The 57,671-nt window shown below is 77.3% G+C and carries 43 protein-coding genes, 3 tRNA genes and 1 pseudogene (1 of these 47 only partly in view); 12 read left to right on the top strand and 35 right to left on the bottom strand.

Features of this window, described 5'->3' with window-relative positions:
• Positions 1-40: 40 nt before the first annotated feature.
• Positions 41-127, bottom strand: a tRNA-Ser gene (locus tag WDZ17_RS09120).
• A gap of 249 nt (positions 128-376) precedes the next feature.
• Here WDZ17_RS09120 and WDZ17_RS09125 point away from each other — a divergent pair.
• Positions 377-679: a hypothetical protein gene (locus tag WDZ17_RS09125; RefSeq protein ID WP_339574835.1), complete on the top strand. Its 303-nt coding sequence runs from the start codon at positions 377-379 to the stop codon at positions 677-679.
• Between the two features lie 7 nt (positions 680-686).
• Here WDZ17_RS09125 and WDZ17_RS09130 read toward each other — a convergent pair whose 3' ends face one another.
• The 3 genes from WDZ17_RS09130 to WDZ17_RS09140 all read right to left on the bottom strand — a co-directional run bounded on the left by WDZ17_RS09130 (position 687) and on the right by WDZ17_RS09140 (position 3,008).
• On the bottom strand, positions 687-1,790 hold the full coding sequence (locus tag WDZ17_RS09130; protein ID WP_339574836.1) for a winged helix DNA-binding domain-containing protein: 1,104 nt from the start codon (positions 1,788-1,790) through the stop codon (positions 687-689).
• 10 nt (positions 1,791-1,800) lie between these two features.
• Positions 1,801-2,280 carry a tRNA adenosine(34) deaminase TadA gene (gene tadA / locus WDZ17_RS09135; RefSeq protein WP_339574837.1) on the bottom strand — a complete coding sequence of 160 codons (480 nt, stop codon included), beginning with the start codon at positions 2,278-2,280 and terminating at the stop codon, positions 1,801-1,803.
• Positions 2,281-2,393: 113 nt separating this feature from the next.
• Positions 2,394-3,008: a tRNA adenosine deaminase-associated protein gene (locus tag WDZ17_RS09140; protein ID WP_339574838.1), complete on the bottom strand. Its 615-nt coding sequence runs from the start codon at positions 3,006-3,008 to the stop codon at positions 2,394-2,396.
• 36 nt (positions 3,009-3,044) lie between these two features.
• Here WDZ17_RS09140 and upp point away from each other — a divergent pair, with 36 nt between their 5' ends.
• Entirely contained in the window at positions 3,045-3,680 is a 636-nt protein-coding gene (upp, locus tag WDZ17_RS09145) for a uracil phosphoribosyltransferase (RefSeq protein WP_339574839.1), read from the top strand.
• 31 nt (positions 3,681-3,711) lie between these two features.
• On the opposite strand, the gene WDZ17_RS09150 is transcribed toward upp, so the two are convergent.
• The 5 genes from WDZ17_RS09150 to WDZ17_RS09170 all read right to left on the bottom strand — a co-directional run bounded on the left by WDZ17_RS09150 (position 3,712) and on the right by WDZ17_RS09170 (position 10,456).
• Positions 3,712-4,491, bottom strand: coding sequence for a lysophospholipid acyltransferase family protein (locus WDZ17_RS09150; RefSeq protein WP_339574840.1), 780 nt, complete (start codon positions 4,489-4,491; stop codon positions 3,712-3,714).
• Between the two features lie 67 nt (positions 4,492-4,558).
• Positions 4,559-5,092, bottom strand: coding sequence for a MarR family winged helix-turn-helix transcriptional regulator (locus WDZ17_RS09155; RefSeq protein ID WP_339574841.1), 534 nt, complete (start codon positions 5,090-5,092; stop codon positions 4,559-4,561).
• A 114-nt stretch (positions 5,093-5,206) separates the two neighbouring features.
• Positions 5,207-7,240 (bottom strand): acyl-CoA dehydrogenase family protein, encoded by a 2,034-nt coding sequence (locus WDZ17_RS09160; protein ID WP_422631922.1) that lies wholly within the window; start codon positions 7,238-7,240, stop codon positions 5,207-5,209.
• 256 nt (positions 7,241-7,496) lie between these two features.
• Positions 7,497-9,728, bottom strand: a complete 2,232-nt coding sequence (locus WDZ17_RS09165; RefSeq protein WP_339574843.1) for a YhgE/Pip family protein — start codon at positions 9,726-9,728, stop codon at positions 7,497-7,499.
• Positions 9,725-10,456, bottom strand: coding sequence for a P-loop NTPase family protein (locus WDZ17_RS09170; RefSeq protein WP_339574844.1), 732 nt, complete (start codon positions 10,454-10,456; stop codon positions 9,725-9,727). The genes WDZ17_RS09165 and WDZ17_RS09170 overlap by 4 nt, the downstream gene beginning before the upstream one ends.
• Before the next feature lie 207 nt (positions 10,457-10,663).
• Between WDZ17_RS09170 and WDZ17_RS09175 the strand changes: the two genes are divergently transcribed.
• Entirely contained in the window at positions 10,664-11,335 is a 672-nt protein-coding gene (locus WDZ17_RS09175) for a DUF2231 domain-containing protein (RefSeq protein ID WP_339574845.1), read from the top strand.
• 264 nt (positions 11,336-11,599) lie between these two features.
• Here the strand turns inward: WDZ17_RS09175 and WDZ17_RS09180 are convergent, their stop codons facing one another.
• Both WDZ17_RS09180 and WDZ17_RS09185 read right to left on the bottom strand, forming a co-directional pair.
• The gene (locus WDZ17_RS09180; RefSeq protein ID WP_339574846.1) at positions 11,600-12,667 is read right to left on the bottom strand and encodes an ABC transporter substrate-binding protein; all 1,068 of its coding nucleotides are present in this window, start codon (positions 12,665-12,667) and stop codon (positions 11,600-11,602) included.
• Positions 12,668-12,711: 44 nt separating this feature from the next.
• Positions 12,712-14,529, bottom strand: a complete 1,818-nt coding sequence (locus WDZ17_RS09185; RefSeq protein WP_339574847.1) for a hypothetical protein — start codon at positions 14,527-14,529, stop codon at positions 12,712-12,714.
• A gap of 164 nt (positions 14,530-14,693) precedes the next feature.
• Between WDZ17_RS09185 and WDZ17_RS09190 the strand changes: the two genes are divergently transcribed.
• Both WDZ17_RS09190 and gnd read left to right on the top strand, forming a co-directional pair.
• Complete coding sequence (locus WDZ17_RS09190) at positions 14,694-15,923, top strand: isochorismate synthase (protein ID WP_339574848.1); 1,230 nt, start codon at positions 14,694-14,696, stop codon at positions 15,921-15,923.
• Between the two features lie 162 nt (positions 15,924-16,085).
• Positions 16,086-17,597 carry an NADP-dependent phosphogluconate dehydrogenase gene (gnd, locus tag WDZ17_RS09195; RefSeq protein WP_339574849.1) on the top strand — a complete coding sequence of 504 codons (1,512 nt, stop codon included), beginning with the start codon at positions 16,086-16,088 and terminating at the stop codon, positions 17,595-17,597.
• 142 nt (positions 17,598-17,739) lie between these two features.
• On the opposite strand, the gene WDZ17_RS09200 is transcribed toward gnd, so the two are convergent.
• Positions 17,740-20,190 (bottom strand): putative bifunctional diguanylate cyclase/phosphodiesterase, encoded by a 2,451-nt coding sequence (locus tag WDZ17_RS09200; RefSeq protein WP_339574850.1) that lies wholly within the window; start codon positions 20,188-20,190, stop codon positions 17,740-17,742.
• Between the two features lie 161 nt (positions 20,191-20,351).
• On the opposite strand from WDZ17_RS09200, the gene WDZ17_RS09205 reads away from it, so the two are divergent.
• The 3 genes from WDZ17_RS09205 (at position 20,352) to WDZ17_RS09215 (ending at position 22,545) form a co-directional block, all read left to right on the top strand.
• Entirely contained in the window at positions 20,352-21,134 is a 783-nt protein-coding gene (locus tag WDZ17_RS09205; protein ID WP_339574851.1) for an SDR family NAD(P)-dependent oxidoreductase, read from the top strand.
• A gap of 215 nt (positions 21,135-21,349) precedes the next feature.
• Positions 21,350-22,075, top strand: a complete 726-nt coding sequence (locus WDZ17_RS09210; protein WP_339574852.1) for a hypothetical protein — start codon at positions 21,350-21,352, stop codon at positions 22,073-22,075.
• A 59-nt stretch (positions 22,076-22,134) separates the two neighbouring features.
• Entirely contained in the window at positions 22,135-22,545 is a 411-nt protein-coding gene (locus WDZ17_RS09215) for a hypothetical protein (RefSeq protein ID WP_339574853.1), read from the top strand.
• 41 nt (positions 22,546-22,586) lie between these two features.
• Here the strand turns inward: WDZ17_RS09215 and WDZ17_RS09220 are convergent, their stop codons facing one another.
• The 4 genes from WDZ17_RS09220 to WDZ17_RS09235 form a co-directional block, all read right to left on the bottom strand.
• The gene (locus tag WDZ17_RS09220; protein ID WP_339574854.1) at positions 22,587-23,609 is read right to left on the bottom strand and encodes an aldo/keto reductase; all 1,023 of its coding nucleotides are present in this window, start codon (positions 23,607-23,609) and stop codon (positions 22,587-22,589) included.
• A gap of 146 nt (positions 23,610-23,755) precedes the next feature.
• Complete coding sequence (locus WDZ17_RS09225; RefSeq protein WP_339574855.1) at positions 23,756-24,727, bottom strand: aldo/keto reductase; 972 nt, start codon at positions 24,725-24,727, stop codon at positions 23,756-23,758.
• 90 nt (positions 24,728-24,817) lie between these two features.
• Positions 24,818-25,264, bottom strand: a complete 447-nt coding sequence (locus WDZ17_RS09230; protein ID WP_339574856.1) for a RipA family octameric membrane protein — start codon at positions 25,262-25,264, stop codon at positions 24,818-24,820.
• A gap of 95 nt (positions 25,265-25,359) precedes the next feature.
• Positions 25,360-26,574, bottom strand: a complete 1,215-nt coding sequence (locus WDZ17_RS09235; RefSeq protein ID WP_339574857.1) for a Bcr/CflA family efflux MFS transporter — start codon at positions 26,572-26,574, stop codon at positions 25,360-25,362.
• Positions 26,575-26,678: 104 nt separating this feature from the next.
• Here WDZ17_RS09235 and WDZ17_RS09240 point away from each other — a divergent pair, with 104 nt between their 5' ends.
• The gene (locus WDZ17_RS09240; RefSeq protein WP_422631923.1) at positions 26,679-27,983 is read left to right on the top strand and encodes a NupC/NupG family nucleoside CNT transporter; all 1,305 of its coding nucleotides are present in this window, start codon (positions 26,679-26,681) and stop codon (positions 27,981-27,983) included.
• Between the two features lie 21 nt (positions 27,984-28,004).
• Here the strand turns inward: WDZ17_RS09240 and WDZ17_RS09245 are convergent, their stop codons facing one another.
• The 7 genes from WDZ17_RS09245 to WDZ17_RS09275 all read right to left on the bottom strand — a co-directional run bounded on the left by WDZ17_RS09245 (position 28,005) and on the right by WDZ17_RS09275 (position 35,564).
• Complete coding sequence (locus WDZ17_RS09245) at positions 28,005-28,358, bottom strand: STAS domain-containing protein (protein WP_339574859.1); 354 nt, start codon at positions 28,356-28,358, stop codon at positions 28,005-28,007.
• A complete protein-coding gene (locus WDZ17_RS09250; protein ID WP_339574860.1) occupies positions 28,355-29,434 on the bottom strand; it encodes an ECF transporter S component in 1,080 nt (359 codons plus the stop codon). Before WDZ17_RS09250 ends, WDZ17_RS09245 begins: the two co-directional genes overlap by 4 nt.
• Positions 29,431-31,206: an ABC transporter ATP-binding protein gene (locus tag WDZ17_RS09255; RefSeq protein ID WP_422631924.1), complete on the bottom strand. Its 1,776-nt coding sequence runs from the start codon at positions 31,204-31,206 to the stop codon at positions 29,431-29,433. The genes WDZ17_RS09250 and WDZ17_RS09255 overlap by 4 nt, the downstream gene beginning before the upstream one ends.
• A 56-nt stretch (positions 31,207-31,262) precedes the next feature.
• Entirely contained in the window at positions 31,263-32,270 is a 1,008-nt protein-coding gene (locus tag WDZ17_RS09260; RefSeq protein WP_339574862.1) for a CbiQ family ECF transporter T component, read from the bottom strand.
• 208 nt (positions 32,271-32,478) lie between these two features.
• The gene (locus WDZ17_RS09265) at positions 32,479-33,318 is read right to left on the bottom strand and encodes an SCO2322-related protein (protein ID WP_339574863.1); all 840 of its coding nucleotides are present in this window, start codon (positions 33,316-33,318) and stop codon (positions 32,479-32,481) included.
• A 486-nt stretch (positions 33,319-33,804) separates the two neighbouring features.
• Positions 33,805-33,877 (bottom strand) — tRNA-Arg (locus WDZ17_RS09270).
• A gap of 115 nt (positions 33,878-33,992) precedes the next feature.
• A complete protein-coding gene (locus WDZ17_RS09275) occupies positions 33,993-35,564 on the bottom strand; it encodes a methyl-accepting chemotaxis protein (RefSeq protein WP_339574864.1) in 1,572 nt (523 codons plus the stop codon).
• Between the two features lie 194 nt (positions 35,565-35,758).
• Here WDZ17_RS09275 and WDZ17_RS09280 point away from each other — a divergent pair.
• Positions 35,759-35,846, top strand: a tRNA-Ser gene (locus WDZ17_RS09280).
• Between the two features lie 92 nt (positions 35,847-35,938).
• On the opposite strand, the gene WDZ17_RS09285 is transcribed toward WDZ17_RS09280, so the two are convergent.
• Positions 35,939-37,459, bottom strand: coding sequence for an LCP family protein (locus WDZ17_RS09285; RefSeq protein WP_339574865.1), 1,521 nt, complete (start codon positions 37,457-37,459; stop codon positions 35,939-35,941).
• A gap of 239 nt (positions 37,460-37,698) precedes the next feature.
• On the opposite strand from WDZ17_RS09285, the gene WDZ17_RS09290 reads away from it, so the two are divergent.
• Positions 37,699-39,729, top strand: a complete 2,031-nt coding sequence (locus tag WDZ17_RS09290) for a penicillin-binding transpeptidase domain-containing protein (RefSeq protein WP_339574866.1) — start codon at positions 37,699-37,701, stop codon at positions 39,727-39,729.
• Positions 39,730-39,935: 206 nt separating this feature from the next.
• Here WDZ17_RS09290 and WDZ17_RS09295 read toward each other — a convergent pair whose 3' ends face one another.
• From WDZ17_RS09295 to WDZ17_RS09315, 5 genes and pseudogenes are all read right to left on the bottom strand, one after another.
• Positions 39,936-42,530 carry a polynucleotide kinase-phosphatase gene (locus tag WDZ17_RS09295; protein ID WP_422631925.1) on the bottom strand — a complete coding sequence of 865 codons (2,595 nt, stop codon included), beginning with the start codon at positions 42,528-42,530 and terminating at the stop codon, positions 39,936-39,938.
• 26 nt (positions 42,531-42,556) lie between these two features.
• Positions 42,557-44,003: pseudogene (locus tag WDZ17_RS17480) on the bottom strand (3' terminal RNA ribose 2'-O-methyltransferase Hen1).
• A 114-nt stretch (positions 44,004-44,117) separates the two neighbouring features.
• Positions 44,118-46,166, bottom strand: a complete 2,049-nt coding sequence (glgX, locus tag WDZ17_RS09305; protein WP_339574869.1) for a glycogen debranching protein GlgX — start codon at positions 46,164-46,166, stop codon at positions 44,118-44,120.
• Between the two features lie 65 nt (positions 46,167-46,231).
• Positions 46,232-47,617, bottom strand: a complete 1,386-nt coding sequence (locus WDZ17_RS09310) for an MFS transporter (protein ID WP_339574870.1) — start codon at positions 47,615-47,617, stop codon at positions 46,232-46,234.
• On the bottom strand, positions 47,614-48,303 hold the full coding sequence (locus tag WDZ17_RS09315; protein ID WP_339574871.1) for a GntR family transcriptional regulator: 690 nt from the start codon (positions 48,301-48,303) through the stop codon (positions 47,614-47,616). The genes WDZ17_RS09310 and WDZ17_RS09315 overlap by 4 nt, the downstream gene beginning before the upstream one ends.
• A gap of 86 nt (positions 48,304-48,389) precedes the next feature.
• Between WDZ17_RS09315 and WDZ17_RS09320 the strand changes: the two genes are divergently transcribed.
• Positions 48,390-50,027, top strand: coding sequence for an alpha-amylase family glycosyl hydrolase (locus WDZ17_RS09320; protein WP_339574872.1), 1,638 nt, complete (start codon positions 48,390-48,392; stop codon positions 50,025-50,027).
• A gap of 242 nt (positions 50,028-50,269) precedes the next feature.
• On the opposite strand, the gene WDZ17_RS09325 is transcribed toward WDZ17_RS09320, so the two are convergent.
• The 6 genes from WDZ17_RS09325 to WDZ17_RS09350 all read right to left on the bottom strand — a co-directional run.
• The gene (locus WDZ17_RS09325) at positions 50,270-51,199 is read right to left on the bottom strand and encodes a GntR family transcriptional regulator (RefSeq protein WP_339574873.1); all 930 of its coding nucleotides are present in this window, start codon (positions 51,197-51,199) and stop codon (positions 50,270-50,272) included.
• Positions 51,200-51,209: 10 nt separating this feature from the next.
• The gene (pdxA, locus tag WDZ17_RS09330; RefSeq protein ID WP_339574874.1) at positions 51,210-52,238 is read right to left on the bottom strand and encodes a 4-hydroxythreonine-4-phosphate dehydrogenase PdxA; all 1,029 of its coding nucleotides are present in this window, start codon (positions 52,236-52,238) and stop codon (positions 51,210-51,212) included.
• Positions 52,239-52,333: 95 nt separating this feature from the next.
• Positions 52,334-53,662, bottom strand: coding sequence for a four-carbon acid sugar kinase family protein (locus WDZ17_RS09335; protein WP_339574875.1), 1,329 nt, complete (start codon positions 53,660-53,662; stop codon positions 52,334-52,336).
• Positions 53,659-54,630: a 2-keto-3-deoxygluconate permease gene (locus WDZ17_RS09340; protein ID WP_422631926.1), complete on the bottom strand. Its 972-nt coding sequence runs from the start codon at positions 54,628-54,630 to the stop codon at positions 53,659-53,661. The genes WDZ17_RS09335 and WDZ17_RS09340 overlap by 4 nt, the downstream gene beginning before the upstream one ends.
• A gap of 233 nt (positions 54,631-54,863) precedes the next feature.
• Complete coding sequence (locus tag WDZ17_RS09345) at positions 54,864-56,399, bottom strand: cryptochrome/photolyase family protein (protein WP_339574877.1); 1,536 nt, start codon at positions 56,397-56,399, stop codon at positions 54,864-54,866.
• A 186-nt stretch (positions 56,400-56,585) separates the two neighbouring features.
• Positions 56,586-57,671: the 3' portion of a cysteine desulfurase family protein gene (locus tag WDZ17_RS09350; RefSeq protein WP_339574878.1), read on the bottom strand. 102 nt of this gene lie beyond the right edge of the window; the window shows 1,086 of its 1,188 coding nt (coding positions 103-1,188); its start codon lies off the right edge, out of view; its stop codon occupies positions 56,586-56,588.

A 57,671-nucleotide genomic window follows, 5' to 3' on the forward strand; every position in this document is an offset into this window, starting at 1 on the left:
GGGGCGCCCGTCCTGCTGGACGGGCGCCCCTGGTGACCGGCGGTGGCGGTGGGATTTGAACCCACGGAGGAGTTGCCCCCTCACACGCTTTCGAGGCGTGCTCCTTAGGCCGCTCGGACACGCCACCGCCGCCGACAGTACCGGCGGGCCGCGGTGGGCCCCAAACCGGCGGCGCCGGGAGCCTGCCGTCGCACGATGTCGCCAGCCGCTTCGGGACGAGGGTCGAGCGGGCGGCACGCCGGCGCGAGGAGTGGGGTCGGCGCTTCACGGCCTCTCTCGAGGCCATCACGTCCGATGACCGACGGCGACGGGCGACCGGACGCGGCCTGAGGGTGGCGCTGCTCGCAGCGAGCTCGCCACCGAGGACGACCGGCGGGTGGCAGAGGCCGTCCTGGACGCCGCCGCGACGCAGAGCAGGACGGGCGACCTGCGACTGCTGCTCCCCGGCGACGCCCTGGACGACGTCGACCTCACGAGGGACGAGGACGGCCGCAGGACGGACGACGAGCGAGGGGACGACGAGCCATGCACCACGGTCACGGTCACGGCCGAGCAGGTGCAGTCGGCCAGGGTTCTCGGGGTGATCGCCGGCGGCCCGGACAAGGTCGATCCCCTGATCGCCACGATCGCCTCGGCGGCCCCGCGCCGCGCCGGCACGGTCGGGTACCGGGCGTCCTGACCGGAGGTCACGCCGGCAGGGCGGCCCCGAGCCCCGGCAGGGCGCGCTCGACGCGCGCGCTGAAGGTCGTGAACGGCGTCGCCTCGACCGGCGGGCCCGTCCGGCGTCCGGTCCGCCGCCACGTCCCCACGATGCGGCCGTCGTCGACGACGGTGGCGAGGAAGATCCCGTTGCTCCCCGGGACGACGCGCGACGCGTGCTCGACCGGCAGGCTCGCCGACCGGTCCGCGTACCCGAGGACGAGCTCGTCGAAGCCCGGCAGCAGGAGCACGCGCCGGGCGTCCTCGCGGTGCTCGGCCAGACGCTCCGGCGTCGCGGGGTCCACGAGGTGCTCGACGCCGTCCACCTCCACCGCCTCCAGGTGCGGGCGGGCCACCGCCAGGCCGGCGCGGACGTCGCGCACGGTCAGCCCGCACCAGCGGACGAGGTCGGCGGTGGTCGCGGGCCCGTGCCCGCAGACGTAGCGGCGGGCGAGCTCGCCGAGCGCCTCGTCCCGCTCGAGGCGGCGCGGTCGGGGCGCCCACTCGTCGAGGAGGACCAGCGCCTGCTCGTCGGTGCCGCCCCCCGCGGGACGGCCGGTCGGACGGGGCAGCAGCGGCCCCCAGCACGTCGTCCCGGTCTGCGCGAGCGTCCACAGCAGGTGGTAGCCGCGCTGCGGCACGGCCAGCAGTCCCTCGTCCGCGAGGAGAGCGAGCGCCTGCTCGCGGGAGAGGCGGCGACCGCCCTCGAGGGCCGCGACCAGCACCTCCCGCGCCCGCTCCACCAGCGCGTCGTCGATCCCGAGCGCCGTCCGCCGGGCGGCGGCCGACCGCAGCACGCGCTCCGACGTCAGTCCCAGGAGCCAGCCGAGGTCCTCGCCGAGGACGAGGTGCAGGGTCCCCCGCACCGGCCAGGACCGGACGACGTCGCCGGCGTCCAGCGCCGCCCGGACGTCGCCCAGGTCCGGCGAGGACGTCCGCAGGGCCGTCGCCACGAGCGACGCCCGCAGGTCCTGGCCCTGGAGGGCGAGCAGCCGGGCCACGGCGGCGGCCGCGTCGGGCTCCCGCGGTCCCGCGAGGCGCTGCGCGACGAGGCGGAGCAGTGCCACCTCGGCGGCGTCGACGCGGACCACGGCGCCCGTCCTACTCCCCCGGTGACGGCGCCGTCCAGGCCCCGAGGTCGTCCGCGGGAGCCCGACGCCCGGCGAAGAAGGACCGCAGGAGCGCACCGCACTCGTCCTCGCGCACGCCCCCCACGACCTCGACCCGGTGCGGCAGCCGGCGGTCGCGGACGACGTCGAGCACCGAGCCCGTCGCCCCCGCCTTCGGGTCCCAGGCCCCCAGGACGAGCCGCTCGACGCGGGCCAGCAGCAGCGCGCCGGCGCACATCGTGCAGGGCTCCAGCGTGACGACGAGCGTGCAGCCGTCCAGCCGCCACGCGCCCGCGACCCGGGCGGCCTCGCGCAGCGCCAGGACCTCGGCGTGCGCCGTCGGGTCCCCGTCGGCCTCGCGGCGGTTGGCGCCCTCCCCCAGCACCGTGCCGTCGGCGGAGAGCACGACGGCCCCCACCGGCACGTCGCCGGTGGGGGCCGCGCGCCGGGCCACGGACAGGGCCAGGCCCATGAGCCCGTCGAGGTGGGCGGGCGAGCCCGGGCCCGGCGCCGGACCCGTGCCCGTGCCCTGGCCCTGGCTCGGGCTCGGGCTCGGGCTCGGGCTCGGGCTCGGGCTCGGGCTCCTCAGCGCAGCGCCTCGAGCAGCTCGTCGAAGCCGCAGTCCGCGCCGATCTGCGCGAGCGCGCTGTCCGGGTCCTCGGGCGCGCCCTCGGTGATCTCCAGCAGCCGGGTGCGGTCCACGCCGAGGTCGGACAGCAGGTCCGGGTCGCCCGCCCAGGGGGCGAGGCCCGGCGTCTGCCGGTCGGGCTCGTCCTCCTCGTCGTCCGCGGGCGTCGGCGCCCCGTCCGCGGCCTCTGCGCCCGGGCCGCGGGTGCGGCTCGCCGGGTCGGTGACCTCCTCGGGCGCCTCCTCCGGCTCGTCGCCCATCTCGGCCTCGGTCTCGGCGGCGGGCGCGACGAGGTCGCCGTAGTGGCTGCGCTGCGAGGCCGCGAGGTCGGAGACGAAGAGGCGGACCTCCTCGTCGACGTCCTCGCCCGCGGCCAGGGTGTCGCCGTCGAGGCGCGCGACGGCGAACCACTCGTCCTCGTGCTCGAGGACGGCGAGCGCCGTCCCCCCGTCGGGGGCGACGCGGCGCAGGACGTCGGCGAGGTCGTCGAGGTCGGTGACGTCCTCCACGTCGACGTCGTGGGAGCGCCAGGCGCCCTCCTCGCAGGTGATGACGGCGGTGAAGTAGGACATGGGGCAGATGGTGGCGCACGGCTAGGGTTCCCCGCCATGCGCCTGCACATCGCGGACCACCCGCTCGTGGCCCACAAGCTGACGGTGCTGCGGGACGAGGGGACCGACTCCCCCACCTTCCGCCGCCTCGCGGACGAGCTCGTGACGCTGCTGGCCTACGAGGCCACCCGCGACGTCCGCACGACGGACGTGGCGATCCGCACGCCCGTGGCGGCGACGACGGGCACGCGCCTGTCCTCGCCGAAGCCGCTCGTCGTGCCGATCCTGCGCGCCGGCCTCGGGATGCTCGACGGGATGACCCGGCTGCTGCCGACCGCCGAGGTCGGCTTCCTCGGGCTGGTCCGCGACGAGGCGACGCTGCAGGCGACGACGTACGCCGACCGGCTGCCCGACGACCTGTCCGGCCGCCAGTGCTACGTGCTCGACCCGATGCTGGCCACGGGCGGCACGCTGGCCACGGCGATCCGCTACCTCTTCGACCGCGGCGCCGACGACGTCACGGCGCTGTGCCTGCTCGCGGCGCCGGAGGGGGTGGAGGCGCTGCGCGACGCGGTGGGCGACGACGACCGCGTCCAGGTGGTGACGGCCGCCGTCGACGAGCGCCTCGACGAGCGCGGGTACATCGTCCCCGGCCTCGGCGACGCGGGCGACCGCCTCTACGGCGTGGTCTGAGGGCGAGCGGCCGCCGGCTCCGGCCGCCGGCTCAGACCCCGCGGCGGCGCTCGTCCTCGCCGGCCTCCTCGGGCGTCGGGGCCGTGCCGCCGAGGTGCGCGGGCAGCCACCAGGCGCCCGGAGGGGGCGAGACGGTGTCGGGGTGGGTCGCCTGGAGCTCGTCGAGCAGCGACTGCATGCGCCGGCGCAGCTCCACCGCGCAGGCGTCGACGCTCGCCCGCACCACCTCCATCGGCTCGCCCACGGCGACGGACACGGTCTGGCCGCGGGAGAGGTCGCGCGGCGTCCCCTTGCCGACCAGCCGCTGGGTGCCCCACACCGCCGTCGGCAGCACCGGCACCCGCGCCGAGGCCGCCATCCGCAGCGCCCCCGAGCGGATCGGCTTGACGGTGAAGGACTGCGAGACCGTCGCCTCGGGGAACAGGCCGACGACCTCGCCGCCCTGCAGCGCCCGCAGCGCCGCGCGCAGGGAGGCGGACCCGGCGGCCCGGTCGACGGGGATGTGGTGCATGCCGCGCATGAGCGGTCCCGCGAGCCGGTGCTCGAAGATCGACTCCTTCGCCATGAAGCGGGTGAGGCGGCGGTGCGCCTCCCACGGCGCCAGGCCGGCGAAGACGAAGTCGAGGTAGCCGACGTGGTTGCTCGCGAGGACCGCGCCGCCCTCGGCCGGGACGTGCTCGAGGCCCGACAGGCGGGTCCGGATGCCGAGCACCCGGAAGGACGCCTTCGCCAGCCCGATCACGGGCGGGTAGACCCGCTCGGGTCGTCGGCCCGGGGTCTGCTCGGCGCGGCGTCGACCCGGTCTGCTCATCCGCGGACAGTAGCCGTCGACGGACGGCGCCCCCCGGCGGCGAGGGGTGCGGTCCCGTCCGACCGCCTCAGCCCTCGACGGCGGACGCGCAGTCGGTGCGGCGTGCCGCGTGGGGCCCCTGCTCCAGGGCGGCCAGCACGGCCCGGCAGATGTCGCCGAGCTGGCCGCGCTGGTCGGGCGTGAGCGGGTCGAACAGCACCCGGCGGACCTGCTCGACGTGTCCGGGTGCGGTGCGGTGCAGCACCTCCCAGCCCTCGTCGGTGAGGGAGGCGACGGCACCACGGCCGTCGTCCGCCGCCCGCGACCGGCGCACCCACCCCTTCTCCTCCAGCCGCGTCACGGCGTGGGAGATGCGGCTCGGCGACGACGTCGTGATCGCGGCGAGCTCGCTCATCCGCAGCCGCCGGCCGGGGGCCTCGGAGAGCATCGCCAGCACCGTGTAGTACGTCTGCGGCATCCCGGCGTCGGCGCGCATCTGCCGGTCCAGGCTGACCTGCAGCAGCTGGGTCATCGCGAGCAGGTCGCGCCACGTGGCGTCCTCGCCCTCGTCCAGCCAGCGGGCGTCCTGCTGCACGCCGTCCTCCGGCCTCGTCACGCTCACCCGGACATCATGGCGCGCGCCGCGGCGGCCCCGCGCCGTCGGCCCCGGCCCTCCCGACGCCGCCCGACACCTCCGCCCGACGCCGCCCGCCCGAGGCTCCCGGGGGGCGTCGTGTCAGCCCGCCTGCACCGGCACCCGCTCGTCGGCCGGCGCCGCGTCGCCCCCGGCCGGGGCTCCCTGGTCGCCCGTCGTCGTGGTGGCGTCGCCGTGCGTCGGCTGCGCCACACCGTCGTGGGCGATGGGGGCGGTGACCCACCGCTCGGGGATGCCGAAGCCGTCGACGAGCAGCCGCGCGTCGGGGCGCAGCTCGCCGCACACCTCGTTGACGGCGGCGACGACGGCCTTGCTCCGCCCGGGCGTCAGCCACCCGTGCTCGAGGTACCAGGCACGGTCCCGCTCGATCGTCGACAGCACGTGCAGGTCCCCGACCCGGGCCAGCAGCTCGGCGACGGCGTCGTCCTCGCAGGCGTCCTCCGCCGCCACGAGCGCCTCGACGACGACGCGGTCGACGTGCGCCCGGGCCGCCGCCAGCAGGTGGTCCTGCGCGTCGTCGAAGACGGCGCCGGCGTCCGCGCCCGGGGCCGAGGCACGGCGCAGCCGCCGGGCGACGCCGACGAGCAGGTGCGCCTCGCGCTCCACGAGCAGGCGCATCTGCCAGCCCCGGTCCCGCAGGTCCGCGTCGTCGCGGCCGGGCGCGGCCTCGCGCAGCCGCTGCAGCGTCACCCGGGCGGTGGTCCGCTCCGCGACGTGGTCGGCCAGCTGGTCGACGACCGCCCGCACCGTCCCCCACGTGCCCTTCTCGCCGAAGTCCTCGGCGTAGGCCGCCAGGAGGCCCTTGCCGACGAGCTGGAGCAGGACGGTGTTGTCCCCCTCGAAGGTGGTGAAGACGTCCGTGTCCGCCTTCAGCTGCGGCAGGCGGTTCACGGCGAGGTACCCGGCGCCGCCGCAGGCCTCGCGGCAGGTCTGGATGGTCGACGTCGCGTGCCACGTCGCGACGGCCTTGACGCCCGCCGCCCGGTTCTCCAGGTCGCGCTGGTCGGCGTCGGCCACCCCGCCCGCCGCCGTCTGCAGGTCGTGCAGGCGGGCGGTCAGCTCGTTCTGGGCCAGCTGGAGCACGTAGGAGGTCGCGAGCGCGGGCAGCAGCCGCCGCTGGTGCGCGCGGTGGTCGAGGAGGACGACCTCCTCGGAGGTGCCGTCCGCGCCGGGCCGGGCGAACTGGCGACGGGTGAGCCCGTAGCGCACGGCGACCGCGAGCGCGGCCTGGGTCGCCGCGCCGGCGCCCGCCGCGACGCACACCCGCCCCCGCACGAGCGCGCCGAGCGTCGTGAAGAAGCGGCGCGACGGGCTCGCGATGCTGCTGCTGTACGTGCCGTCGGGGGCGACCTGCGCGAAGCGGTCGAGCAGGTCCTCCCGGGGCACCCGGACGCCGGTGAAGCGGATCCGGCCGTTGTCGACGCCGTTGAGGCCGGCCTTCGCGCCGTCGTCCTCGACCTCGACGCCGGGCAGCAGGTCGCCGCGCTCGTCCCGCAGCGGGACCACGAGGCAGTGCACCCCGCGCCCGACGGGCTCCTCGGCGGGACCCCCGGTCACGAGCTGGGCGAAGACGGCGGCGACGCGGGCGTGCCGGGCGGCTCCGCCGATGTAGTCCTTGCGCGCGCCGTCGTGCGGCGTGCTGAGGAGGAACTCCTGCGCCTCCGGGTCGTACACCGCCGTGGTCTCGAGGCTCGCGACGTCGGACCCGTGCCCCGTCTCGGTCATCGCGAAGCACCCGACGGTCTCCATCGCCAGCGCCGGGGGCAGGAAGCGCCGGTGGTGGTCGTCGGAGCCGAGGCTCTGCACCGCGCCGCCGTAGAGGCCGAAGTGGACGCCCGACTTGATCATCACCGACAGGTCGCCGTAGCCGAGCATCTCGAACTGCACGACGCTGGCGCCGACGTCACCCCCGCCGCCCACCGAGCGGGGGAAGCCGTGGGCGGTGGCGCCCGTGGCGGCCAGCTCCCGGACGACGTCGAGCACCTCGTCGCGGTAGGCGTCCAGCGGCGCGTGCGGGTCGGTCCGGAACAGGGAGTCGGGGAAGGTCGAGCGGGCCTCCTCGCGGACCCAGCCCCACCGGCCGGCGAGCAGGTCCGTGAGGTCGGACGCCGTCACGGCGCCGACCCCGCCGCCGCCCGGCCGGGCGGCGGCCCGGGGCAGCGGCGCACGGCGCCCGCGGCGTCGTCCCTCGTCGGCCCTGCCGCCCCGATCCGTGCTCGTCCGGGTGCTCGTCGGGGCGTCCCCGCGCCCCGCCGCGCTGGTCGTCGTCGATGCCGTCACTGCGCCTCCCCGTCCTCGCCGCCGCGCGGGGCGGACCTCTGCACCCTCGCAAGTTACCGGCGGGTAACCACTGTACCCGCGGGCGGCGGGCTCAGCCCAGAGCGGGCCGCAGCGCCGAGGCCGGCACCACCCGGGCGCGTCGCGCGGCGAGCGTCGAGGCGGCGAGCCCGAGGACGAGGTAGCCCCCCAGCACGGCGACCGCCGTCCAGACCGGCGTCGCCGAGCCGCCCGCGACGAGCGAGCGCAGGGCCTCGACGGCGTAGCCCATCGGCAGCACCTGGTGCAGCGCCGCGAGCGGCGCCGGCAGGGTCTGCCAGGGGAAGGTGCCGCCCGAGCTGACGAGCTGCAGGACGAGCAGGACGAGCCCGAGGAACTGCCCCGGCAGCCCGAACCAGGCGACGAGGGCGTGGACGACCGCGACGAAGGCGGCCGACGTCAGCAGGAGCATCCCCAGCAGGCCCACCGGCGAGGCCGGGTCCACGTCCAGGAAGAGCACGACGACCGCCCAGACGACGACGGCCTGCACGACGCCCACGAGCGCGGCGGGCCCGTACCCGCCGAGGGCGACGCCGAGGGCCGGGCGCCCGGCGGCGCTCGCCCGGCGCGAGAGCGGCCGCAGCACGAGGAAGAGCACGTAGCCGCCGATCCACAGCGCCAGCGCGAGGAAGAACGGCGCCAGCCCCGCGCCGTAGCTGCCGACCTCCGCGGGGTTCGCGCTCGTCGTCACGACGGGGTCGGTGATCGCCCCGACGGCCTGCTCCCGCTGGTCGTCGGACAGGTCGGGGACGCCGCCCGCGCCCTGCACCAGGCCGTCGCGCAGCGAGGCGGCCCCCTCCTGCGCCTGCCCGACCCCGGTCGCCAGCGCCTGCGCGCCGTCGTCCAGCTGCTGCGACGCGGTGACGGCCTGGTCCTCGCCGTCGGCCAGCTGCTGCGCCCCGTCGGCCAGCGCGCTCGCGCCGTCGTCGAGCTGCTGCGCCTGCGCCGCCAGGGGGGCGACGCCGTCGGCGAGCTGCCCCGTGCCCTGCGCGAGGGCGGCCGCCCCGTCGGCGGACGCCCCGATCCCCTGCGCCAGGGCGGGGGCGGCGCCGGCGAGGGCCGCCGTCCCGTCGGCCACCTGGCGCGACCCCGTCGCGAGCTCGTCGAGGGCCGCGTCGGCCTCCGCGACCTGCGCCTGGGCGTCCCGGACGGGGGCGACGAGGGCGTCGGCCTGCGCCAGGACGGCGTCCACCTGCTCGGGGGCGAGACCGAGGTCGACGAGCTGGGCCGCGAGGTCGCCGCGGGCGGCGTCGACCCCGGCGACGGCGTCGGCGGAGGCGGTCGCCAGCGCGTCGGCGGTCTGCGCCACCTGGGCGTTGCCGTCCGCGACGGCCGCGGCCCCGTCGGCCAGGGCACGGGTCTGCCCGGGCAGGCCGCTCGTGCGGTCCTCGAGCTCGCCCAGCCCGTCGGCGAGCGCCTGGGCGCCGTCGTCGAGCTGCTCCACCGCGGGCGCGAGCTGCTGGACGCCGTCGGCCGCGGCGCCGGTGCCGTCCGCGAGCCGGTCGGCGCCCGAGGCGAGCGCGTCCGCGCCCTGCTGCAGCGCCTGCTGCCCGTCGACGAGCGCGTCCGTGCCCTGCGCGAGCCCGTCGGCGCCGTCGGACGCCTGCGCCAGGCCGTCCGCCAGCTCGCCCGCGCCGTCGGCGGCCTGCTGCAGCTGCTGGCTGACGGTGGAGAAGCCGACGAGGAAGGAGTCCGACGCCTGCTCGCCGACCTGCGTGACGACCGCCTGGCGCGCGGCGGCGACGACGCGCTCGGCGACGGTCCGCCCGATGTAGCTCGTGGCGTCGTTCGTCGTCAGCTGCAGCTGCGCGCGCCGGGGCGGCGCGGGGTCGCCGGCCGAGACGGCCTGCTGCACGGAGGCGAGGTCGGCGGAGAACGTCGACGGGACGAGCAGCGAGGCCTCGTACCGCCCGGACCGCACGCCCTCGGCGGCGTCCTCGGCGTCCGTGCGCTGCCAGTCGAAGGTGCCGGCGGACTGCAGGTCGTCCGCCAGCTGCGCGCCGACCGAGAGCAGGACGCCGCCGGTGCTGGCGCCCTCGTCCTCGACGACGAGCGCGGCGGGCACCTGGTCGAGACGCTCGTAGGGGTCGGCGTTCGCCCACAGGTAGAGCCCGGCGTAGAGCACGGGCACGACGGCGAGGGCCGCGAGCGCCAGGCGCCCGAGGCGCGTGGCGGTCAGGCGCGCGAGCTCGGCCCGGGCGGTGGCGCCGGCGGCGGCCGCGGCACCACCCCGCCCCGAGGACCCGCGTCGGGAGGAGCGGCGGTCGGCGCCGGAGGGGTCGGTCACAGGGTCGCCTCCACGGCGAGCTCGGTGGGGCGGGCGGGCAGGTCGTCGGGGCGCGCGGCGTGGGCGACGCCGAGGGCGGCCCGCAGGTCGGACGTCGTCAGCAGGCCGGCGCCCTCGACCAGGGCCGCGTCGGCGGGCGGCACGAGGACGCCGACGGCGAGGCCCCGGGCGGCGAGGTCGCCGGCGGTCGCCCACCAGCCGTCGTCGTCGCGCGCGTCCCCGCCGGCGCGGTCGGGGCGCACGAGGACGAGCGCCGCGACACTGGGACGCGAGGCGGCCAGCTCGGCGAGCGCGCGGGTGCGGACGCCCGGCGGCAGGTCCCGGGCGGCGGTGCCGGCCGAGCCGGCGAGGCCGAGGTCGTCGAGCCAGGCGTGCGCGTCGGCGGCCGAGGCGGGGCGCCCCGCCCCGCGGAGCTCCTCCCCCACGGCGGCCCGCAGCGGCAGGTCGGGCTCCGGCTCGTCGACGCCCGGCGCGTCGACGACGGCGGCGGCCCGGCGCAGCTGGTCCCGGCCCCACAGCCCGACGTCGTGCCCGTCGACCAGCAGCCGCCCGCGGCTGGGCACCATCCGACCGGTGAGCACGAGCGCCAGCGCCGTGTGCGCGCCGAGGTCGTGGCCCGCCGCCCCCGCCACGAGGGTGCGACGCCCCGCCGCCAGGAGCACCCCCGTCGGCGGCAGCAGCAGCGCGCCGCCCGTCTCGACGGCGACGTCCTGCGCCTCGATCTCCATCGCGCCCCCTGCTGGTCCTCGCCGGCCTGCTCCTCCCGACGGCTGCCCGTCCGTGCCGGGCGCGCCCCCGTGGGGCGCGTGGCTCGGCGGTGCGGACGACGGTACGGGCGCCGCGTCGCGCCCCGGCGCGCGGCCCGGCGGTCCCGCGACCACAGTGGGGCGGCAGGAGGCCGCGCCGGAGGTCGGGCGGCCGGGGAGGAGCGAGACGTGAGCGCGACGACCGGCACGACCAGCGGCACCGGCGGGGACGACGTCCCGTCGTGGCAGCGCACCGAGGGCGGCCCGGCGACCGATCCCCGCCCCTGGGCGGTGCGCGCTACGCAGCGCCTCGAGGGCGCCACCTGGCTCGACACGACCGCCGACGTCGAGCAGCGGCTGCTCGCCAAGGTGCTGACGGCACCGCCGGGGCTGCTGGGCCTGCTGCGCGGCCGTGCCGTCGGGCACGCCGTCCACCCGCCCATGACCGACGTGCCGATCGGCGCGTGGCTGTCGGCGTCCGCCCTGGACCTCGTCGGCGGGCGCGGCGCCCGCCCGGCCGCCCGGTTCCTGGTCGGGCTGGGCTGCGTGTCGGCGCTGCCGACCTTCCTCACCGGCGGGGCCGAGTGGATCGGCACGAGCGGCGGCGACAAGCGCGTGGGCTACGTGCACGCCGCCGCCAACGGGACCTCCTTCGTCGCCTACCTCGCGTCCTGGTGGGTGCGCCGGCACGAGGACCAGCACGGCCTCGGCGTGGCGCTGGCGCTCGCCGGCGGGGCCATCGCCGGCGTCGGGGGCTACCTGGGCGGCCACCTGTCCGTCGGGCGTGACATCGGCACCCGCGACCCCGCCTACGCCGACGAGCCCGACGCGCGCGAGCTGAGCAGCCCGCACCGGACCTGACCGCGCCCGTCCGCGGAGCCCCCCGACCCGACCGGGTCGGGGGCTCCACGTGCTCCGGCCGGTGCCCTGGTGGTGGCAGGCGCCGGCATCCGGTCAGGTGGCCTCGCACCCGGGCGGCCACCAGACCGTCCCTCGAACGCCTCGACACGTGTCGAGATGGAGGCTTCCGTCGGTCGAGAGGCCCACACCCGACGAGAACCTCCGTCTCGACGCCCGCGGGACGCGTGCGTCGAGACGGGACCCCTCGCGCCCCGGTGCCCCTCCTCAGCTCGCGGAGGGCTGCTGGACCTCGGTCCCGGGGTCGCCGTCCAGCGCCGCCTGCAGCGGGGGGACGACGGCGTCGAGGACGAAGGGGATGCTCAGGGGGCTCCCGTAGCCGATCGCCGCCGGCAGGTCCTCGTCGTACCCGCCGAGGAAGACCGTCCGGTCCTCGGTGACCACCGGGAGGTCGGGGACCACGGGCCCCTGGACGAAGCCCTGCTCCGACGCGCCGAGGACGACGAGGGCGTCGCCGTCCAGCGCCGTGTCCAGCAGCTCGGGGCTGATCGGCCCGGTCTGCTCCGGCATGACGGCCCCGAGGTCGGTGAAGAGGCGGGCGCGCAGGTCCTCGGGGGCGAGGAGGTTGTGGGTGCCGTCGTCGAAGGACAGGTCGACGGGCACCACCGCGCCGTCCATCGCCGGCAGCGCGGCGGCGGCCTCCTGGATCTGCCCCTCGACGTCCTCGACCAGCGCCTGCGCCTCCTCCTCGGCCCCGAGCGCCTGCCCGGTCATGAGGGTCTGCTCCTGCCAGGGCGTGCCGCCCTGGGGGAAGTCGGCGGACTCCGCCACGGTCGGGGCGATCTCGCTGAGGAGGTCGTACGTCTGCTCGTCGACGAAGGAGTAGATCCCGAGGATGAGGTCGGGGTCCAGGGCGGCGATGGCCTCCAGGTCGAGCTCCTCCGCACCGACCGTCGGCAGCGGCTCGGCGGGCAGCAGCTCCTGCGCCCAGGGCCGGCTCGGGGCGTCGTAGTCGCCGAGGTACTGCCGGGTCCCCACCGGCGTCGTGCCGAGGGCCAGGGCGAAGTCCTCCTCGTTGAAGCCGATCGTCACGACCCGCTGCGGGTCCGCCGGCACGGTGGTCGAGCCGTAGGTGTGCTCGACGACGGCCCCGCCGGTCGACGGCGCCTCGGCGTCCCCGCTCGTCTGCGCCCCGCCGGCGGCCGCGTCGCCGTCGGTCCCTCCGCAGGCGCCCACGAGGACCATCGGGGCCAGGGCGGCTGCGGCGAGGGGGCGGACGAGCCGGGGGCGCCGGGGCGCGCGGCGTCGACGGGGCAGGGCACGGGTCGGCGTCATGGCGGTGAGGTTAGCCTCACCTCACCCGGGCTGGCGACCGGTTCTCACTGGTAGGAGACGAAGTCGGGCACCGGCTCCACCGCCATGGTCTCGGCGGGAGTGAGGGTCGGGGTGTCCTCGTCGTAGAAGTTCTTCCAGCCCCAGCGCATCCCCTCCGGCGCGTCGGTCTGCAGCGCGCGGTAGGTGTCGAGCTTCTGCCCCGGCGTGCCGTGGCCGTCCGCGTGGACGAGCGGGACGAGCTCGTCGTGGGACATGTCCAGGCGCTCGCGGTCGACGATCATCCGGGTCTGGAACTGGTGCAGGAGGAAGACCTTGGGCGGCAGCGTGTTCTCGGCCGTCAGCTGCGCGAGCCAGTCCCCCACCGCGTTGACCTCGTCCACGCCGACCTGGCCGACCTGGCGCAGGTGCCGCTGGTCGGGCTTCAGCCGCCACTCCGGGTCGAGCGCGAGGCCGACGCCGGGGTAGGTGAGCAGGTCCTCGTAGCGCTGCGCCTGGGTGAGGAAGTCGGTACGGCCCGGCTGCAGGTCCAGGACGACGTAGACGCCGTTCTGCGCCGCGGCCTCGATCCAGGGCCGGATGACCTCCGGGTCGAGCTCCTGGGAGTAGTCGCCGTCCTCGCCGGCGGACGCCGAGGCGACGGTCGTGATGATCTCGAAGGTCGGCACGACGGGGTCCTCGACGAGCTCGTCGTACTCGGCGGCGACCTCCTTCGCGCGCTCGATCGCCGCGTCGACGTCCTGCTCGCCCATGACGCCGAGCGACGGCGTCCCCGGCGAGCCGTACAGCGCGATCATGTGCCGGCCCGGGAAGGGGACCTGGCCACCGCCGGGCAGCTGGTACCCGGTCTCGACGACGTCCATCCGCTCGGTGAGGGTGTCGACGTCCCCGAAGGCCGACGAGAGCGCGAGGACCGACGCGGGCGGCGCGGCGGAGAGCTCGTCGACCAGCGCGGCGTCGGCCCGGGGGTCACCGCCGGGGACCTCCTCGACCGTCGCGCCGGCCGAGCGCGCGGTGGAGGCGGCCGCGGCGTCGGCGGGCTGGCCCGAGCCGAGGGCGAGCAGCCCGGAGGCGTCCGGCGTCGCCGTGGCGCCCGAGGCCGAGGGCGACGCCCCGTCGGCCGGCGCGTCGGTCGCCTCGGCCCGGTCCGGCGCGTCGACGTCGTCGTCGGCGCCGAGCACCTCGGCGTCGAGGGCGTCGGCCGCCCAGGCGGACGACCTGTCGTCGAACGCGACGACCTGCTCGGCGCCGAGGCGCGCGACCTCGGCGACGACCGCCGCGGGGTCGGCGCCGGGCACCGCGGGGGTGCCCGCACCGGCGGCCTCGTCGGCGTCGTCCGCCGCGGGGTCGAGGTCGGAGGGCTCGACCCCTGCGGTCCCCTCGGTCGGCTCGTCCGAGGACGTGCTGGTCGGCGTGCTCGCGGCCGAGGACGTGGGCGAGCCCGACGGCGACGCGGTCGACGTGCCGGTGCTGCTCGACGTGCCGGTGGGCTCGGGCTCGGGCGTCGCGACGACGAGCACGGGGACGCCGAGCTCCTCGGCGCGCGCACCCGCGCCGGCCACGTCGCCGTCCTCGTCGACGACGACGACGACGGGCGAGGCGGTGAAGAGCGCCTCGCTGGCGGGGACCGAGCGGTCGCCCTCGTCGTCGAGGACCGCGACGGCGGGGACGGCGGCGAGCTCGACCTGCGGGTCCGGCTCCCCGCCCCCGAACAGGCCGCCGCCGTCCCCGCTGCCGCCGCCGTCGTCGTCGCCGGACGACGTGCACCCGGCGAGGAGGACGGCGCCGAGCGCCACGGCCGCGGCGGCGCGGCTGGAACGGCGGAGGGAGCCGCGACGGCGGGCGGCGGTCGTCGTCGGGCTCATGGGTCGCCACGGTATCCGGGCCGGGGCCCGGTCCCGGCCAGCACGGCGTCCCCGCGCCGTGCCCCCGCGCGCCGGCAGGGCCCCCGAGCCGGCCCGCCTGCCCCCGTGCACCCGACGGGGGACCTCGGGAGGGCTCCTGCCGGGGGGCGGGGGATGATGGGCGCGTGGCGCGCGGCGGGGGGACGACGAGGGAGACGGTCCCCGGCTCCCCGGTCGGGCGCCCGCGCCGCTCGGTCGACGCCGCACCCACCGCCCCGACCGGGCTGCTGCGCTCCTTCCGCCCGGGCCGGGACACCCTCTGGTCGTCCTCGCGGGGCACCCTGCTGGCGACCGGCGCCGCGGAGCGCCTCGACCTCCCGTGGACGAGCGACCTGCCCGACCTCGTCGGGGAGCGGCTCCGGGAGGCCGCGGCCCGGACGCCGGCGGCGGACGCGCTCGTCGTCGGCGCCGCGCCCTTCCGCACCGGGGCCGCGGCGGCGCTGGTGCGTCCCGCCGCGGTCCGGCGAGCGCCGGGGCGCCTGCGCCCCGGCCGCCCGGTCGCCCCGGTGCCCGCCGTCCTCTCGGGGGCCCCCGCCCCGGCCGAGGAGCACTACCGCGAGTCGGTGCGGCGGGCGCTGGACCTCCTCGCCGACGGGACGCTCGAGAAGGTCGTCCTCGCCCGGGCGCTCGACCTGCGGACGGCCTCGGACGTCGACGTGCGCGCGCTCGTCGCGGCGCTGGCCGCCCACGACGAGGAGGCCCGCGTCTTCGCCGTCCCCCTCCCCGCCACGGGGTCCGCCCCGCGGACGCTCGTCGGGGCCAGCCCCGAGCTGCTCGTCTCGCTGACGGCGGGCCGGGTGCTCGCCACCCCGCTGGCGGGCTCCGCCGCACGCTCGGCCGACCCCGACGAGGACGCCGCCCGCGCCCGCGCGCTGCTGGCCTCCGACAAGGACCGCCGCGAGCACGCGCTCGTCGTCGACGCGATGGCGCACGCCCTGGGCGCGTGGTGCGCCGAGCTGTCCGTGCCGGCGGAGCCCGAGCTCGTCGCGACGCCGACCGTCTGGCACCTGGCCACCCGCGTCGAGGGCCGCACGGCCGACCCCGCGACGACGTCGCTGCACCTGGCCCGCGCCCTGCACCCGACGCCCGCGGTCGGCGGCACCCCGGCCGGCGCGGCGCGCAGGGCGATCGAGGAGCTCGAGCCGGTCGACCGCGGCTTCTACGCCGGCGCCGTCGGCTGGCAGGACGCGAGCGGCGACGGCGAGTGGGCCGTCGCCATCCGCTGCGGCGTCGTCGAGGGGCCGTCGGTGCGGCTGCACGCGGGCGCCGGCATCGTCCGTGGCTCCGACCCCGATTCCGAGCTCGCCGAGACGACCGCCAAGCTCGCGCTGCTGCGCTCGGCGCTCGGGGCCTGACCGGACTGCCGCCCCGGGCCGGGTCGGGCACGATCGGGCGGGCACCGGACGCGCACGTCGCCCCGGCGCCTGCCCCGTCCCGCCAGCAGACCCCGCCCCCGTCACCGCCTCCGTCACCACCCGGGCCGCCACCGCGGCCCCGAAACCCCCGGGAGACCCCGCATGGCCGAGACCACCACCACCCCCGCCGCGTCGGACCGGGGCGACCTCGCCGACGTCGGCGTCACCGGCCTCGCCGTCATGGGCCGCAACCTCGCCCGCAACATCGCCCGCCACGGGCACGCCGTCGCGGTGCACAACCGCACGTCCTCGCGCGTCGACGAGCTCGTCGACGAGCACGGCGACGAGGGGGACTTCCGCCCCTCGCACTCGCTCGAGGACTTCGTCGCCTCCCTGGCGAAGCCGCGCCGCGTGATCATCATGGTCAAGGCGGGGAAGGCCACCGACGCCGTCATCGACGAGCTGGTGCCGCTGCTGGAGGAGGGCGACATCGTCGTCGACGCCGGCAACGCGCACTTCGAGGACACCCGCCGCCGCGAGCGCGACCTGCGCGAGCACGGCCTGCACTACGTCGGCACCGGCGTCTCGGGCGGCGAGGAGGGCGCGCTCGAGGGGCCGAGCATCATGCCGGGCGGCTCCCGGGAGTCCTACGACGCGCTGGGGCCGATCCTCGAGGACATCGCCGTCGACGTCGACGGGACCCCGTGCTGCACCTACGTCGGCCCCGACGGCGCCGGGCACTTCGTCAAGATGGTGCACAACGGCATCGAGTACGCCGACATGCAGCTCATCGCCGAGGCGTACGACCTGCTGCGGTCCGGTCTCGGCATGGAGCCCGCCGACATCGCCGGCGTCTTCGAGGACTGGAACTCCGGCGACCTCGAGTCCTTCCTCGTGGAGATCACCGCGCGCGTCCTGCGGCACACCGACGCGCAGACGGGCAAGCCCTTCGTCGACGTCGTCGTGGACCAGGCCGAGCAGAAGGGCACGGGACGGTGGACCGTGCAGTCCGCCCTCGACCTCGGCATCCCGGTCACCGGCATCGCCGAGGCCGTCTTCGCCCGCGCCCTCTCCGGGGCGGCCGGCCAGCGGAAGGCGGTGCTGGACAAGGGCCTCGCCGGCCCCTCCGGCGTCCGCCTGGAGGGCGAGGACGCCGAGGGCTTCGTCGACGCGGTCCGCCAGGCGCTGTACGCCTCGAAGGTCGTCGCGTACGCGCAGGGCTTCGACCAGATCACCGCGGCCAGCGCCGAGTACGGGTGGGGCGTCGACCGCGGGATGATGGCGACGATCTGGCGCGGGGGCTGCATCATCCGGGCCCGCTTCCTGGACCGGATCAAGGAGGCGTACGACGCCGACGAGCACCTCGCCTCGCTGCTGCTGGACGACTACTTCGCCTCGGCGGTCGACGACGCCCAGGACGCCTGGCGACGGGTCGTGTCCGCCGCGGTGCGGCTCGGGATCCCCGCCCCGGGCTTCTCCAGCGCCCTCGCGTACTACGACGGCCTGCGCCGCGACCGCCTCCCGGCCTCCCTCGTGCAGGGGCTGCGCGACCTCTTCGGCGCGCACACCTACCGGCGGGTCGACACCGAGGGCACCTTCCACACGCTGTGGGGCGGCGACCTCTCCGAGGAGCGGCAGGACACCGCCGACCAGGGCTCGCACAGCCCGCACTGACCCCGTCGGCACGGCCTCCCCGGCCGAGCCCGTGCGAGGCGACCTGCAGAAGTCCGACCTCCGGGCCGGAGCGACGCCGTGACCAGCGGCGACGCCCCGTTCACGGCCGACGGCGACACCTCTGCAGGTCGCCTCGCGGCGGTCAGCCCCCGGCGACGAGGTCGGCCCGAGGGCCGGCGGGAGGCACGGCGCCGACGTCCGACCGGCGCGGGCCGGGCAGGCCGCTCGCGGGCCGGGGCGGCGCCGGTCGCAGCAGCGCCTGCATGTCGGCGGCCGCCAGCGCGGGCGAGAACAGGTGGCCCTGCCCGTAGCGGATCCCGAGCTCCACGAGCAGCCGGCGCTGGTCCGGGGTCTCGACTCCCTCGGCGAGGACGTCCAGCTCGAGCGCCTGCGCCATCGCCGCGATGCCGCCGAGCAGGCCGAGACCGTCCTCCGCGGCGGTGACGAGGGAGCGGTCCAGCTTGAGCAGGGAGACCGGGAAGCGCTGGAGGTAGCCGAGCGAGGTGTACCCCGCGCCGAAGTCGTCGAGGCTGAGCCGGACGCCCTCGGCGGACAGCGCCCGCAGCACCCGGACCACCTCCGGAGAGGCCGGGACCTGCTCGTGCTCGGTGATCTCCAGCCGCAGCAGACCGGCCGGGACCTCGTGGCGCCGCAGCGCCCGCTGCACCCGGACGTCCAGCCGCCCGTCCAGCAGGCTGGCCGGCGTCACGTTGACGCTGACGGGGACGGGGACGAGACCGGCGCGGAGCCAGGCGCCCACCTGGGCCAGCGCGGCGTCGAGGACGTGGGCGTCCAGGTCCGCCTCCCGGCCGCCGTCGTGGGCGATGCCGAGGAAGTCGACGGGCGGCAGGAGACCCAGGTGGGGGTGGTGCCAGCGCACGAGCGCCTCCGAGCCGACGACCTCGCCCGTCTCCAGCAGGACGAGGGGCTGGTGGTGCGGCACGAGCGCGCCGACCCGCGCCGCCGGCGCCCCCTCGAGCAGGAGGCGCAGGTCCTCGCCGAGGCGCTGACGGCGCTGGACCTGGGTCCGCATCCGCGGCCGGTAGGTCGTGACGCCGTCCTTGCCGGCGGCCTTCGCCTCGTACATGGCGATGTCCGCCCGGGTGAGGGCCTGCGGCAGCGAGGACGGCGCGACCACGTGCACCACGCCGACGCTGGCGCTCGTGCGCAGCTCCTGGCCGCCCAGGCGCACCGGCCGCTGCAGGGCGGCGACGAGCCGGCCCGGCGTCGCGTCGTGGACCCGCCGCGGCCCCGCCCCGCCGACGTCGCCGACCGGGCCGTCCGCCGCGGGGGGCACCGGCACGGCGGGCAGCAGGACGACGAACTCGTCCCCGCCCAGCCGGGCGACGACGGCGTCCGGGCCCGCCGCCTCGCGCAGGCCGGCGCCCACGGCGACGAGCAGCTCGTCCCCCACCTCGTGGCCGTGCGTGTCGTTGACGCCCTTGAAGTCGTCGAGGTCGACGAGGCAGAGGAGCAGGCCGTCCGGGTCGGCGAGCCGGTCGTCGAAGGCCCGGCCGAGGCCGCGGCGGTTGCGCAGGCCGGTGAGCGGGTCGTGCTCGGCCGCCCGTTCGCTCGCCCCGAGGGCGGCGACGCCACGCAGCATGCCGAGGGCGGCCAGCAGGGCTCCGGCGCAGACGAAGGCGCCGGTCGGCAGCCCCTCGGCGCCGGCCGACGAGCGGGTGACGAACCAGAGCACCGGCGCCGCGACGACCACGGGCACGAGGCCCAGCAGCCGCAGCGAGGCGGGGCGGCGCGGCAGGTGCTCGCGCACGTCGAGGGCCCTGGGCATGGACGGCGTCAGGGCGGCCCCGCCGAGCAGGACGAAGGCGGCGACGGCGACGGCCTCCAGCGGGCCCGACGGTCCGGTCGACAGCGACGTCGTCGTGCCGGCGAGGTGGTAGCCGAGGCTGAGCACGGCGCCGAGCACGAGCACCCTGGTCGCCGCGGGGAGCCCCGAGCGGGAGACGGTGAAGCGCAGCACGAGCGCCAGCAGGAGCACGTCGGCCGCGGCCGACGTCCCCAGCGCCACCTCGCCCGGGGTGCCGTCGCGGACGGCGAGCGCCAGCGCCTGCGCGACGACGAGGGCGGCGGTCACCAGGAGGATCACGTGGTCGAGGACGGCTCCGGCGTCGACCCCCCGGACCCGGGGGCCGGGCGCAGCGCCGGCGCGCCGGCCCCGCCCCCGTCCGCGCACGAACAGCCGGGCGACGAGGCCGGCGCCGACCACCTGCCCGGCCGTCATGAGGGCCTCGGCGCCCGCGGCCGGGCCCGACCACGGACCCGTGCCCGTCGAGGGGCCGAGCCCCGGGAGGGTGCCCACGACCGCGCCGGTCTGGGCGAGGGCCCAGCACCCGAGCATGACGCCGAGGGCGAGCCACGGCCGCCGGCGCTGCGGCCGGTGGACGAGGACGCCGACGACGACCGCGAGGACCGAGGCCCACGCCGACCCGACGAGCAGGACGGGCCGGGCGGAGGGCACCCCGAGGTCGGGCAGGACGAGCGCGGCGAGCGCGGCCGTGACGGCGGCGAGCAGGACCGCCCCGGCGGCCCGCTCCTGCGGGCGGCCCCGGTGAGCGCGCAGCCAGCTCGCCACGCGGCACCTCCGGCTCTCGTGGGCCCGCAGTGCTCTGCGTGCTCCTCGCCTCTCGTCGGCCGGGCACGGACGACGCCTGACCCCGCACGGCGCACGCCCCCCGTCCGGCCCCGGCCCCGCCACCGCCGCACCCGGGCGCCCCGTGCGTAGCCTCGACCCCCGTGAGGCTCGAGGGCACGACGGTGCTGGTGACCGGGGCGGGCAGCGGCCTGGGGGCCGCGACCGCGGTGGAGATGGCGGGGGCCGGGGCGCGCCTGGTGCTCCTCGACCGCGACGGGGACGCCGCAGCCGCCGTCCTGGGCCGCTGCGGGTCCGCGGCGGGCTCCACCTCGCTGGCCGCGGACGTCACCTCGGAGGGTGACGTCGCCGCCGCCGTCGACGCGGCGACCGCCGCGGGCGGGGCGCCGCTGCGCGCGGTGGTGCACTGCGCCGGCGTCGCCACCGCCGGTCGTCTGCTGGGCCGGCGGGGGCCCCTCCCCCTCGACGAGGCCCGCCGGGTCCTCGACGTCAACGTGGTCGGCACGCTCAACGTGCTCCGGCTGGCCGCGGAGGCCATGGCGGGCTCGGAGCCGGCGGCCCCCGACGGCGAGGAGCGGGGCGTCGTCGTCCTCACCGCGTCCGTCGCCGCCTACGACGGGCAGGTCGGCCAGCCCGTGTACGCGGCGTCGAAGGCGGCCGTCGCCGGCCTGGTCCTGCCCGCGGCGCGCGAGCTGGCGGCCCACCGCGTCCGCGTCGTCGGGATCGCGCCGGGCGTCTTCGCGACCCCGATGGTCGCGGCGCTGCCGGAGGAGGCCACCCGCGCGCTCGGCGCGGGCGTCCCCCACCCCGCCCGGCTGGGGCGGCCGGAGGAGTACGCCGCCCTGGCGCGCCACCTCGTCGAGAACCCCTACCTGAACGGCGAGGTCGTCCGCCTCGACGGCTCCCTGCGGATGCCGCCCGCCTGAGCCACGCCCGCCTGCGGGACGTGCGCGCCGACGAGGACGGGTCGGCGTGCGCCCCGTCCTCGGGTCCCGGGGCGGGGGCGCGCCACCCGGACGGCGGCACGCAGGTCACGAGTCGGCGTCGGACCGCCCGAGCCCGGGACGGCCGGGCCGGGGGTGCGCTCTCCTCCTCCTGCGCCACGTCAGGGCAGGAGAGGGCAGGAGAGGCAGGAGCGACCATGAGCACGAGCGGCCCGGACCCCTGGGCCTCCCCCACGCCGTCCGCGGGCGACGCGCGGGCGGCGCGTCCCGCGCCCTCCGAGGCCCCGGGTGCGCACCGCGACGACGCGTGGGCACCGGTGTGGGCCACGGGGGGCGGCAGCGCGCCACCACCCCCGCCGCGGCGCCGCCGGTGGCCGGTCGTGGTCGCCGTCGTGGTCGCCTCGGTCGTGCTGGTCGGCGGCGTCGTCGCCCTCGCCGTCACCGGCGTCCGCAGCGGGTGGGACGCGCTGGCGGGCGGCGGCAGCGACTTCTTCGGCGTCGAGGAGGGCGAGGCCTACGGCGACAACCCCGTCCTGGACGAGATGTGGGACGGGTGCGAGGCCGGCGACGGCACCGCCTGCGACGACCTCTACGACTCCTCGGGCCTCGGCACCGACTACGAGGACTTCGGCTACACGTGCGGCGAGCGCTTCACCGAGGCCTCGACCCCCGACTTCTGCGTGGACGAGATGGGCGGCGACGGGCGGGGCGCCGTCGCCGACGTGCGCGAGGGCAGCCGCTACGGGGACGACGCGGTGCTCGACCGCCTCTGGGACGGGTGCGAGGCCGGGGACGGCGTCGACTGCGACGAGCTGTACGGCTCGTCGGAGGAGGGCAGCGACTACGCGGAGTTCGGCGTGACGTGCGGCGAGCGCTACTCGGCGGTGCGCGCTCCCGAGTTCTGCGCCGACGCGCTGCGCTAGCCGCCTGCTGCGCCGGCCCTCCGCGTGGCATCGTCCTCTCGTGACCGGGTGGAGGCGCCGTGACGGCGCGTGACGAGGACGTCGACGACCGACCCACGGCGACGCGCCGTCGCGCCTGGCCGTGGGTCCTGCTCACCGTGGCGCTCGTCGGCGTCCTCGCCGTCGTGGGCGTCGGCGTCTTCGCCCTGCTCGACGGCACCCTCGGCGGCGACACCGGCGACGAGGGCGTCTACACCCAGGACGGCGAGCTCGTGGAGGAGCCGCCGCTCGCCGAGGGGCAGACCTACGGCGACAACGCCGACCTCGACGCGCTGTGGGACGCGTGCGAGGACGGCGACGGTGCCGCCTGCGACGAGCTCTACTCGACGTCCGAGCTGGGCTCGGAGTACGAGGTCTTCGGCCAGTACTGCGGCGGGCGGGTCCCCGAGACCGAGGACCCGCCCTTCTCCTGCACCGAGGTCACCGGCTGACCGGACGTCGCGCCCCGCGGGCGCGCCCGGCCGGCAGCGCCTCAGTCGAGCGTGCGCGTGCGCTGCGCGACGCCGGCCGGTCCGTACGGGTAGTCCGCCGGGGACGGCGCGCTGGCCTCGTCGAGCTTGGCGGTCTCGACGTCGGTCAGGTGCAGGCCCACGGCGCCGAGGTTGCCCTCGAGCTGCTCGGGCGTCCGGACGCCCAGGATGACCGAGCCGACGCCGGGGCGGTCGTGCAGCCAGGCGAGGGCCACCTGCGCCATCGTCGCGCCGCGCCCCTCGGCGACCTGCTGGAGGACCTCGAGGACGTCCCACGTCTGCTCGCTGCCGCCGCGCTTGTCGTAGGCCTCCATGCCGCGCTGCGGGTCCTCGCCCAGGCGGGTCGCGCCCTCCGGACGGCTGTCGCGGCGGTACTTCCCGGAGAGCCAGCCGCCGGCCAGCGGGCTCCAGGGCAGCAGCCCGAGGCCGCCGGCCTGCGCGGCCGGGACGATCTCGTACTCCGTCTCGCGGACGAGCAGGTTGTACTGCGGCTGGTGGCTCACGAGCGGGAAGCGGCCCGCCGCCAGCGCCACCATCGTGGCGGTCTGCCAGCCGGTGTAGTTCGACAGCCCGGCGTAGCCGATCTTGCCGGCGCGCACGGCGTCCTCGAGGAAGCCGGCCGTCTCGTCCATCGGCGTCAGCGCCTCGTGGGCGTGCACCTGGTACAGGTCGACGTGGTCGACGCCGAGGCGCTCCAGCGAGCGGTCCAGGGAGCGACGCAGGTTGCGCCGCGAGCCACCGGCGTCCCGGGGCTCGACCCCCCGGGAGGGGAAGCGGCCCTTGGTCGCGAGCACGACCCGGTCGCGCCGGCTCGAGCCCTGCGCGGCCACCCAGCGGCCGATGATCGACTCGGACAGGCCTCCGGCGTAGACGTCCGCGGTCTCCAGGACGACGCCGCCCGCGTCGACGTACTGCGACATCATCCGGTGGCTCGTGGCCTCGTCGGCCTCCGCGCCGAACGTCATGGTGCCGAGGGCGTAGGTCGAGACGGCCAGGCCGCTGCGGCCGAGGGTGCGGTGCTCCATCAGGTGCTCTCCTCGTCGGTGGGGGTCCCGCCACCCTGCCGCGCCCCGGCCCGGACGGCGACGCGAGGCCCGCCGGCGACGCCCCCGCCCCACCCGGCCCCCAGCCGACGTGTGCCACGTCGGCGGGGTCCGACGCAGGCGCTCAGTCAGGCGAAGCCGGCGTTCTCCCGCGGCGTGTAGTGCTCCTCCAGCCGGGCGGCCTCGGCGTCGGAGAGCTCCAGCTCGACGGCGGCGACGGCGTCGTCGAGGTGGTGGGGCTTCGTCGTCCCGACGATCGGCGCCGAGACGACGGGGTTGCGCAGCACCCACGCGAGGGCCACCTGGGCCGGCGGCACGTCGCGCTCGCGCGCCACCTCGGCGACGGCGTCCACGATCGCGGCGTCGTCGTCGCGGTACAGCTTCTTGCCGAACTCGTCGGTGTCCGCGCGCGCCGTCTCGGAGTCCCAGGGCCGCGTGAGCCGGCCGCGGGCCAGCGGGCTCCACGGGATCGAGCCGACGCCGGTCGCCGCGCAGAAGGGGAGCATCTCGCGCTCCTCCTCGCGCATGAGGAGGTTGTAGTGGTCCTGCATGGAGACGAAGCGCGTCCAGCCGTTCACGTCCGCGACGTGCTGCATCTGCTGGAGCTGCCAGGTCCACATCGACGAGGCGCCGAGGTAGCGCGCCTTGCCCGCGCGCACCACGTCGTGCAGCGCCTCCATCGTCTCCTCGACCGGCGTGGCCGGGTCGAAGCGGTGGATCTGGTAGAGGTCGACGTGGTCGGTGCCGAGCCGGCGGAGGCTGTTGTCGACCTCGGCCAGGATGGCCTTGCGGGACAGGCCGGCCCCGTTCGGCCCGGGCCGCATCCGGCCGTTCACCTTGGTGGCGAGGACGACGTCGTCGCGCCGGGCCATGTCGCCGAGCGCCCGTCCGACGATCTCCTCGCTCGACCCGTCGGAGTAGACGTTGGCCGTGTCGAAGAAGGTGACGCCGGCCTCGAGCGCCCGACGGATCGACTCCCGGCTCTCCTCCTCGGGCAGCGACCACGGGTGCCCCCCTCGCTCCGGGTCGCCGTAGCTCATGCACCCCAGCGCGATCCGCGAGACCTCGAGCCCGCTCGTGCCCAGCCGCGTGTACTGCATGCCGTCCTCCTGCGCTCGCCTCCGGGCGCCGTCCGCGCCCCGTCGAGTGCCACGCCACCACGGCGGCGCCGCCGCCGCACGCGAGAACGGCTACCCCTGGAGCACGACGACCGCGCCGACGACGTGAGCGAGGAAGAGCGCAGCGAAGAGCAGGTAGGTCACCTGCGTCACGTTCGGCCGAGGGCGTCGCCGACCGCCCAGCACCGCCGTCGTCGTCACCCGTTGCTCCACGGGGACCTCCATCCGCTCCTCCACCTGCCGCATACGGTCGCGGGCCGCCCTGTAGTACCCGTGCTGGGTGTGGACCGCCGATGCGGACAGGACCGCCGCGACCGCTCCCAGCCCGAAGACGAGGGCAGCCGGCCGGCCGCCGCTGACCGCCACGGCTGCCGCCAGGATCGCAGCGTTGAACGCCAGGAGGTACTGGGTCCTCGACCAGTTGAACTGGGCCTGGAACCGGTACTCCTCGACGGCGACGCGGTAGAGGTCCCCGGCACCCGGGACGTCCGCGGCAGGTCGCGTCGGGGTGGACGTCATGCCGGCACGGTAGACCTGATCCTCCGCCGTCGCCGGAGCCGCGCTGGACCGCACGACGTGCCGCTGCGGTGCCGTACGAGGCCGCACGGTCGCCCTCAGGCGGGCGCGCGCCGGGCGGCGAGCAGGGCGGCCGCGAGGCCGACGCTCATGAGCGTCGCCATGGGCAGCACCGACGCCGTGCCGAGGACCCCGGTGAGGGGGATGACGGCGGCGCCGCAGGTGAACGCCAGGCCGCCGCCGAGCGCGGACGCCGTGCCGCGGGAGCGGTCGCCGGCCGCCTGCGCCAGGGCGAAGCCGGCCGGGAGCACGAGCCCCATGCCCGCGGTCAGCCCCGACAGGAGCACCCACACGAGCGCGAAGGGCGGCGCGGCGACGCCGACGGCCGGACCGACGAGGGACGCCACCAGCAGCAGCGCCGAGGAGGAGGCGGCGACGGCGAGACCGGTGGCGCGCAGCGCCGTCGGCGGCCACCGGTGCACGAGCCGGGCGAAGGCGAAGCTCGTCGCGGCCATGGTGGCGCCGTTCGTCGCGAAGACGACGCCGTAGAGCCCCGCCCCGATCCCGTAGACGTCCTGGAGCACGAGGCTGGAGCCGCCGATGTAGCCGAAGAACCCGACGGTGGCGAGGCACGCCACCAGCACGTGCCGCATGAAGCGGCCGTCCCGCAGGAGGTCGAGGACGCGCGACGCCGTGGCCCGTGCGGAGGCGTGCTGGCGCTCGTCGGCGGGCAGGCTCTCCGGGACGGCCCGCCAGGCGCCGAGCACCTGCACGAGCCCGATCACCGCCAGGACGCCGAAGACCAGCCGCCAGCTGCCCACCTGGAGGACGCCGGCGCCGATCGTCGGGGCGACGACCGGACCGAGCAGCCCCACCGCCGTGAGGAGGCCGAAACGCGCGGCGGCGTCGGGTCCGCGGTGGGTGTCGCTGACGACGGCGCGGGCGCAGACGGCACCGGCCGCCGCCGCGACCCCCTGGACGAGGCGGGCGCCGACGAGCACCGCTGCGGTCGGGGCGAGGGCGCAGAGCACCGACGCCACCGCGAAGAGCGCGGGCCCCACGAGCAGCAGCGGGCGACGGCCGAGCGCGTCGCTGACCGGGCCGAGGGCCAGCTGGCCCGCGGCGAAGCCGACGAGGAAGGCGGTGAGCGTCAGCTGGGCCCCGACGGCGCCGGCCCCGAGGTCCGCCCCGACCTGCGGCAGCGCCGGCAGGTACATGTCGGTCGCGAGGGCCGAGACGCCGGACAGGAGCACCAGCACCCAGAACGCGGGGACGGTGCGGACCCGTCGCCCCGTCCCTGCCGTACCGCTCACGTCGTCGCCACCACGGCCCCCACCCCACCACGGGAGCCGTGGCCCGCCGCACCGTGGCCCGCAGCACCGTGGAGCGCAGCACCGTGGAGCCCTACGGTGCCGAGGTGGGCGAGCTGCGCGGGGTCCTGGGCCTGCTCCTGCTGCTGGGCGTCGCCGTCCTCGTCTCCCGGGACCGGCGCGGGATCCGCTGGCGGACCGTCGTCGTCGCCCTCGCGCTGCAGGTGGGCTTCGCCCTCCTGGTGCTGGGGTGGGGCCCCGGCGCCGCCGCCCTCGGGTGGGTGTCGGCGCGGTTCGAGACGCTGATCGGCTACGCCCAGGAGGGCACCGCCTTCGTCTTCGGGCCCCTGCTGGACGTCACCGAGGACGGCGGCTCGGCCGCCTTCGCGCTCGGCGTGCTGCCCGTCATCGTCTTCCTCGGCGCGCTGATCGGGCTGCTCCTGCACCTGCGGGTCGTCCAGTACCTGACGTACTACCTCGGCGGGGCCCTGGGCCGGCTGCTGCGCGTCAGCGACGTCGAGTCGGTCTACGGCGCCACGGTCGTCTTCCTCGGCATGAGCGAGGCCCCGCTGATGATCGCCCCGTACCTGCGGCGGCTGCGGACGGCGCAGGTCTTCACCGTGATGACCGGGGGGCTCGCGGCCGCGGCGGGCTCGACGCTCGTCGGCTACGCCGTCCTGGGGGCACCGCTGGAGTACCTGCTGGCGGCGACGGTCATGAACGCCCCGGCCGGGCTGCTCATGGCCAAGGCGACGTGGCCCGACAGCACGGTCGAGACGGAGGCCGAGCGCCGGGCCCGCCTGGGCCTGGGCCCCGACGAGGAGGTGCAGCAGGACCCGGCGGACGAGGACGCGCACACGGACGTGCGGCGCTACCGGGACACCGAGTCGGCCAACGCCATCGACGCCGTCGGCCGGGGTGCGCTCGCCGGCGGCCGCATCGCCGTGACGGTCGCGGCGCTGCTGGTGGCCTTCGTGGCCCTCATCGCGCTGGCCAACGGCGTGCTCTCGGCGGTCGGGGGCTGGTTCGGCGTGGACGACCTGACCTTCCAGGGCCTCCTCGGGACGGTGCTGTCGCCGCTCGCCTGGCTCCTCGGCGTGCCCTGGTCCGAGGCCGCGACGGCGGGCTCGTTCATCGGGCAGAAGACGGTGCTCAACGAGTTCGTGGCCTTCGCGGCCTTCGGCCCGCAGGTCGACCAGCTGGCGCCGACCACGGTCGCCGTCGTGACCTTCGCGCTCGCGGGCTTCGCCAACTTCTCCTCGATCGCCATCCAGATCGGGGTGCTCTCCAGCCTGCACCCGCCGCTGCGCCCGGTGGTCGCGCGCCTCGGCCTGCGGGCGCTGCTCGCCGGGAGCCTGGCCAACCTCTCCAACGCGGCGATCGCCGGCGTCGTCGTCAGCGCCGTCACCTGACCGGCGCGGTGGCGGCGCACGTCAGCCCGCGGAGCCGTCCTCGCCGGCCCGGGGGGCGAAGAGCTGCTCGACGCCGAGCATCTCCAGGAGCTGCCGCACCTGCGGGGGCGTGCCCAGCAGCTCGGGCGGCTCGTCGGGGGTCGGGCGCCCGCGCGGCGCCGCCACGCGCAGCAGCAGCCCCAGGCCCTGGGTGTCGATGAAGGTGACGCCGCTGACGTCGATGCGGCGGACCCACGACAGGTCGCCGTCCGCGCCACCGCCGCCCCGGTCGAAGGCCTCCACGGCCGCCAGGTCCACGTCGCCCTCGAGCACGAGCAGCGAGGCCTCCTGGCGGGCGAGCACGACCCCGTCCTCCCGTGCTCCCGTGGCGTTCATGCGTCTCCTGCGTGGTCGGCGTCGTCGGCGTCGTCGAGAGGCGGTCCGGCGGTGCCCGGCCGTCGTCCCCACCGGGCCGTGCGACGTGACCCCGCGCCCCCTCGCACCCCGCCACCGTAGCCGCGGCCGCGGACGGCCTCGGTCGGTGCCGGCGCCGTCGGGGCGGCGGCGCCGGCGTCCGCAGGCGGGGCCTCCGGGAGCGGGGCCTCCGGGAGCGTGGCCTCCGGGAGCGGGGCCTCCGGGAGCGGGGTCACCGGGGAGGGGGCCACGGAGAAGGACGCGCGCCGGACGACGCGGCGCAGCCCGCCGAGCACGGCCGGGCCGACGACGAGGACGGCGAGCGCCGTCGTCACCGCCCGCCCCGCGTCCCAGCCGAGCGACGTGAGCGCCGTGTACGCGAGCAGCCGCCACAGGTTGTCGGCGAGCGGCGCCCCCGCGACGTAGGAGGCGCCCGTGCCGGCCGTGGCGAGCGGCCACCCCCACAGGTTCATCAGCAGCCCGAAAGCGAAGGCCGCGACGACGCCGTAGCCGGCCAGCAGGAGCACCTCGCCCCGCCCGCGCAGCCGGCGCCCCGGCAGCAGGCCGGCGCCGAGGCCGACCCAGCCCGCGGCGACCATCTGGAACGGCAGCCACGGGCCGACGCCGGCCGTCAGCAGCGCGGAGGCGAACAGGGACGTGCAGCCGAGGACGAAGCCGAAGCCGGGCCCGAGCACGCGACCGGCGAGCACGAGGAGGAAGAAGACGGTCTCGACCCCGACGAGCCCCGCCCCGAGCACGCGCAGGCCGGCGTTGACGGCGGACAGCACGCCCAGCAGCGCCAGCGCGGAGACGTCGACGCCCCCGTCGGCGAGCTCGGCGAGGACGACGGCGACGAGCACGGGCAGGACGAGCGCGAAGAGCAGCGAGGCCGCCGGCCCCTGCGCCAGCGCCGCCCCCGCCGGCACGAGCAGCGGCCACGCGAACATGACGAGCCCGGCCAGCGACGCGAGGGACAGCACGAGCGCCGAGCGCGGCCGCAGCCGCACCGCGCTGACCCGTCCGCCGGCCGCGGTCCCCCGGCTCGCGGCGGCGCTCACGACGGTCCCCCGCCGGGCCGCCGGCGCGGGGAGGACGCGTCGCCGGCCGTCTCCGCGAGCGCCGCCCGCACCTGCGCGGGCGTGAGCCACTCCTGCGGCGACAGCACCTTCGCCGTCTGCGGGGCGAAGGCCGGGGAGGACGCGACGACCTCGGCCGTCGGCCCGTCCGCGACGACCCTGCCCTGCGCGAGCAGCACGACCCGGTCGGCGGCCGCGGCGACGAGCTCGACGTCGTGCGTGGCCAAGGCGACGGCCCGCCCGCCGTCGGCGAGCTCGCGGACGACCTCGGCGACCCGGCGCTTGGCCTCCTCGTCGAGCCCGCGCGTCGGCTCGTCGAGCAGGACCACCCGCGGGGTGGCGGCGAGCTGGACGGCGAGGACGAGCGCGAGGCGCTGGCCCTCGGAGAGGTCGCGCGGGTGGCGGTCGTCGGCGACGCCCGGCGTGATCTCGTCCAGCAGCGCCCGGCAGCTGCCGGCCGGACGACCCGACTCGGCGTCGGCGCGCGCGCACTCGGCGGCCACCGTCGGCAGGTACAGCAGGTCGCCGGGCGTCTGCGGGACGAGGCCCACGAGGGCGCGCCCGCCCGCCGGGTCGAGGACGGCCGGGTCGAGGCGTCCACCGCCCGCCTCGTCCCGGCGGCGCCGCCACGGGCGTCGCCGCGCGGGCACGACGGCCGCGGTCCCGTCGGGGAGCACGCCGACCTGCCCGCCGGTCCGGGGGCCCGAGCCCTGCCAGGCCCACAGCAGCGACGACTTGCCGGAGCCGTTGCGCCCCATGAGGGCCACCACCTCGCCGGGCGCGAGGTCGAGGTCGACGCCGCCGACGGCGCGGACGGCCGAGGTCCCGTGGCCGTGGACGACCTCGACGCCGCGGGAGACGAGCAGCGGCGCGACGCCCCGGTCGACGGCCCTCGGACCACGGGCAGGACCGGCAGCCGGAGGGGACGCACCGGCGAGGGCAGCGCGCAGCGGGCCGGCGAGCCGGCGGGCGTCGCGGACCGACAGCGGCAGCGGCTCCCACCCGGCCAGGCGACCGAGCTCCACGACGGGGGGCGCCCCGGCGTGCTCGCGCATCATCGCGGCAGGCGCCCCGTCCCGGACCTGGCCACCGGCGTCCACCAGGACGACCCGGTCGGCGTGCTGGACGACGCGCTCGAGCCGGTGCTCGGCGACGAGGACGGTCAGCGCCAGGTCGTGCACGAGGCGGACGAGGGCCGCGAGCACCTCCTCGGCGGCCGCCGGGTCCAGCGCCGAGGTCGGCTCGTCGAGCACCAGGACGCGCGGGCCCGCCGCGAGCACCGAGCCGACGGCCACGCGCTGGGCCTGCCCGCCGGACAGCGTCCGCAGGGGCCGGTCGCGCAGGTCCGCGACGCCCAGCAGGTCGAGCACCTCCTCGACGCGACGCCGCATGGCGGCGGGCGGGACGGCGAGCTGCTCCATCGCGTAGGCGATCTCGTCCTCGACGGAGTCCGTGACGAACCCGGCGACGGGGTCCTGGCCCACGTAGCCGACGAGGGCGGCGAGGTCCCTCGGCGGCACCGCACGGGTCGACGTCCCGGCGACGACGACCTCGCCGGACAGCTCGCCGCCGGTGAGGTGCGGGACGAGGCCGCAGACCGCGCCGAGCAGCGTCGACTTCCCGCTGCCGGTCGGGCCGGCGACCAGGCAGAGCTCGCCCTCGCCGACCGCGAGGTCCACGTCGCGCAGCGCGGGGGCCGGGGCACCGGGGTAGGTGACCGACACCCGGTCCAGCCGCACGACGGCGTCGCCCACCGGTCCCCGGGCGGGCTGCGGTGCGGCGGCCGGCCCCGGGGCGGGGGCGGCGGCGCTCACGCCGGCCTCGTGCGGGTCCGGGTCCGCGCCGGTGCACCCGGTGACGGCGCGAGCACGGCGGGCAGGACGGCGACGAGGACGCCGACCAGCGCGAGCGGTGCGGGCTCGGGCCAGGCCGGCGGCGCGGTCGAGGGGTCCAGCGACCCCGGCGCGAGCGCCCCGGCCAGCACCACGAGGCCGGCCGAGGCCGCGCCCGTCGCGGCCACCGCCCACTCGGGGACGCCCCACGGGTCCGGCCGGTGGGCGGTGCGGCGCACGCGCGCCGACGCGGTCCGCAGGCCCAGCAGCGCGAGCAGGACGCCGGCGGCCAGCAGCGCCGGGCCCGTGGCCGGTCCGGCCGTCGGGTCGAGCAGGCCGAAGAGGCCGAGGCACACGCCGACGAGACCGGCGAGCAGGAGCGTGGCGGAGGTCGCCCGCACGCGCCGCGGGACGCCGGCCGTCCGGCCGTAGCCGCGGACGGCCATCGCCGCGGCGAGCGCCAGCGAGCGGTCGAGCGCGTCCGCGAGGACGGGGGTGAGGACGGCGGGCAGCGCGCGCAGGCCCTCCCCGCCGCCCGACCGGAGCCGCCGGGCGCGTCGCACCCGCCGCACGCTGTCGACGAGCTGCGGGGCCGCGGTCAGCGCGATGACGACGGCCGTCGAGACCTCCGCGAGGGCACCCGGCACGGCCCGCAGCAGCCGGCGGGCGTCGGCGAGGGCGTTGGCGGCCCCGACGCAGACGAGCACCGCGGCCAGGCGCAGCCCCTCGTAGACGCCGGCGAGCAGGGACCCGGCGGTCACCGGGCCGAGCAGCGTGACCCCGGTGACGGCGTCCGGCAGCGGCACCCGCGGCAGGTCCAGCACGACGGGCCCCGTGCCGAGACCCGTCCCGCCGAAGAGCACGCGGAAGGCGACACGCACGGCCACGACCACCGCGGCGAGGACGAGGTAGAAGCGCAGGTCCAGGCCGTGCGGGGCGTCCGGGCGCCGGGCCGCGACGACGACGCAGACGACGGCGACCACCACGAGGAGGAGCAGCGGGTCCGACGTCCGGCCGGCCGCCGCCGCGAGCCCGAGCGCCCACAGCCACCAGGCGCCCGGGTGCAGCCCGCGCCGCTCGGGCGCGCCCGCCGACCCGGGCCTCCCCCGGGCGGGCCCGGGGTGCTCGCCCCCGCCCGCCCCGCGCCGGGCACCACCACCGACGCGAGCACGACCGTCCGCGCGGGCGGTGGCCTCAGCGGCCGTCGGACGCCCCGCGCCCGTGCTCGTCGAGGTCGGCGCGCCGACGACGCGCGGCGAGCAGGCCGCCCACGACCACGAGCACGACCAGGACCGCCACGACGGCGATCGTGCCCACCGGCGGTCCGTCCTCCTCGATGTCCCCGGCGGCGTCCTGCGCGCCGTCGTCGACGGAGCCCCCGCCGACGGACGGGGAGGCGGAGGCAGACGGGGACGGCTCGTCCGTCGCGGACGGCGACGTCGTCCCCTCGGCACCGGCGACGGGGAGGTCGGCGACCGCCGCGGGCTGCAGGCGCGGCGGCGTGGCGTCGAGGGAGTCACCGGACAGCACCGTCCAGGACCACGCGTCGACGCTGCCCGGCTCGGGGGTGCGGTCGGCGGCACCGACGTCGCTGAGCGTCCACGCGCCGTCGCGGGGGGCGTACCAGTAGGACCAGTAGCCGGCCGTCTCGCAGTCGGCCTCCTCGGGCGTCGGCACGCCGGCGATGGTGCACACGAAGCCCGGGGAGACCTCGGTGACCGCGAACCCGGCGTCGGTGAGCGCCGCGAGCCCGTCCTCGGCCGCGGGCGCGCAGCCGGCGGTCGGGCCGTCGAGCTCGCCGGCCAGCCCCTGCGGGTCCACGACGACGGTGGCGCCCTCGCCCTCCGGGCACGCCTCGCCCGTGGGGGCGACGTCCGCGGGGGCCGAGGACCCCGGGGCGGGCGTAGGGGTCGCGGGCGTGGGGGTCGCGGGCGTGGCGGCGGCGGGGCCGACGCCCAGCGCGACGGCCAGGCCCGCGCCGGCGACGAGAGCGGCCCAGCGGTGCCGGAGGACGGGACGGGGGCGTGCGGGCACGGGAGGCCTCTCGGGGAGGGGCCGGCGGAGGCGGGCACGCCGACCCGCGACCCGCGCGGCTCCGGCCCTGCCGAGGGCACGGTCGCGACGGACCACCGACCGGGCTCCGCCCCGCAGACCTCGGCGGGGGACGACGGGAGCCGCTGCCCCCGGGCGGGCGTTCCGGCTCACGACCGCCCGGCGCACGCCGGGAGCCGCCTACGGCTGCGGGTCAGCGCCGGCGTCGGACCGGCTTCCCCCGCACGGGGACGGTGCAGTTCGCGGCGGAGCCTAGCCCGGGCCGCGCCTGCCGCCGCAGCCGGCGCAGCCCGACCGGGGACGCCGGGCCTCGGACTGCGGCCCCCGCCCGGGGCTGCGCGTCCCCGGTCGCCGGTGCCCAGACGCAGCGCGCCGGTGCCGGGCGCGGGGCGGTGGCGGCTGGGCGGACGACGAAGGCCCCACCGGCACGTCTGCCGGTGGGGCCTTCGTCGTCGCTGTCTCAACGAGCGCGCCCGGAGGGACTCGAACCCCCAACCTTCTGATCCGTAGTCAGATGCTCTATCCGTTGAGCTACGGGCGCAGGGCCCGCTCCCGCAGGCCGACGTGAACAGTACCGGGTCCCCCGCGGCAGCCGAAATCCGGTGCGTCCTCGGCCGGCGACCGCGGGGGGCGGCACCGACCCACGGCAGGCGGGCTCAGCGCCGTCGGGCGAAGGCCGAGGCCATGTCGGCCTGCTCGCGCAGCGCGTCGCCGATGCGCGCCTGGACGGCGTCGAGGCGGCCGATGAGCTCGCTCGTCTCCTCCATGCCCTGCGAGACCTCGCGGCTGCTGGCCTGGATGGTGGCCACCTGCTCCGCGACCCGGTCCGTCGCCGCGGCCGTCTCGCGCGCCAGCTGCTTGACCTCGCCGGCGACGACGGCGAAGCCGCGCCCGACGTCCCCCGCCCGCGCCGCCTCGATCGTCGCGTTGAGGGCGAGCAGGTTCGTCTGCGCGGCGATCCCCGAGATGATCTCGATGACGTCGCCCACGGCGGCCGACGCGCTGCCCAGCGCCTCGACGTCCGCGGTGAGCGCGGCCGTCCGGTCGACGGCGCGCCCGGCGGCGCTCCAGCCCTGCGTCGTCGCCTCGCGGACGCGGGCGATGGTGTCCATGAGCTCCTGGGCGCTGAGGACGTCCTCCTGGGCGCGCCGGAGCGTGCCGAGGTGCTGGGACACCAGCTGGCGGACGCTGCGGAGGGAGTCGGCGCGCGAGGGCGAGAGGTCCAGGACGTCCTCGACGAAGAAGTCCATCGTGCCGATGACCCGGTCGCCCACGGTCAGCGGCATGCACACCCCGGCGTGGATGCCGGCCCGCCGTGCGGCGGGGGCGCGCACGCAGTCGGTGAGCTCTCCGAGGTCGCGGACGACCACGAGGTCGCCCTGCTGCCAGGCGCGCCCGGCGAGCCCGACCCCGGGCGCGAACGTCGACCGGCGGGTGGTGCTCCGGAACTCCTCACCCGCCGAGCCGGACTCGACGACGAAGCGCAGCACCCCCGCCGCCTCGTCGACCGCCCAGAACGAGCCGTAGGCCCAGCCGAAGGACGAGCGCACCGTCTCCAGCGCCAGCCGGACGGCGGCCTCCTCGTCGGGGGCGGCGGAGACGGCCTCCACCACGGTCGTCACGGCGGCACGGTCCTCCACGGTCGCGGCCAGGGCCGCCGCAGCCACCGCCCCACGGCGCGCCTGCGCGGCGATGCGCCCCAGCGCGTCCCACTTCTCGCCGCGGGTGCCCGCGAAGGGCAGCGGTCCGTCGCCGTAGAACTCCTGGACGGCGACGACCTCGCCGTCCTCGACCACGGGCAGGAAGGCGCCCGCCGACATGCCGGCGGCCCGCGCCGTCCGCCAGCGCGGGCAGGAGGGGAGGTCGTCGCCGTCCACCGCGACGACGGTGCGGCTGCGCGTCGCGAGCGCCCGGCCCAGCAGCCCCTCGGCCACGCCCTCGCGGGGGGCACCGGCCATCGCGGGCACGAGGTCCCCGCTCTCCACGAGCCGTCGCCAGCGCCCGCCGCCGACGGGCAGCCAGACCGCGCCGTAGCGGAGCCGCAGGGCGGTCACCAACGTGCTGACGACGCGGGCGTGGGCCTCGGCGTCGTCGCGCACCCCGGCGTCGAGGGCGACGATCACCTCCTCGAGCGCCTCCACGTCCCGGGGCGGGGCGGCGACGGGGCGGCGCGGCGCGGGGACCGCGGCCGTGGCCGGTCGGTGCGCGGGGCCGCGTCGCAGTCGCACGGTCGTCTCCTGGGAGGTCATGGGCTCGGCAGGCCGTGCCGGGGCGCGAGCCCGACGGCGCCCCGAGGTGCAGATCGGCACCCGGGCCCGGCGGCCTGAGCCCGCCCGGCCGCCCGGTCGCCCGGCCGCCCGGCCGCCCGGCCGGCTCGTCGGCGCTTTGCGGGCCGACTCCCGGCCTCTGTACCCTCACCGGCGGAGGCGTCGCCTAGTGGCCTATGGCGCCCGCCTGCTAAGCGGGTTTGGGGTGATACCCCATCGCGGGTTCAAATCCCGCCGCCTCCGCTCCACGAGCAGCGCACGTCCCCCGGGACGTGCGCTGCTCGCGTCCTCGCCCCGTGCCGGTCCGTCGAGGTGCCGGTCCGTCGAGGTGCCGGTCAGCTGCAGATGTCGTCCGCGCCGGAGCGCGCCTCGATGGTGCTGGCCGGGTCGGGCTCGCTGCGGTCGGGCAGGGGCTCCTCGCCCAGGCGGTTGGGGACCTCGGCGACGTCCGGGGCTCCCGCCCCGAGGGTGACGACGACGCTGCCGGTCAGGCTCGGGTCCTCGACCACGTTCGCGCCGGGGAAGGCCGCGGCGACCGTCTCCGCGGCGGCCTGCGAGCCCGTCGGGTAGGTCACGCGGACGCCGTCGGGCGCGTCGCCTGCGGCGGCGTTGCCCGCCACCGGGACGGTGAAGCCCTGCACCTGCAGGTCCGCCTGCGCCTCGCTCGCACGTCCGCTCTCGCCCGTGCCGTTGTAGACCTCGACGCTGATGTCGCCCGGCGACACCGTCAGCGCCGGCGTCACCTGCGCCGTCTCGGCGGGCTCGGGCTCGCTGCCCGGCAGCGGCGAGTCGGTGCGGATGCTCTCCCACAGCGCCTCGGCCTCGGGTGCCCACTGCAGGCGGTTGGGGTCGGGCTCGTACGCCTCGAAGGGGACCGTGACGAAGCTGACGTCGTCCGGCCGCATCCCCGAGACGCTCTGCGCCAGGCGCGTCAGCCGCGGGACGCTGGCGAGGTCGGGGTCCGTGGTGAGGGACTGCGTCGCGGCGTCGAGGAAGCGCACGAGACGGTCGGGACGCAGCAGGACGCCCGCGCTCGTCACCTCCTGGACGACGGAGGACAGGAACTGCTGCTGGCGGCCGATGCGGCCGATGTCGCTGCCCTCCGTGCCGGGCACGTTGTAGCGGGCGCGCACGTAGGCGAGCGCCTGCTCCCCCGACACGCGGCTGGTCCCCGCCGGCAGGTCCAGGTGGCTCTTCGGGTCGTCCACCGCCTCGGGCAGGCAGACCTCGACCCCGCCGAGCGCGTCCACCATGTCCTGGAAGCCGTCGAAGTCGACGACCGCGAAGTGGTCGATCGGCACCCTCGTGTTGATCTCCACCGTCTGGATCGCGCAGGCGGGCCCGCCGCCGGCGAGCGCGGAGTTGAACATCGCCAGGTGGGTGTCGTCGCTCGCCCGCTCCGCGGCGCTGACGTCGTCGTCCTCGCCGTACCCGCAGGCGGGGACCTGGACCATCGAGTCGCGCGGGATGCTCACCGCCGTCGCGCTCTGCCGGTCGCCGGCCAGGTGCACGAGCAGCGTCGTGTCGGACCCCCCGCCGCCGATGTCGCCGCCGAAGGCGTTGCCGCCCTCGCGCAGCTCGCTGCGGTCGTCCGAGCCCATGACGAGGATGTTCAGCGGCCCGGTGCTGCCGTCGCCGGAGGACCCGTCGGTGGTGGGACGGTCGCTCCCGCCCAGCTCGGCGTCGACGTCGACGGAGGTGATGTTGCCGTCGAGGTGCGCCACGACGGCCGCCCCGGCGGCGGCACCGACGACGCCGACGCCGACGACCACGGCTGCGCCCGTGGCGACGACGCGGTGGGCCGTGGACCGCCGCCGGACGTGCCGGCCGGCGGACCTGGGGTGCGACGACGTCATGCGGTGGAGGCCTTCCCGTGCGCTCGGGCCGGTCCGGCGGGCGGACGGCGACCGCGCGCCCACGCGGGCACGCCGGATGCGGGTGCTTCGATGCTACGACGGCATCGGTTCGCCCTCCCGGCCCTGGAGCGGTACGGGCCTGTGAGGTGCCTGGGCATCCCGGGGCGCGTCCGGGCGGGTCGGCGACGCCCCGGCCGCGCCGCCGCCGCCGGCGCCCGCGCGCCTGGCAGGGTCGCCCCGTGCAGCGCCCCAGCCGCAGGACCACCGCCCTGGCCGCCGCCGGCCTCGTCGTCGTCGCCGCCGGTGCGGTGACGGCCGTGGTCCTCGTCGGCCGGGCCGACGACCGACGTGACGAGGCCGCCCGGGCGGCGGCCGAGGCCGTCGTCGCGGCCTGGACCTCCGGCGGGCTCGCCTCCGCGCCCGTCGTGACGGCCGACGGCGGCGGCGCCGACGACGTCGCGGGCGCCTACGACGCCGTCGTCGCCGGGATGGGCGACCTGCAGCCGCAGGTCACGCTCGTCGACGTCGAGCGGGACGAGGACGCCGCGACCGCCGACCTCGAGGTCACCTGGCCGGTGCCCGGCGCCGACGGGGGCTGGACCAGCGGGACGACGCTCCCGCTGGCGGCCACCGGGGACGACCGCGAGGCGTCGGGATGGACGGCCACGTGGACGCCCACCGTCGTCGCCCCCGCCCTGGAGGAGGGGGACGCGCTGCGGCTGGACCGCGTGCGCGCCGAGCGCGGCACCGTCACCGACCGCGGCGGCGACCCTCTCGTCGTCGACCGGCCGGTCGTCGACGTCCAGGTCGACCCTGCCCGCGTCGACGACCCGACCGCCCTGGCGGGGCGGCTCTCGGCGGCGCTCGGCGTCGACGCCGCCTCGCTGGCCGACCGCATCACGTCGGCGCCGCAGGGGCAGGCCGTCTCCGTCATCACGCTCCGCGAGGACGCCTGGGCCGCCGTGCCGCAGGACGTGCGGTCCCTCGCCGGCGTGCAGACGCTCCCCGGCGAGCTGCCCCTGGCGCCCACGACCGACTTCGCCCGTGCCCTGCTCGGGGTGGTGGGTGACGCGACCGCCGAGGTGGTCGAGTCCTCGCAGGGGCGCGTCGTCGCCGGCGACACGACGGGGCTGTCAGGCCTGCAGGCGCAGTACGACGAGCGTCTCGCCGGGACCGCCGGCGCGACGGTCGTCCGGGTGCCGGGCGGGGCGGACGACGCGGGCGGGGCGGACGACGCGGGCTCGGCCGACGAGAGCGCCGGCCCGCCGGAGCAGACGCTGTACTCCGCCGGCCCGGTCGCGGGGCAGGACGTGCAGGTCTCCCTGGACGCCGACGTGCAGGTCGCGGCGGACGAGGCGCTCGCGGGCGCCACCGGGGACGGCGGGCAGGGCGCGCTCGTCGTCGTCGACGTCGGGAGCGGTGACCTGCTCGCCGTCTCCTCGGCGCCGTCCACGGGCCTGGACCGCGCGCTGCAGGGGCGGTACGCGCCCGGCTCGACCTTCAAGACCGTGTCCACGCAGGCCCTGCTCGCCGCCGGCCTGTCCGTGGACGAGACCGTGCCCTGCCCCGCGACGGTCACCGTGGACGGCCGTGACTTCGTCAACGCGGGCGGCGAGGAGCTCGGGGACGTGCCCTTCTCGACCGACTTCGCGCAGTCCTGCAACACCGCCTTCGTCTCCCTGGCGGACCGGCTCGACGCGGGCGCCCTCACCACCGCGGCCGCCCCGATGGGGATCGGCGGTGACTGGTCCGTCGGCGTCCCGCTGTTCACCGGGGAGGTGCCCGAGGCGGGGAGCGAGGACGTGCGGGGAGCCGAGATGATCGGCCAGGGCCAGGTGCAGGTCAGCCCCGCCGGCCTGGCCGTGGCGACGGCGACCATCGCCCGCGGCTCGTGGCTCGCGCCGCGGGTCGTGCTGGACCCGGCGCCCGAGGAGGGCGGGACGCCTCCCGAGCCCGTCGCCGACCTGGCGGTCGTGCGCGACCTCATGGGGCTCGTCGCCACCGAGGGCACGGCGGCCGACGCCCTCGCCGACGTGCCCGGCCGACCCGTCGGGGCCAAGACCGGCACGGCCGAGCTGGGCGAGCCGGGCCCCGACGACAGCCTCGCGACGAACGCCTGGACCGTCGCCTTCCAGCCCGGCACGGGCCCGTCCGGGCCGGACGGCGAGGGCGTGGCCGTCGCGGCGCTCGTCGAGGGCGGCAGCGCCGGCGGCGCCGTCGCCGCGCCCGTCGTCGCGGACCTGCTCACCGCCCTCGCCGCCCAGGGCTGAGCCGGCTCGACGGGCGCCCGGGCCGTCGGGGCGGCGTCGAGGGCGCGGGGCTGGTGCGGCCGGGCGGGCGGCGGACCCGATGTCGTGCGTCGAGATGGAGGTCTGCGTCACGGAGGGGGCTCGTGGATGACGAGAGGCTCCATCTCGCCGAGCGCATGACCGTGCGGAGGCGCAGCGCGCGCGACCGGCGGCGGCGGGCCCACGGCTCACAGCCGTGGGTCCACCGGGTCGGACTCGAGGGCCAGGACGGCGACGACCGCCTCGTGGACGCGCCACAGCGGTTCGGCGTCGACGAGACGCTGCAGCGCCTCGACGCCGAGCGCGTGCTCGCGCAGCGCGAGGGAACGCTTGCGCCCGAGGTCGCGGTCCCGCAGGCGCCGGAGGTTCTCCGGCGCCCGGTAGTCCGGGCCGTAGACGAGCCGGAGGTACTCCGGCCCCCGGACCTTCAGCGCGGGCTGCACGAGCCCGCGCGGCCCGCGCCGCAGCCCCTCGACGGGCTTGACGACGGCCCCCTCGCCCCCGGCCGCGCACAGCCCCTCCCACCAGGCGACCCCCTCGGCGCAGGACGCCGGGTCACCGGTCCGCACGACGAGCCGCTGCGTCGTCCGCAGCAGCACCGGGTCGGCGGCGACGAGCCGGTCGGCCCAGGCGAGGTGCGCGAGGTGGTCCCGGGTGGGCCCGACGAGCCCCTCGGCGGCCAGCACCTGGAAGGGCGCCAGCTGGACGCCGTCCAGCGTCCCCGGCACGTGCTGCTCGCCCGTGTACCGCCGGTAGGCGTCGCGGAACGCCGCAGCGCCGTCCCGCCGCGCCCGGGTGCGGGAGAGCAGCGCCCCGACGTCGAGCCCGCGGTCCGCGGCGGCCTCCAGCACCGCGACGGCCGGCGGCAGCAGGGCGCCGGCGGCGGCCCCGACGGCGGCGTACTGGTCCCGCACGAGCTCTTCCGCCTTCGCCGTCCACGGGAGCAGCTCGGCGTCCAGCAGCAGCCAGGAGGTCCCGAGCTCCTCCCACAGCCCCGCGGCGCCGACCGCCGCCCGCACGCGGGCGAGCAGCTCCTCGACGAGCGGGCGCGGGAAGAAGGCCCTCCCGGTGCGGGTGAGGACGGCGCCGGTCTCCCCCGACGGTGCGCCGAAGCGCGCCGTCGCGGCGGCCTGGTCGGCGGCCACGAGGACGAGGGCGCGCGAGCCCATGTGCTTCTCCTCGCACACCACCTCCTCGACGCCCTCGGCGGCGTAGGCGGCGAAGGCCTCGTCCGGGTGCTCGAGCAGGTCGGGACGCCGCGACGTCGCCACCGGCGCCGTCGTGGGCGGCAGGTGCACGAGCCACCGCGGGTGCACGGCGAAGCGGCTGACCACCTCCAGCGCCCCCGCCGCCTGCTCGGCGCGCACCGAGACCCGGCCGTGGTGGGCCGTCTCGACCACCCGGCGGCCGAGGACGTCGTCGACGTCGAGCTCGTCCTCGCCCCGCGCGTCCCCGAGGGCCTCCCCCTCGACGGCGGCGAGCTCGAGCGGGCGCGCCGGCTCGTACCAGACCCGCTCCGCGGGGACGGCGACCACCTCGCGCTCGGGCCACCGCAGCGCCGACAGGGAACCGCCGAAGACGCAGCCCGTGTCCAGGCACATCGTCCGGTTGGTCCACTCCGCCTGCGGCACCGGCGTGTGCCCGTAGAGCACGGTCGCCGCCCCGCGGTAGTCCCGCGCCCACGGGTAGCGCACGGGCAGGCCGTACTCGTCGGTCTCCCCCGTCGTGTCGCCGTACAGGGCGAAGGCACGCACGCGCCCGGAGGCGCGGCCGGCGTAGGCCTGCGTCATCCCGGCGTGCGCGACGACGAGGTCACCGCCGTCGAGCACGAGGTGGCTGACGAGCTCGCGGCACCACTCCCGCACGGCGTCCCGGAACTCCGGGGGCTCGCCGGCGAGCTGCGCCAGCGTCTCGGCGAGGCCGTGCCCGGTGCTGACGTCCCGCCCGGAGAGCGCCCGCACGAGCTTCGCCTCGTGGTTGCCGGGGACGACGAGCGCGTGCCCCGCGGCGTGCATGCCCATCGCCAGGCGCAGCACGCCGGGCGAGTCGGGGCCGCGGTCGACGAGGTCCCCGAGCAGCACGACGCGCCGCCCCTGCGGGTGCACGGCGTCGACGGGGCGCCCCTGCCCGTCGCGCACGAGCGCGTACCCGAGCCGCCCGAGCAGGGCCTCGAGCTCGGCCCGGCAGCCGTGGACGTCGCCGACGACGTCGAAGGGGCCGTGCTCGTCGCGCCGGTCGACGAGCAGGCGGGTGCGGACCACCCGGGCCGACGCCACCTCCTCCGGCGAGCGCAGCACGTGCACCACCCGGAAGCCCTCCCGGCCGAGCCCCCGCAAGGAGCGGCGCAGCTGCTCGCGCTGGCGTCGGACGACGTGCGCGCCGAAGGTGCGGTCGGCGCGTGCCTCGTTGCGCTGCAGGCACACCTGCTCCGGGAGGTCGAGCACCACGGCCACGGGCAGCACGTCGTGGGACCGGGCGAGCTCGACGAGGTGCCGCCGGGCCTCGCGCTGGACGTTCGTCGCGTCCACGACCGTGAGCCTCCCGGCCGCGAGCCGCTTGGCGACGACGAAGCCGAGCAGGTCGAAGGCGTCCTTCGTGGCCGACTGGTCGTTCTCGTCGTCGCTGACCATGCCGCGGCAGACGTCGCTGGACACCACCTCGTAGGGGCCGAAGCGCTCCCGCGCGAAGGTGCTCTTGCCGGAGCCGGACGCGCCGACGAGGACGACGAGGGACGTCGCGGGCACGGGGAGGTCGCGGCTCCCACGAGCCTCCGCCGCGCCCACGTCGTCACCCTCGTCCGTCCAGGTGCTCACGCGGCGTCCCCCCGGTCGAGGACGACCAGCTGCGTGGGCTGCCCGTGCTGCGGGTCGTCGTCGCCGACGCCGCCGAGGCGCACCGCGTAGCCGTGCTCGGCCCCCACGCGCGCGGCCCAGGCGGCCAGCTCGGCGCGGGTCCACTCGAAGCGGTGGTCGAGGTGCCGGCGCTCGCCCGGCGCCAGCCCGTACCCGGCGTTGCGCTCGACGTTCGGCGTCGTCAGGACCACGGCCCGGGGCCGGGCGTCCGCGAGGACGGCCCGCTCCAGGGCGGGCAGGCGCTCGAGGTCGACGTGCTCGAGCACCTCGGAGAGCACCACGACGTCGTAGCCGGCCAGGCGCCGGTCGCGGTAGGTGACCGACGACTGGAGCAGCCGGACGCGGGCGCGCTGCCGGTCGGGCATCCGGGCGAGGTCGAGACGTCGCGCGGCACGGTCGAGCTCGGTCGCCGAGACGTCGGCGCCGACGACCTCCTCCACCCACGGCTCACGCAGGAGGTCGGCGACGAGAGCACCCTCGCCGCAGCCCATGTCGACGACCCGGGCGGCGCCGAGACGGCGCAGCTCGGCGACGACGGCCTCGCGGCGCAGGGCCGCGAGCGGCCGCGCGGGCGCGGCCTCGCCCGCCCCGGCGTCCGGCTCCTCGGGCGCGGGCACGCCCTCCAGCGCACCGAGGCGCGCCGTGGCGTCGTCGACGTAGGAGCGCTGGTGGGCCAGGTACCGACGGGTCACCAGCTCGCGCTCGGGGTGCTCGGGCAGCCAGTCCCCCGCGGCGCGCAGCAGCTTGTCGACCTCGTCGGCGGACACCCAGTAGTGCTTCGAGCCGGCGAGCACCGGGAGCAGCACGTAGAGGGACGACAGCGCCCGGGCGAGCGGGCATCCGACCCTGCAGGCGGAGGTCGACGACCGCGGCGTCGCCCCAGCGGGGCACCTCGGGGTCGCGCGGCACCGCCCGGGCGTCGACGTCCCAGCCGAGCGGGGCGAGCAGGCGACGTGCCAGGGCCGGTCCGTCGTCGGGGCTCCCGTCGGGACCGTGCGGGCCCCCGCCCGGCGTCGCCGAGGCCGCGGGCACGTGGACGGCGAGGTCCAGCGCGGCGTCCACGAGCGCCGGCCGGGCGTCGCACCGGCCGCGCAGGGCGGTGGCGAAGACCCGCGCCAGCGCGACGGCGAGCGCCGACGAGCTCGCGTAGTGCTGCTCGCTGACGTAGCGGCCGAGGGCCCACGCCGGTCGCCCGCGCCGCCCCCGGGCCTGCTCGACGGGGTCGACCTCGAGCAGGAGCGCCGCCGTGCACCGCTCCGGCGACGCCTCGGGGTAGACGACGTGCGCCGTCCCGACCGGGAGGTCGGTCGACTGCGCCCGTCCGGGGTGCTTGTGCAGCAGGTACCCGAGGTCGGTCGCGTCCGGCAGCACGGGCGACGACGTCGCGGTGATCGTCAGGAGCACCCCGGCATCCTCGCGCCCGCCGGGGCGGCACGTCGCGCGACATCCTCGCCGCTCCCCCGTCCGCGCCCCGCCCCGCCCCCGAGGCGGGGACGGGGCAGAACGGGGCGGGCCGCGTCAGGCCGAGCGGAGCAGCGTGAAGGACCGGTCGCGCAGGAAGAGGTCCTTCACCTCCTTGCCCACCTCCTGCTCGGGGTCGCTGGAGATCGCCAGCCGCCAGCGGCCGGCCGGCGCGTCCGGGACCGAGAAGTCCACGGGACCGTCCGCGGCGTTGAGCAGCAGGAGGAACGAGGCACCTTCCTCGGCCCCCTCCCCCGGCGAGAGCTGGACACCGAGCGACTTGGCGCCGGCGTCCTGCCAGTCGGCCGGCTCCATGTCGGCGCCGTCGGCGCGCAGCATCCGCACCGACCGCGTGCCGGGACCCTCGTCGTCGTACCAGCGCGGGCGCAGCACGGCGTTCTCCCGGCGCAGGGTGACGAGCTCCGCGGTGAAGGCCTGCAGCTCCCGGTCGGCCTCGGCCCAGTCGAACCAGGAGATCTCGTCGTCCTGGCAGTAGGCGTTGTTGTTGCCGCCCTGGCTGCGGGCGATCTCGTCGCCGCCGAGGACCATCGGCACGCCGGCCGAGAGCAGCAGCGTGGCCATGATGTTGCGGCGCTGGCGGTCCCGCTGGGCGTCGATCTCCCGGTCGGCGGTCGGGCCCTCGGTGCCGTTGTTGTCGCTGCGGTTGTCGCTCTCCCCGTCCTCGCCGCCCTCGCCGTTGGCGTCGTTGTGCTTCTCGTCGTACATCGTCAGGTCGGCGAGGGTGAAGCCGTCGTGCGCCGTGACGAAGTTGACGCTGCACAGCGCCGAGCGGCCGGCGCCCTCGTAGACGTCGGGGCTGCCGGTGAGGCGCTGCGCCAGGGCGCCGAGCGCCCCGTCGGCGCCGCGCCAGAAGTCGCGGACGTCGTCGCGGAACTTGCCGTTCCACTCCGACCACCGGGCCGGGAAGCCGCCCACCTGGTAGCCGGCCACGTCCCACGGCTCCGCGATCAGCTTGGCCCGCGCCAGCACGGGGTCCTGGTGCACGAGGGAGAGGAAGGCGCTGTGCACCTCGGCGTCGCCGTCCTGGCGGGTCAGCGTCGTCGCGAGGTCGAAGCGGAAGCCGTCGACGTGCATCTCGGTGACCCAGTAGCGCAGCGAGTCCATGATCAGCTGCAGCGCCGCCGGGTGGCCGACGTTGAGGCTGTTGCCCGTGCCGGTCGTGTCGAAGTAGCTCTCCGGCTGCTCCTCCACGAGGCGGTAGTACGACGCGTTGTCGATGCCCTTGAGGGAGATCGTCGGCCCGAGGTGGTTGCCCTCCGCCGTGTGGTTGTAGACCACGTCGAGGATGACCTCGAGCCCGGCCGCGTGCAGCGCCTTGACGAGCGCCTTGAACTCGGTGACCTGGGCGCCGCCGTCGCCGGCCGAGGAGTACTCGTTGTGCGGGGCCATGAAGCCGATGGAGTTGTAGCCCCAGTAGTTGCGCAGGCCCTTCTCGAGCAGGTGGCTGTCCTGCGCGAACTGGTGCACCGGCAGCAGCTCGACGGCGGTGACGCCGAGGTCCACGAGGTGCGCGATCGCCGCCGGGTGCGCGAGGCCCGCGTAGGTGCCGCGGATCTCCTCGGGCACGTCCGGGTGCTGCTGCGTGAAGCCCTTGACGTGCACCTCGTAGACGACGGTCTCGGCCATCGGCGTGCGCGGCGGGGCGTCGTCGCCCCAGTCGAAGTCGTCGTCGACGACGACGCCGCGCGGGCTCGCCGCCGCGGAGTCGGCCTCGTTGAGGGTCTGCGGCTGCTCGTGCAGGTGCCCGAAGACGTCCTCCGACCAGTCCCACATCCCCTCCACCGCACGGGCGTACGGGTCGAGCAACAGCTTGTGGGCGTTGTGCCGCAGGCCCTTCTCGGGGTCCCAGGGGCCGTGCACGCGCAGGCCGTAGCGGGTGCCGGGGCCGGCGCCGTCGACGAGGCCGTGGAAGACGTGGCCGGTGCGCTCGGTGAGGCGCACGCGGCGCTCCTCCTCCGGGGCGTCACCGGTGCCGAAGAGGCACACCTCGACGGCCTCGGCGGTCTCGGAGTAGACGGCGACGTCGAGGACGCCGTCGCGCCAGGTGGCGCCGAGCGGGTAGGGGCGGGAGACAGGAGAGGTCACGAGGGGTGATCCTCCGTGGCCGCGCGACGCCGCGCGAACCGACCCGTGCCGGGGTCCGGTCGGCGTCAGGCGCGCCAGAGCGGGCGCGTGCCCCACACCCGCCGCAGCGGGAGCACCTCGACGCCGAGGACGGCGAGGTCCCGCCGCGCCAGCCGTCGGGTGCGGACGACCATGACGACGCCCACGCCCCAGACGACGTACTGCAGGGCGAGGGCGGCGCGGAAGTCGCCCAGGCCCGGCGTCCCGTCACCGGCGAGCAGGTCGAGCACGACGCCGATCCCGAGGATCGTGAGCAACGACGCGGTGAAGCCGCCGGTGTTGACCAGGCCCGTCGCCGTCCCGAGCCGCTCGGGCGGGTTGTAGGTCCGCGCGAAGTCGAACCCGACCATCGAGCCCGGGCCGTTCACGGCGAGCACGAGCACGAGCACGGCGACGACGGCGGCCGGGGCGCCGCCGGGCCACACGAGCACGACCGTCCACGCCAGCGCCGTCACCACGACGACGCCGAGCACGAGCGAGGACCGCCGCAGGGGGTGCAGCGCGGTGAGGCGCCCGACGACGGGGCCCGCGGCGATGGCGCCGGCCACGAGGAGGCTGAGCATCCCGCCGGCGGCCACGGGCGAGAGCCCGAGCCCCTGCACCATGAAGGGGAAGCCCCACAGCAGCGCGAAGACCATACCGGAGAACTGGGAGGTGAAGTGGCTCCAGAAGCCGAGGCGCGTGCCCGGCTCGCGCCACGCCCCCGCGAGCTCGCCGCGCACCTGCGCGACCGTGCGCCGGCGGCGGACGACGACGGCGTCGGGCGGCGCGTCGCGCAGCACGACGAGCACGAGCACGGCGACGAGGGCCCCGACGCCGGCCGCCCCGCCGAACGCCACGGCCCAGCCGGGCCCGGCGAGCAGCGCGGCGAGCGGGATCGCCGAGAGCACCTGGCCCAGCTGGCCGAGCATCCCCGTGACCTGGGTCAGCACGGGGACCTGGCGCGCGGGGAACCAGGCGGGGACGAGCCGCAGCACGCTGATGAACGTCATGGCGTCGCCGAGGCCGACGAGCACCCGCCCGGCGAAGGCGCCGGGCACGTCCGTCACGACCGCCAGCACGGCCTGCCCGGCCACCATGAGCGCGGCGCCGGTGACGAGCAGCCGCTTGGTGCCGAACCGGTCCACGAGCACCCCGACGGGCACCTGCATGGCGGCGTAGACGAGGAGCTGGACGACGGCGAAGACCGACAGCACCGCCGCGCCGGTGGAGAAGCGCTCCAGCGCAGCCGGGCCGGCGACGCCGAGGGACGTGCGGTTGAAGATCGCGACGACGTAGGCGAGCACGCCGACGGCCCACACGACGTACGCCCGCGCACGCGGGCGCCGCGGGCGGCGGTCCCCGTCAGGCGTGGGTGAGGCGGCCGCACGCGTCCTCGGCGGCGCCGTCCGGTCCACGGGCGAGGCGGTCATCGCCCCTCCTCGCGGACGCCGCGCAGCAGGTCCCCCGCGCCGCGCACGTGCTGGCGCGTCAGCCGGACGAAGGCCTCGCGGTCGCCGGCGGCGAGGGCGTCGCGCAGCGCCTGGTGCTCGCGCACGGCCCGGTCCTGCCGGGCCCGGCCCATGTCCATCGAGGCGACACCCATGCACAGCTGCCGGTCGCGCAGCGTCCCGTAGAGCCGCGTGAGCACGGCGTTGCCGGCCGCGTCGACGACCGCCTCGTGGAAGGCGCGGTCCGCCTCGACGAGGGCGGCGGCGTCGCCGTGCTCGCGGGCGCGCCGCATCGCCGCGAGGTGCTCGTCGAGCACGGGCAGCAGGCGCCGGACGTGGTCGAGGGCGCGCGGGGCCGCCCAGTCCTCCACGAGCTCGCGCGCCTCGAGCACGTCGTGGGCCTCGGTGTCGCTCACCGCCAGCACGAGGGCGCCGCGCTTGGGGAAGAGCTCGACCAGCCGCTCGGCCTGCAGCCGCAGCAGCGCCTCGCGCACGGGCGTCCGGCTCACCCCCACCCGCTCGGCGACCTCCCCCTCCGTGACGAGCGTGCCGCCCGGGTAGGTCCGGTCGAGGATCCCGCGCTTCAGGTGGGCGTAGACGCGCTCGGAGGCGGGGAGCGCGTCGTCGGGCGTGGTCGCAGGAGCCGTCGGGCCGGGGTGGAGACGCATGATGCATCTATGGTGCGTCCCAGGGGTGGGCGCGTGCGCCGGTGTCTCGGCGTGCGGACGACCCGCGACCGCTAGCGTCCGGGCGCGTGCGGCTGACGACGACGACGGACCAGTGGTGGACGACGAGCGTCGGGTACTGCCTCGACGTCGAGCGGTTCGCGGACGGGGACGGCGACGGGCACGGCGACCTCGCGGGCCTCGGCGCCCACCTGGACCACCTGTCGCGGCTCGGCGTCGGCTTCGTCTGGCTGCAGCCCTTCTACCCCTCGCCGGAGGGGGACGACGGCTACGACATCAGCGACTACTACGCCGTCGACCCCGCGGCGGGCACGCTCGGCGACCTCGTCGAGGTCGTCCGCGCGTGCCGCGAGCGGGGCATGCGCGTCCTGGTGGACCTCGTCGTCAACCACACCTCCGCCGAGCACCCGTGGTTCCGGCAGGCGCGGACGTCGAAGGACTCGCCCTACCGCGACTGGTACGTCTGGCGCGACGAGCCGGACCCGGCGGACTCCGGCGCGCAGAACGTCTTCCCCGACGCGGAGGACTCCATCTGGTCCTACGACGACGTCGCGGGCCAGCACTACCGGCACCGGTTCTACGCCGGCCAGCCCGACCTCAACACGTCGAACCTCGACGTCCGCGACGAGATCCTGCGGATCATGGGCTTCTGGCTGCAGCTGGGGGTCGCCGGCTTCCGCGTCGACGCCGTGCCCTTCTTCGTCGAGACCGCCGCGCGGACAGGGGACGCCGACGACGCGGGCGGCGCCGACGGGGAGGGGTCCGCCGACGCCGGGCAGGGCGGGGAGTCCACCGACCACCTCGAGCAGTCGATGCAGATGCTGGACGTCATGCGCTCCTTCCTCGCCCGGCGCAGCAGCGAGGCGCTCATGCTCGGCGAGGTCAACCTCCCGTACGCGCAGCAGGAGCCCTTCTTCGGCGGCATGGGCGACCGCATGACGATCAACCTCGACTTCACGCTCAACCAGGCGATGTACCTGGGCCTCGCGCGCGGCACGTCCGCGCCGGTGCGCCGGGCCCTGGAGCAGCGGCCGTCGCTGCCGGACGGCAAGTCGTTCGGCGTCTTCGCCCGCAACCACGACGAGCTGACCCTGGACCAGCTCTCCGACGACGAGCGCGCCGAGGTCCTCGCCGCCTTCGGCCCGCGCGAGGACCAGCAGCTGTTCGGCCGGGGCCTGCGGCTGCGCCTGCCGAGCATCCTGTCCGGCGACCAGCAGCGGATGGAGATGGTCTATGCGCTCGTCTTCTCGGTGCCCGGCGTCCCCGTCCTCTACTACGGCGAGGAGGTCGGCCAGGGCGAGGACCTCTCCGTCCCCGGCCGCGTGGCCGTCCGCACGCCGCTGCGCTGGGGCCGCGACGTCCCCACCGGCGTCGCCGCCCAGGAGGCCGACCCGGGCTCGCTGCTGCACGCGATGCGTCGGCTCGTCGCCCGGTACCGCGCCCGGCCGGAGCTCGGGCGGGGGACGCTCCGGCTGCTCGACGTCGGTGACGACCGCGTCCTGGCCCACGCGTGCACGTGGGAGGGCCGCACGACGCTCGCGCTGGCCAACCTCGCCGAGGAGGAGGTGCAGGTGCGCCTGCCCGGGGACGTCCTCGCGGGCGACGTCGTCGAGCTGTTCTCCGGCGAGCCGGTGGACGTCCCGGCCGACGGCCTCGCGCTGACGCTGCCCGCCTCCGGCTACCGGTGGTACGGCGACGCGGGCTGACCTCCCCGGCCGCGAGGCGTCCGGTCCGCAGACCTGTTCGACGGACGTGACCGTGCACGGTCACGTCCGTCGAACAGGTCTGCGGACCGGACGCCTCGCGGCCGGGGAGGTCAGCCCGCGTCGCCGTACCACCGGTAGCCGGAGGCGGGCAGCGTCAGCGCGAGGCCGTCGGCCGGGACGTCCACCGGCTCGCCGGANCGGCGTCAGCGCATGCAGATCGCTGCGGCCCGGGACGGGTCCGCTCACGGCCGACGGGAGACCAGAGCCCTCAGGCGGGTCCTCACGTCGTCGAGGTCGGCGAGCAGGCGGTGCACGTCGACCTCGCCGTCCCCCGTGGTCGCCCTGCCCGGGTTCTCCGCGACGGCCGGTGACGGCGGTGTCCCCCGCCCGCCGGTCAGCCCGACCGGGGCGAGCGGCCGGGCCCGCACGTCGTCGACCTCCACGTCGAAGGAGACGGCGTCCCCCCGGTGCCAGGTGGCGAAGACCTCGAGCGGGGTGCCGTCCTCGGCGGCGCCGCGCCCCTCGAGGAGCAGCAGCGGGTCGCCGGCCGCGACGCCGAGCTGCGCGGCGAGCCCCTCGTCCGCGGCCACGGCCCGGACCTGCCGCGACCCGCGGCGGGGCCGCGACCCGACGAGGTCATCCATGACGGCGTGCAGCGAGGCGTCGGCGAGCGCCTCGCGGCGCAGGCCCGCCATCAGTGGGAGGGGGAGGTAGGTGCGGATCCGGGCGACCGGGCGACCGTCGACGCTGCGGACGCGCTCCAGGCGCAGCACCTGCGCCGTGCCCAGCCACGCGGCGACCTCGGGCGTCTCCTCGACGGACAGCTCGAGGACCCGCGTCGAGACGGCCGCGCCCTCGGCGGCGAGCTGGTCGTGCAGCCCGCCGGCCCGGGTGACCAGCCGGCGGTGGTCGGACCGGTCCACGACGACGGAGCCCCGCCCCCGCTCGCGCCGGACGCGGCCCTCCGCCTCCAGCGCGGCGAGCGCCTGGCGGACGACGGAGCGGCTGACGCCGAAGCGGTCGGTGAGCGCGGCCTCGCTCGGCAGCAGCGCGCCCGCGGGGGTCGTGCGGTCGTCGACCTCGGCGCGCAGGGCGTCCGCGACCCGCCGGTGCAGCGGCGTCCGCGTACCCGCCGCCTCGTCGGGCGCCGGCACGACGTCGTCCTCCCCCACGCCGGCGAGGCTAGGCGACGTCCGGCGCGACGTCCCGGACGTGGCCCCACCCCGGGGCGAGGGCCGCGGCGCGGCGGCAGGACAGGACGAGGCTCGCCTCGCGCGCGACGCCCTGCCCCGCGATGTCGAAGGCCGTCCCGTGGTCCACGGACACCCGGACGACCGGCAGCCCCACGGTGATGTTGACCCCGTCGTCGCCGTAGACCGCCTTGAAGGGGGCGTGGCCCTGGTCGTGGTAGCAGACGACGACGAACTCCCACCGCCCCTGGACCGCCGCCGGGATCAGCGCGTCGGCCGGCAGGGGCCCCTCGGCGTTGATCCCCCGCTCCTGCGCCCGCCGCACGGCGGGGGCCAGGACGTCCGCGTCCTCGTCCCCGAAGATCCGGTTCTCGCCGGCGTGCGGGTTGAGGCCGGCGACGCCGATGCGCTCCCCCGGACGGCCGAGGGCGCGGCTGAACGCGTCGACGAGCGTGAGGACGGCGTCGGTGCGCTCCGGCGTCACGTCCTCGATCGCCTGCCGCAGCGAGACGTGCGTCGTCAGGTGGAAGAGGTAGAGGTCCCCGGCGGACAGCACGAGGCTGAAGTCCCGCACGCCGAACTCGTGGGCCAGGAGCTCGGTGTGCCCGGGGAAGGCGTGCCCGCCGGCGTGCATCGCCGCCTTGTTGAGCGGGGCCGTGACGATGCCGTCGACCTCGCCGGCCTTGGCGAGGTCGCAGGCCGCGACGACGAAGCGGTACGCGGCGTCGCCGGCGACCGGGCTCAGCTCGCCGACGGCGATCTCGGGCAGCGGGTCGCCCACCTGGACGACCTCGACCGTGCCGGGCTCGTTGGTCGCGTCGCCGGGCCGCCCCACCTGCCGCACCGCGGCCGGGTCGCCGCCGACGTCCCGCACCGCGCGGCGCAGCACCTCGACGTCGCCGAGGACGACGGGCACGCACTCGGCGCGCAGGTCGTCGTGCCCGAGCAGGGTCTTGGCGGTGATCTCGGGGCCGACGCCGGCGACGTCGCCGGTCGTGACGGCCAGGACGGGGAGGGCCATGGGGTGCTCCTGAGGTCGGTCGGTGGTGGCAGGGGTGCCGGGCCGGGCCGTCGGCCGGGGAGAAGGGTCGGGAGCCGGCTCGGGCGTCGGGTCGGTCATCGCGGTGCCGCACGCGGACGCCGGGCGCCCGCGAGGCGGTCGACGACGTCGAGCAGGGTGGACGGTCCCCCGAAGCCGCCCGCCTTGCTGGCGAAGGCGAGGCCGGCGGCACGTCCCCCGACCAGGGCGCCGGCGGGCACGCCCGCGGCGAGGGCGCCGTGCACGTCGAGGCCCGTGGCGCCCCAGCGCTCGAGCAGCGCCGCGGCGCCGTCGCCGCCGACCGCGACGACGGCGGAGGCCCCCAGCCGCCGGTGCAGCCGGTCCAGCGCCGCCGCCGCGGAGGTCGCCACGGCCGCGGCGTCGCGGCTCGGCCCTCCGTGCCCCGGCCGCTGCGGCGCCAGGACGACGACGTCCGCCGCGAGCGCCTCGGGCGGGACCTCCACGGCCTCGTCGCCGTCGGCGTCGGGGTGCCGCACGACGACCGTCCCCGCACGCCCGGCGAGGCGCTCCACCTGCTCGCGCGCGACCGGGTGCAGCGACGTCACGAGCACCAGGAGGGGTCCCTCGCGCGCCTCCTCGACGCGGCGACGGGGTGCGCGCGCCGCGCCGGCGGGCCACCACAGCCGCGCCATCGGGTCGGCGAGACCCGCGGACCCGACGGGCAGCGCCCGGTCGCCGCAGCGCGCGACCGCACGGGCGACCCGCTCGAGCGCGGCGTCGTCCGCGGCGTCCACGGTGAGCACACGGGCGCCGCCGTCCGCGGCGGCGAGCAGGGACCGGGCGAGCGCGGCCCCGTCGGCGTCCACCGGCTCCCCGTCGGCGTCCCCGACCGGGGCGTCCTCCTCGTCCACCACGACGCGTCGGGACCCGGGCAGGAGCTCGGCGAGGACCGAGGTGAGGACCGGCGTCACCGGGTCCGCGCCGGCGGCGGCCCGCTCGAGCGGGACGCCGTCCACGAGGGCGCGCCCCTGCTCGACGGTGCGCCCCATCGCGGGGTAGGCCGGGCACACGACGGCGAACCCGTCGGGCCGCACGTCCGTCCACAGGTCCAGGGCTCCCGCGACCTGGGCGGCCACGGAGCCGCGCAGCGTCGAGTCGACCTTGAGGTAGAGGCGGGGGACACCCGCCGCGAGCAGCGCCCGGAAACGCTGCCGGAGCACCTCGCGGGCGGTCCCGGGTGCGGCGGCCCGGACGTCCGCGCTCAGCGCCAGCAGGGACGGCCGCTCGACGGGGGCCGGCGAGGAGGCCGCCCCGGCCCCGACCGCGAGCACCGTCCGCCACCCTCCGTCGGCGAAGCGGACGGCGCTGTCGCCCGCGCCCGTGAGGTCGTCCGCGACGAGGGCGGCGTCCCAGGTGCCCGCCCGGCCCGTCCCGGCCGGGGTCATCGGTCGGCCGCAGGGTCGGGGCCGCCGCTGCCCGAGGGGACGGCCGGCGCGTCGACGGCGTCGCCCTCGTCGAGGGCGCCGGCCCGGCGCAGGACGGCGGAGGCGAGCAGCGGCGCGATGATCGCCGTCACCAGCACCGAGGCCGCCACCTGCGCGGTGGCCGTCCCGACGTACTGCTCGAAGCGCGGGTCGGCGGCCGCCACGATCGCCGGTGTCGCGATGGCGTTGCCCGCGGTGGTGCCCGCGGCGAAGCCGAGACCGGACTTGGCGCCGCGGCGCAGGAGGTAGCGCCAGCCGAGGTAGACGAGGAAGCCCGTCACGGGGGCGACGACCAGCCCGAGCACGAGGCCCGAGAGCCCTCCGGTGACGACGGAGCCGAGGTCGATCCCGGTGCCCAGGGCGAAGGCGAAGAAGGGGATGACGATGTTCGGCACCGGGGCGAGGACGTCGCGCCACTGGCCGTCGAGGTTGCCGACGAGGACGCCCAGGCCGAAGGGCACGATCGCGCCGACGAGCGCCAGCAGCGGGATGTCCCCGAGCCCGGACGCCCCGAGGAAGAGCAGCGTGAGGAAGGGGCCGTCGTTGACGGCCGAGGCGATGTAGGCGCCACGGTCCCGGGCGTCGCCGTACCGGCCGGTGAAGGCGAGCCAGATCCCGCCGTTGCTGTTGTCGATGCAGGCCAGCAGCGCGAGCAGCGAGACGCCGAGCACGCCGTCGAGCCCGACGAGCAGCCCGAGGCCCACGACGAGCGACGCCGGGACGACGCTCTTCATCAGCAGCGCCACGCCCGCGTGGGCGAGCACCGGCCCGCTCGTCGCCCCGGTCACCTGGGTGCCGGTCATGAAGATGAGCAGGCCGATGAGCGGCAGGGCGCTGTCGGCGAACAGCGCGGTGGTGAAGCTGCCGATCTCCAGGGCCCCCGGCGCGAAGGTGCCGACGAGGGAGCCCAGGACGAGCGGCACGAGCATCAGCCCGCCGGGGATGCGGTTCATCGTCGCGAACATCGGGACGCGGGACCTGCGAGGTCCTGCCTGCGTGCTGGCCATGCGTCGACCACCTCCGCGACGCACACCTGCGGGCGCCGCCTCGTCCTCCTGTACGGACTACCTGTCCGTACAGGTTGGTACTGTGCCTCCAGCGGCCGGTGCGAGGCAACCCCCGTGGCGTCGCACCGGTCGCCCTCACGCCTCCGTCCGCGCCGTCAGGGCGCGTCGCTACCGCGCTCGCGCTCCTGGACGACCAGCTCGTCGAGGTCCTTCAGGCGATGACGCCCGTCGAGGGCCCGCTTCATCCGGAAGTTGCCCTCGAGGCGCGCCGCGTTGCGGTCGAGGAACCACCAGTACCCGGCGGTGAAGGGGCAGGCGTCCTCCCCCACGCGCACGGTGGGCTTGTAGCGGCAGCCGCGGCAGTGGTCGCTCATCCGGTTGATGTAGGCGCCGCCCGAGGCGTACGGCTTCGTCGCCATGAGCCCGCCGTCGGCGTGCTGGCTCATGCCGACGACGTTGGCCGCCATCACCCAGTCGTAGCCGTCGACGAAGCTGCGCTGGAACCACGCGGTCAGCTCGGCCGGGTCCCACCCGCGCTGCAGGGCGTAGTTGCCGAGCACCATGAGCCGCGGGATGTGGTGGACCCAGCCGCGGTCGCGGACGCCGCGCAGCGCGTGGGAGAGGCAGCGCGCCTCGACGGCGTCGGCGTCGAGGTCCCAGAACCACTGCGGCAGCGGCTCGTGCGCCGCTAGCTCGTTGCGCCGCGTGTACCCCTCGCCCGCGTACCAGTAGACGTGCCAGATGTAGTCGCGCCAGCCGATGAGCTGTCGCACGTAGCCCTCGACGGACGCCAGCGGGGCGTCGCCGTCGCGGTAGGCGCGCTCGGCGCGGTCGACGCACTCCAGCGGGTCGAGCAGGCCGAGGTTCATCGGCGCCGAGAGCATCGAGTGCGCCATCCACTCGTCGCCCTCGAGGACAGCGTCCTCGTGCGGGCCGAAGGCGGGCAGCCGGTGGCGGGCGAAGTCGTCGAGCGCGGCGAGCGCCTCGGCGCGGCTGGCCGCGAAGGCGCGCGGCCCGTCGCGCCCGACGAACGAGACGTCGCCGTCGGCCTCCCACCGGTCGAGGTCGGCGCGCACCTCCTCGTCGATCTCGTCCTCCTCGGGCATCCACGGCCGCGGCAGGCCGAGGTCGTCGGCGCCCTTCGGCGGGGGCTCACGGTTCTCGTGGTCGAGGTTCCACGTCCCGCCGGCGGGCTCGGCGCCGTCCATGAGGACGTCGTGGGCGCGGCGGGCGCGACGGTAGAAGTCCTCCATGCGCAGCTGCTCGCTGCCGTCGGCCCAGCGGCGGAAGTCCTCCCGCGGCGTCGCGTAGCCCCGTGCGGGCAGCACCTCGACGGGGGGCAGGTCGCCCGAGCCGTCGAGCGAGCGGACGAAGTCCTCGGCGGGGCGCGAGGTCGGCGAGCAGACCGACAGCGGCAGCGCCTTCTTCGGCAGCTTCGCCAGGCCCTCGCCGTAGGTGTCGGTGCGCAGGTAGGTGCAGCGGTCCCCGAGCTCGGCGGCGCGGTGGCGCATCGCCGAGAGGATGAGGTGCGCCTTCTGCCGGTGGAACCGGCGGCGCGTGAAGACCTTCCGCGACTCGATCATCACGACGGGCTGCTCGCCGTCGTCGCCCGGGCTCCCGGGGTCGCCGAGGAAGTGCGGGCCCAGCTGGTCGCCGAAGAGCCAGCGGGTGGGCCCGGGTGCCGTCGCCATGCGCCGATCCTGCGGTGGCGGGCCGGACGGCGCCCGTCGGCCGGGCGCCCACGCCTCGGTTGTCCTCCGCCTGCCTCTCCCCCCCTCCCGCACTTCGACGACTTCTCGCTGCGACACGCCGGGTTGGCGCCGCACGAAGTCGTCGAAGTGCGGGATCAGGCGGCGAGGAGTCGTCGACGTGCGGGGTCAGGAGGCGAGGAGCGCTGGGCCGCCGGCGGCGGCGACGGCGTCGGGGAGGAGTCGGACGACCGCGTCGACGTCGTCCTCGGTCGTCGCGGGGCCGAGCGTCAGCCGGACGGCGGTGCGGGCGGCGTCGTCGCCGAGACCCATCGCGAGCAGCACGTGCGAGGCGTCCTCGCTGCCGGCGGCGCAGGCCGAGCCCGACGAGCAGACGACGCCGCGCTCCTCCAGCTCGAGCAGCACCGTCTCGCCGCCGAGGCCGGGGAAGACGAACGACGCGTGACCCGGCAGGCGCCCGGGGGTGCTGTCGGCGAGAACCGCGTCGACGGGCGGGCCCGTGAGGACCGCCCCGGGAACGGCGGCGAGGACGCCCGCGACGAGCCGGTCGCGCAGGCCCGCCAGCCGCGGCGCCCCGGCGGCGCGGCCCTCCTCGGCGAGGCGCAGCGCCCTCGCCGTGCCGACAGCAGCCGCCACGTCGACCGTCCCCGACCGTCGACCGCGCTGCTGCCCGCCGCCGTGCACGTGCGGGGCGAGCGGCACGGACCCGCGCACGGCGAGGACGCCCGCGCCGCGGGGTCCGCCGAGCTTGTGCGCCGAGACCGACAGCAGGTCGGCGCCGAGGGCGTCGAGGCGGACGTCGAGCTGGCCGGGCGCCTGGACGGCGTCGACGTGCAGCGGGACGCCGACGGCCCGGCACAGCGCCGCGACCTCGCGGACCGGCTGCACCGTGCCCACCTCGTTGTTGGCGAGCATCACCGAGCAGATCGTGGTCTCGGGCGTCAGCACGGCCGCGACCGCCGCGAGGTCCACGACCCCGTTTCCGTCGACGCCCACCTCGTCGACGCGGAACGGCGCTCCCTGCACGCCGCGGCCCAGCGCCCGGGCGGTCTCGAGGACGGCCGGGTGCTCGACGGCGGTCGTGACGACGTGCCGGCCGCGCGGCGCGGCGGCGGCGAGGCCGAGCAGGGCGAGGTCGTCGGCCTCGGTGCCCCCGCTCGTCAGGACGACCTCTCCCGGGCGGCAGCCGAGGACCGCGGCGATCTCGGCGAGCGCCGCGTCCAGCCCGGCGCGCGCGGCCCGGCCCGGCTCGTG

The sequence above is a fragment of the Pseudokineococcus basanitobsidens genome, from assembly GCF_037482545.1.
Taxonomy (GTDB): Bacteria; Actinomycetota; Actinomycetes; order Actinomycetales; family Quadrisphaeraceae; genus Pseudokineococcus; species Pseudokineococcus basanitobsidens.

Excerpts from the sequence above, each read along its gene's own strand:
- WDZ17_RS09230 (WP_339574856.1), bottom strand. The coding sequence starts at position 25,264 with ATGACGTCCACCCCGACGCGACCTGCCGCGGACGTCCCGGGTGCCGGG.
- WDZ17_RS09150 (WP_339574840.1), bottom strand. The coding sequence starts at position 4,491 with ATGAGCAGACCGGGTCGACGCCGCGCCGAGCAGACCCCGGGCCGACGA.
- WDZ17_RS09225 (WP_339574855.1), bottom strand. The coding sequence starts at position 24,727 with ATGCAGTACACGCGGCTGGGCACGAGCGGGCTCGAGGTCTCGCGGATC.
- tadA (WP_339574837.1), bottom strand. The coding sequence starts at position 2,280 with ATGGGCCTGGCCCTGTCCGTGGCCCGGCGCGCGGCCCCCACCGGCGAC.
- WDZ17_RS09345 (WP_339574877.1), bottom strand. The coding sequence starts at position 56,399 with ATGGCGACGGCACCCGGGCCCACCCGCTGGCTCTTCGGCGACCAGCTG.
- WDZ17_RS09140 (WP_339574838.1), bottom strand. The coding sequence starts at position 3,008 with ATGTCCTACTTCACCGCCGTCATCACCTGCGAGGAGGGCGCCTGGCGC.
- WDZ17_RS09285 (WP_339574865.1), bottom strand. The coding sequence starts at position 37,459 with ATGACGTCGTCGCACCCCAGGTCCGCCGGCCGGCACGTCCGGCGGCGG.
- pdxA (WP_339574874.1), bottom strand. The coding sequence starts at position 52,238 with ATGGCCCTCCCCGTCCTGGCCGTCACGACCGGCGACGTCGCCGGCGTC.
- upp (WP_339574839.1), top strand. The coding sequence starts at position 3,045 with ATGCGCCTGCACATCGCGGACCACCCGCTCGTGGCCCACAAGCTGACG.
- gnd (WP_339574849.1), top strand. The coding sequence starts at position 16,086 with ATGGCCGAGACCACCACCACCCCCGCCGCGTCGGACCGGGGCGACCTC.
- WDZ17_RS09335 (WP_339574875.1), bottom strand. The coding sequence starts at position 53,662 with ATGACCCCGGCCGGGACGGGCCGGGCGGGCACCTGGGACGCCGCCCTC.
- WDZ17_RS09210 (WP_339574852.1), top strand. The coding sequence starts at position 21,350 with ATGAGCACGAGCGGCCCGGACCCCTGGGCCTCCCCCACGCCGTCCGCG.
- WDZ17_RS09245 (WP_339574859.1), bottom strand. The coding sequence starts at position 28,358 with ATGAACGCCACGGGAGCACGGGAGGACGGGGTCGTGCTCGCCCGCCAG.
- WDZ17_RS09315 (WP_339574871.1), bottom strand. The coding sequence starts at position 48,303 with ATGCGTCTCCACCCCGGCCCGACGGCTCCTGCGACCACGCCCGACGAC.
- WDZ17_RS09180 (WP_339574846.1), bottom strand. The coding sequence starts at position 12,667 with ATGACGCCGACCCGTGCCCTGCCCCGTCGACGCCGCGCGCCCCGGCGC.
- WDZ17_RS09220 (WP_339574854.1), bottom strand. The coding sequence starts at position 23,609 with ATGGAGCACCGCACCCTCGGCCGCAGCGGCCTGGCCGTCTCGACCTAC.
- WDZ17_RS09340 (WP_422631926.1), bottom strand. The coding sequence starts at position 54,630 with ATGCTCGTGCCGCTCGTCCTGGGCTCCCTCGTCGGCACCTTCGCGCCG.
- WDZ17_RS09185 (WP_339574847.1), bottom strand. The coding sequence starts at position 14,529 with ATGAGCCCGACGACGACCGCCGCCCGCCGTCGCGGCTCCCTCCGCCGT.
- WDZ17_RS09170 (WP_339574844.1), bottom strand. The coding sequence starts at position 10,456 with ATGGAGATCGAGGCGCAGGACGTCGCCGTCGAGACGGGCGGCGCGCTG.
- WDZ17_RS09310 (WP_339574870.1), bottom strand. The coding sequence starts at position 47,617 with ATGACCGCCTCGCCCGTGGACCGGACGGCGCCGCCGAGGACGCGTGCG.